Origin of the sequence: Lacinutrix venerupis (assembly GCF_001971745.1) — a bacterium.
Lineage (GTDB): Bacteria > Bacteroidota > Bacteroidia > Flavobacteriales > Flavobacteriaceae > Lacinutrix > Lacinutrix venerupis.
Genome location: NZ_CP019352.1, coordinates 346029 through 403699, shown reverse-complemented (window position 1 = coordinate 403699; position 57671 = coordinate 346029). Strand labels below are relative to the sequence as shown.

The following is a 57671-nucleotide window of genomic DNA, read 5'->3' as shown; positions in this document are numbered from 1 at the left end:
ATTAATACGTTCTGCACGCATTTTTATTTGTTTCTGGCTTTCTTCTCCAGAGACATAAAGTGTTTTATATGGTAATTTAAGAGATATTTGAAGCAGTAATGTACTTTTACCTATACCTGGTTCGCCACCTAAAAGCGTTAAGGAACCTGGTACAATTCCGCCTCCTAAAACGCGATTAAATTCTGCATCTAAAGTATCTAATCTCGCTTCTTTAGACGAATCTATTTGTTTTATTGTTAACGGCTTCGAAACACGTTTTTGAGTATTTGTAGGTGTTTTCCAATCGTTTTTTTCTGGTTTTTGTACAACCTCTTCTACAATTGTATTCCACTCTTTACAAGCTGTACACTGCCCTTGCCATTTAGAATATTGCGTACCACAACTTTGACAAAAAAAAGTAGTTTTAACTTTTGCCATTAGTACCCAAAATCTGCTTTAATTTGTTCTGAAAGTTCTAAAACATGATCTTTTGTAATACCACCAGCTTCTTCTAAAATATAAGCCGATTGATATGTTTTCATTGCTTTTTTAGGGTTCCCTGTTTCTTCATAAAAACGCCCTAAATAATAATTCCCTAAAAGTGTATTTGGATATTCTTTTCTTGCTAATTTCCCTAAAGCTTCAAAATACTCATACTTTTCGGTTTTTTTAATTGCAGCAGCAATTGCTCTAAAATCGTTAATAAGAATTTGCTTATTTAAACCAAAAAGGTCTTCTATTGTTTCATACTTTTCTACTAAATAATCTACTGGAGAACCTTCTAATTTTAAAATAGTGTCTTTATATTCTTGTTTAGATATTGGTCTAAAAACAAAAAAGATATCTTCTAACGCCTTTGGTATAGCGTGTGCTGGAAGAGAATAATGTGTAGGTCCTTCAAAATTATCAAATGTACTTAAGACACTTTCGTTATTTATACCTTTTATAGCAGTATTTAATGCCTCGGTTTGTGCTTGAATATCTTTAACGTCGTTATTAGAAGTAGCTAAATAGTAAAATGTTTTTGTAGTAATATTAGGAAGTCTCTCGGTTAAAAAAGCTTGCATATCTGGAGCCATATCTGGGCTTAAACTTACATAAGCATTAAATAATGGTATTTCTTTTAATAAATAATAATTAATGAAATTTGCAGTAATACCATGCCCAACAGCTACTTTAAATTTTTCTGTTCTATATGTTTTTTCGATATAAGGAATAAGCTCTTGACCAACAAAATCGAAAAAGGCCGCACCAGTTTCCATTGGTAAAGAATTTAACTCAGAGTATAATGTATCGTCATTACGTTTATCGAACTGGTTAACACCAACAACTATAGCTTCTGGAATATCTTCCCAATATGCTGCATATTCTACATTCCCTGCAACTATTTCAAACATATAATCTCCGTCTAAAACTACAATTATTGGATAGCTTTTATCGCTAGATTTATAGCTTCTTGGTAATTGAATTTTTATCTCCCTAGCTTCACCTAGTAATTCAGAATTAAAATTTTTATATGTGACTTGCGCTACACTAAATTGAAGCGAAAAAAAGATAACAAATAGGTATAAAATATTTTTCATGATAAGAAATATAAAATTAGAAATGCAATGTACAAATTATTTCTTTCTATTATATATAGGTAAAAATAATAGAGACAGACCTCCCAAAACAATAATCATAGCGGTTTGAGAAGTCCACATTATCCAACCAAATGCTATACTTGGATCTTCTGGAATAGAAAAAATTGCAAATGCTCCAAAAACAGCTACAGGATAAGAACCTAAACCTCCATTTGTTGCTGCAATACTAAAACTTGCCGCAATAAAACCTATTAAAATAGCTCCAAATGGAATAGGTTGCAAACCTGTAATAGCGAAACTTGTTACATAAAACATAAGCACATACATTCCCCAAATAAACAAAGTGTGAAATATGAAAGCCCATTTTTTCTTCATCTTGAAAATACTTAATGCACCTTCAATAAGTCCGTTTACAAATGATTTTATTTTTAATGCTATTTTAGATGTGCTTTTTCTTATATAAAAAAGAAAAAATAATCCCATTCCTAAAAGGATTATAAAAGCTGTAATTACTTTAATTGGATTAAACTTATCTATAAAAAAATTATAAATAAAATTAAACTCTAAAAACAAAGTAATAACGATAATAAGCAGCATTACAATAACATCGGCAACACGCTCTGCTACAATGGTTCCAAAACCTTTTTCAAAAGGCACGCCTTCATAATTTGTTAAAATTGTAGCTCTTGCAACTTCTCCTGCTCTTGGAATAGTGTAGTTTATTAAATAGGTAGCAAAAACAGCCATTAAGCTGTTTCCAAATTTTACTTTATAACCTAATGGTTCTAATTGAAATAACCACCTATAAGCTCTAGACAAATGACTTAACAATCCTAATACAACACCTAAAACAATATAAAAATAGTTTGCTGTTTTAAAATGCTCTATCAATTCATCAATAGAAATTTTAGATAAAGAATACCATATTAAAAAAACTCCCAACAGAATTGGGAGCAAAATTTTTAATGTTTTTATTATGGATTTATTCAATTGTTATTTTAGTAAATTAGTTGCTTCATCCGGAAAGACCAAAGAAGGCTTAAATACTTTAGCCTCTTCAATATCCATAAATCCGTAGGTAATTAAAATTAATACATCTCCCGGAGAAACTAACCTAGCAGCCGCTCCATTTAATGTTATTTCTCCGCTATTTCTTGGCCCAGGAATAGCATAAGTTTCTAATCGTGCTCCGTTATTATTGTTAACAATTTGAACTTTTTCTCCTTGTATAATATTAGCCGCGTCCATTAAATCCTCATCAATAGTAATACTACCAATGTAATTTAAGTCTGCTCCGGTTACTTTTACTCTGTGAATTTTAGATTTTACTACTTGTATTTGCATGGTGCAAAGGTAATTAATTAAGTGCTAAATTATCTATTAATCTTATGTCATCTGCATAGGCAGCAACAAACGCACGATAGGTTTTTGTTTTAGATTTTCTTTTTACTGGCTTTAGGGTTTCAACATCTGCAATTATAAAGTATTCTAATTCTAATAATTTATTTTTAGCAAATTGCTTCTCTGCCCATTCCGTAACTTCTTTAGCACTTTTTGTGCCAAACTTTTCTTTGGCAGTACTTAAAGTTTTATAAATAAAAGGAGCTTCATTTTTATATTCTGGTTTTAATCTTGCATTTCTAGAACTATATGCCAAACCACTGTCTTCTCTAAAAATTTCGCATCCTTTTACAACTACTGGTATATTATATTTTTCGACCAATTTTTTAATAATTGCTAATTGCTGAAAATCTTTTTCACCAAAATAAGCATTATTCGGAGTAACAATTTCAAAAAGCCTTTTAACAATGGTGCCTACACCATCAAAATGACCTTGCCTAAACATCCCTTCCATTTCAAATTCTAAACCATCAAAACTAAATTGTTCTGCTTTTGTATTACCTTCGTAAATATCGTCTACACTTGGCGCATAAACTAAAATATTTTTAGATACGGTTTTTAAAAGAGACACATCATCATCTAAAGTTCTTGGATATTTTTTTAAATCATCAGCATTATCAAACTGTGTAGGATTAACAAAAATACTAACCACACAAACATCATTTTCTTTTAGTGCTTTTTTAACTAAAGACAAATGACCTTTGTGTAAAGCGCCCATAGTTGGGACAAAACCAAAAGTTTTTCCTTTTAATTTCTCTGTAGAAATATGGTCTTGTATTTTAGATTTTTGGGTGAAAATTGTCATTTTTAATATAAAATTAACGCTTGCAAACATAATATATTAGTCGCAATCTGCATAAATTTTTGTACTTTTGCGTGTTTTTTAACTTTACTTTTTTGTGTTTAATTACTTTTTAAGTGTTTTATATGAGGAAATTAAGAGATAAAAACAAAGTATAAATCGAATAAAACTAATGTATGAAAGATAAGAGAATATTATATGTGTCGTCTGAAGTGGTACCCTATTTACCTGAAACTGAGATTTCATCTATGTCATTTGAAACTCCAAGAATGGTAAACCAACAAGGTGGACAAATTAGAATATTCATGCCTAGATATGGGAATATTAATGAAAGAAGACACCAATTACACGAAGTAATTAGACTTTCTGGAATTAATTTAGTTATTAACGATTTAGATATGCCGCTTATTATTAAAGTTGCCTCAATACCAAAAGAACGTATTCAGGTATATTTTATAGATAACGACGAGTATTTTAAAAGAAAAGCAACATTAACAGACGAAGATGGAAAATTATTTTCTGATAATGATGAACGCGCCATTTTCTTTGCAAAAGGAGTTATAGAAACTGTTAAAAAATTAAATTGGTCACCAGATATTATTCATGTTCATGGATGGCTTGCTTCCTTACTACCACTATATTTAAGACAGTTTTATAAAGACGAACCATTATTTAACGAAAGTAAAATTGTAACATCTGTATACAATCAAAGTTTTGAAGACACGTTAAATAAAGACCTTATTAACAAAATAGCTTTTGATAATATTGATAAGAGCACAATAAAAACTCTAGAAAAACCTACTTACAACAATTTAATGAAGGTTGCTATTGATAATTCTGATGCCTTAATAATTGGTTCTGAAGAAATTCCTGAAGAATTAAAAGAATATTTAGACAAAGCAGACAAACCTGTTTTAGATTTTAAAGAAAAAGACGAATTTGCTGAAGCTTACACAACTTTTTACAATGAAAGTGTTTTGTAACACACGAAGAAAAAATTTTATGAAAAAAACAATTAAAAGCCTAAAGTCTATAACTGTTCTTGGCTTAATTTTAGTAATATCTATATCTTGCGATAAAGACTTTACAAATATTGAAAGTGACATTCAAGGTGTAAAAAACTTTGATGCCACAAGTAAACTTTTCCCATTTACTGCTAAAACACAAAATTTCACACCTTATGCTGCAAATCCAGCAAGCGATTTAATTGGTGTTAAAACGAATAATTTAAACGGAAACCTTTTTGGTATATACACAAACCCAACCGCAACTTTTGGAACAACTGTAGCAAACGTTATTACACAAGTAGCGCCAACCGAATATAATCCAGATTTTGGAGACGAAAATAGAACTGTAGAATCTGTATGGTTAAACATACCTTATTTTTCAACTTTAGAAAGCACAGACGAAGATGGTAATAATACTTATACTTTAGATTCTATAATTGGAGATACAGATCAAAAATTTAAACTATCAATATATAGAAGCAACTATGTATTAAGAGATCTAGATCCTAACTCAGACTTTCAAAATGAGCAGTATTATTTCTCAAATCAAGGTGGACTATTTGAATCTAATTTAACTGCTGCAGATTTAATTTACGAAGATGATGAATTCGTTATCAGTGACGAAGAACATAGGATGCCAGAATTAAATGACGATGGAAGCGTAGTAATTGTTGATAATGTAACTCAAATCGAAGAACGTTTTATTCCAGGAATTAGAGTAAATCTTTTAAAAAACAATCCAGACGATGCAGATAATAGCAACAGAACATTTTGGGAAAATATTTTCTTTGCCAATCAAGGAAACGAGGTTTTAAGTACCGAAAGTAATTTTAAAGATTTCTTTAGAGGAATAATTATAAAAGTTACACCTATAGACAATGTAAACCCAAAAGGAAGCCTAACTTATTTAAATTTTAGTGATGCAAATCTTCTATTCGACTATACAAACCAAGAAGAAATGGACGAGGAAGAAGATGACGATGACATTGTAGATAGAGAACCAACAGTTTATACTTTAGAATTTAACGACAACATAGTAAATACATTTGAGCAAACAAATACAGAAAATCACGATGGTGATGAAGATAACCTTTACCTAAAAGGCACAGATGGCTCAATGGCTACAATAGAATTATTTTCTGGTAATATTGAAAATGATGAAGGAGAAATGGTTCCATCTTTAGACTATTTTAATAGCAAAAAAGACGAATGGATAATCAATGAAGCAAATTTAGTTTTTTATGTAAATAAAAACCTATTAAACAGTAGCCGAGAAGAAAAAGATGAACCTAATCGTTTAACACTATACGATTTAAAAAACAACTTACCTATAATCGATTATTTTATAGATGCCACTACTAATACAACAGAACCAGAGCTATCTAGAACAGAATTCTCTGAAGTATTACAAAGAGACAGCGACAACAAAGGTGAACGTTATAAAATAAGATTAACAGCACATGTAATTAATATGCTTAAAAGAGACTCTACTAATGTAAAATTAGGATTGTTTATTGCAAATAATGTAAACGTTATTTCCGAATCTAAAATTCAAGGTTTAAATGGAGATGATGACGATAGTACGTTAGATGTCGTACCAAGCACAAGTGTTTTAAGCCCAAAAGCAACAATACTTCACGGTTACGATAATAATGAAGATACAGAATTTAGAGCAGAATTTGAAATTTTTTATACAGAACCTGAAAATTAAAAAAATATGTGTGGTATAGTTGGCTATATTGGTAAAAAAGAAGCGTATCCTGTTATTCTAGAAGGATTAAAAAGATTAGAATATAGAGGGTATGATAGTGCAGGTATTGTATTATACGATGGAGAAAATTTAAAATTATCTAAAACTAAAGGAAAAGTTTTAGACTTAGAAAATAAATTTGCGGAAGAAACAAGCACAAATGGATCAGTAGGAATTGGTCATACACGTTGGGCAACTCATGGTATTCCTAACGACGTTAATTCTCATCCACATTATTCTAATTCTGGAGATTTAGTAATTGTGCATAATGGAATTATAGAAAATTATGCTTCTATAAAACAAGAACTTTTAAAAAGAGGCTATACTTTTACTTCAGATACAGACACAGAGGTTTTAATAAACCTTATAGAAGATGTAAAAAAGAATGAAAAAGTTAAATTAGGAAAAGCAGTACAAATAGCACTAAACCAAGTTGTTGGAGCATATGCAATTGCTGTTTTCGATAAAAATAAACCAAACGAAATTGTTGTTGCAAAACTTGGTAGCCCATTAGCTATTGGTGTTGGAGACGGAGAATTTTTTATTGCAAGTGACGCTACTCCTTTTTTAGAATATACTAAAAAAGCCATTTATTTAGAAGATGAAGAAATGGCAATTGTACGTTTAAAAAAAGGTATAAAAATTAGAAAAATTAAAGACGATTCTTTAGTTGACCCATACATTCAAGAGCTTCAACTTAATTTAGAACAAATAGTAAAAGGTGGTTATGATCACTTTATGCTAAAAGAAATCCATGAACAACCGGTAGCAATTAAAGATACTTACCGTGGTAGATTATTAGTAAAAGAAGGTATTATTAGAATGGCCGGAATCGATGATAATCTTGAGCGTATATTAAACGCAAATAGAATTATTGTAATTGCATGTGGTACCTCTTGGCATGCTGGTTTAGTTTCAGAATATATTTTTGAAGATTTAGCTAGAATTCCTGTCGAAGTAGAATACGCTTCAGAATTTAGATATAGAAATCCAGTTATTACAGAAAAAGACGTTGTAATTGCTATATCCCAATCTGGAGAAACTGCAGATACTCTAGCAGCAATTAAATTAGCAAAATCTAAAGGAGCCTTTGTTTTTGGTGTATGTAACGTTGTTGGATCATCTATTGCAAGAGAAACTCACGCTGGTGCATATACTCATGCTGGACCAGAAATAGGCGTAGCATCTACAAAAGCATTTACTACCCAAATTACTGTTTTAACATTAATTGCTTTAAAATTAGCAAAAGAAAAAGGAACAATTTCTAAATCAGAATTTCAGCATCATTTACAAGAATTAGAGCTTATTCCAGACAAAGTTGAAAAAGCATTATTACAAGATGAGCACATTAAAAAAGTAGCTGAAACTTATAAAGACGCAAAAAACTGTTTATACTTAGGTCGTGGATATAATTTTCCAGTAGCCTTAGAAGGAGCTTTAAAACTAAAAGAAATATCATACATCCATGCAGAAGGTTATCCTGCCGCAGAGATGAAACATGGTCCTATTGCTTTAATCGATGAACAAATGCCAGTTTTTGTTATTGCAACAAAAAAAGGACATTATGAGAAAGTAGTAAGTAATATTGAAGAAATTAAATCTAGGTCAGGAAAAATAATTGGTATTGTTACAGAAGGAGATGTGGATGTAAAAAATCTTGCAGACCACGTTATTGAGGTTCCTGAAACAATTGAGTCTCTAACTCCACTACTTACCACAATACCTTTACAGTTATTGTCTTACCATATAGCTGTAATGTTAGATAAAAATGTAGATCAACCCAGAAATTTAGCTAAGTCTGTTACGGTAGAATAGCATTTCTATTCAAAATATCAAATACTTAATAATCATCATTATAATTTATGTAATTCGTAAATTATAGTGGTGATTTTTTTGTTTTTTTTATTATGCACGCATAATTTCTATTAACTTTTTTTTAAGATATACTTAAAAAACGTATATTGGCTCTTAAATAAATTAACTAAATCTAAAAAATGAGAACAATCTTATCTATTGTATTGTTGTTTTTTTGTGCGCTAACTTTTGCGCAAACAACAATAACTGGTACCGTTATGGACAATAACGGCTTACCTATTCCGGGCGCAAATATAATAGTAACAGGAACATCTTCTGGAAACGTTACAGATTTTGATGGAGGATTTACACTTTCAACAGATAGTAATCCACCATTTTCAGTACAAGCTAGTAGTGTTGGTTTTTCTACAGAAGTCATGGAGGTTACTGCAAACAATCAAAAATTAAATTTTGTTTTACAAGAAGGAAGTATTCTTGATGAAGTTGTTCTTTCTGCTTCTAGAACTCCTGAGCGTATTTTCGAATCTCCAGTTACAGTAGAACGTTTTGGACTTAAAGAAATTAAAAATACTGCATCTGCAGATTTCTATGATGGATTAGAAAACCTTAAAGGTGTAGATGTTAATACAAATAGTTTAACGTTTAAATCTGTAAACACTCGTGGATTTGCAACATTTGCAAACACTCGATTTATGCAATTAGTAGACGGAATGGACAACTCTACTCCTGCACTTAATTTCCCAATTGGAAATTTAGTTGGTATGATTGAAACAGATGTACAAAGTGTAGAACTTCTACCAGGAGCATCTTCTGCCTTATATGGTGCAAATGCCTTTAACGGTATTTTATTTATGAGAAGTAAAAGCCCTTTCGATCACCAAGGAATAAGTGCATCTTTTAAAAGAGGTATAACGTCTCAAGAAGCTGCCGGAGATAATCCTTATACAGATGTTGGAGTAAGAATAGCTCATAAATTTTCAGATAAATTTGCAGCAAAGGTAAACTTCGGTTACTTAAAAGGAACAGATTGGGCTGCAACTAGCGAAGTAGATAAAATAGATCCTACAAGAACACGTGCTAATACTAACTACGACGGTATTAATGTTTATGGTGATGAGGTATCTACAAATATTAGAGCTGCTTCAGGACTTGGTTTTATTCCAGATGTAGTAGTAAGTAGAACTGGATATAACGAACGTGATTTAACAGAGTATAATGCACAAAGTATTAAAGCCGATTGGGGACTTTATTATAGACCAATAGAAGACAATAGTTTAGAGATTTCTTATGTTGGAAAAGTTGGTACAGGTACTACAATTTATCAAGGAACAAATAGATATAATATTGATGGTTTTTTTCAGCAACAACACAAATTAGAAGTTAAGAATGATAACTTTTTTATAAGAGGATACGAAGTTTCTGATAAAGCTGGAGATTCTTACGATATGGTGTTTACTGGAATTAATATTAACAGAGCTTGGAAAAGTGACGAAGACTGGTTTGGCGATTATATTGCTAGATATGCAGAAATTGAATTATCAGGAAACCCATTAGGTTTATCAACTCAACAAAAACATGATGCAGCCAGAGCTGCTGCAGATACTGGACGTTTTTTACCTGGAACGCCAGAGTATAAAGCTGCTTTCAATAGAAGTATTAATGATCCAGACTTAAGTACAGGTTCAAAATTTCAAGATGCCTCTAAATACTTTCATAGTGATGCAAATTATAATTTTAGTCACTTAATTGACATTGCAGAAATTCAAGTTGGAGCATCTTATAGAAAATACAACTTAAATTCTGGAGGAACAATCTATACAGATAATGATGGCCCAATAGAATATTCAGAATTTGGAATCTATACTCAAATTCAAAAAGATTTTGAATTTAATGAAGACATGAGTTTAAAACTTACAGCTTCTGGTCGTTTTGATAAATCCGAATTATTTGATGGGTTTTTCTCTCCAAGATTATCTGCTGGTTTAACTATAAATAGAGATCACAATATTAGAGCCTCTATTCAAACTGGATTTAGAAACCCAACAACTCAAGATTTATTTATTGGTTTAGATGCAGGTAGAGCTATATTAGTTGGTTCTGCTCCAGAAAACTTAGATAGATATGTTAGAACTTTTGGAGTAAGTCAGGTAGGTCAAGATCAATTTGGACAAGCATCAACAGTAACACAAACAGGTGCTAATGCATATAATAACTCATACTCTGCTAATTCGGTTACAGATTTTGCAAATAGTGGAAATCCTGCGTTATTAGAAGTTGCAAATCCAGATATTATTAAGCCAGAACAAGTAACTTCTATGGAAATAGGTTATAGAGGAAAGTTCAATAAATTAATTGTAGACTTTAGTACTTACTATAACAAATACAAAGATTTTATTTCTCAGGAAGTTGTTGTTGCTCCTTATTATGGTGTTGCTGGTGACAATGGTTTATCTTTAGCTGCTATTGCCAATGGAGATTTCCAAACTTATAGCGCTTACACAAACTCTGAAGCAGATGTAAACTCTTATGGTGCCTCTTTAGGTTTATCTACTAAAGTATTTAATGGTTTTGATTTAAGTGGAAGTTACACATTTACAAAACAGGATTTTGACAGTGAAACATATCCAGATTTCCAAACAAATTTTAATACTCCAGAACATAAATTTAAAGCTTCTTTTGGCCATACAGAGGTATTTAAAAACTTCGGATTCAATGTAGCATATAGATTTAGCGATGATTATTTTTGGGAAGCAACATTTGGAAATGGTATAGTACCAGAATTTCATACAATAGATGCTCAGTTAAACTATAAAGTACCAAGCTTAAAATCTGTAATTAAAGTAGGAGCTACAAACCTTACTGGTAACGAATACTTTACTGCATTTGGAACAGGATTTATAGGATCTATGTACTATGCATCATTAACAATTAATAACTTATAATAATGAAAACATTTAAAAACTTAAAATATTTAGGACTTGTTGCTTTAGCTATAAGTATTACAGCGTGTAATAAAGAAGAAGACTTTGAAGAATTTTTAGACCAACCACCTGTTGAAGAAGCTGCTTTACCAGCTTTAACTTCTGGTGATGCAGATTTTTCAAACTACGTAGCAATTGGCGCATCATTTACTGCAGGATTTACTGATGGTGGTTTGTTTATTGCAGGACAAGAAGATTCTTTTCCTAACACATTATCAAAACAATTTGCAAAAGCTGGTGGCGGAACCTTTACACAACCCTTAATGGATGATAATACTGGAGGTATTCTTGTTGGCGGTACAGTTGCCAGAGGATATAGATTTGTATTTGGAGGAGCTGGACCAGTAGCATTAGACGATTTTTTAGCAAGCCAAGGCGCTCCTGTTCCACCTATAACAACAGAAGCTGGAGTAAATATAGGAAGTGATTGGAATAACTTTGGTATTCCTGGTGCCAAAAGTTGGCACTTAGTAGCTCCTGGTTATGCAGCTGCAAATCCTTTTTATGCAAGAATTGCATCTAGTGCATCTGCTACTGTTTTAGGAGACGCTGTAGCACAAAACCCAACCTTTTTTACTTTAAGTGAAGTTGGAGGAAACGATGTTTTAGGATACGCTCTATCAGGAGGAGAAAGTGATACTACTGCAGAAAATTACGATCCAATTACACCTGTTGCAACTTTTGACGACGCATTAAATGCTTTAATTGCAGGATTAACTTCAAACCCAAACACTAAAGGAGCTGTTGGTAACGTACCAGATATTACAAGCCTTGCTCACTTTACAACAGTACCATACAATCCATTAGAGCCTTCTAATCCAGATTTTGGTCCTCAAATTCCATTATTAAATTCAATATTTGGAGCATTAAATCCAATATTTAATGCTGTAGATCCAAGTAGAGCAATTGTATTTTCTGAGACTGAAAACAGTCCAGTAGTTATTTTCGATGAAAATTTAGCAGATATATCAGCTACAATAACAAATGCATTAAGTTCTAGCCCTACTTTTCCTGCGTTTATTGCACAATTTGGATTACCACCAGCCGCTGCAGATACAGTAGCTGCTCTTTTGGGTAGTACTTATGGACAAACAAGACAAGCAACAGAAAATGATTTATTTGTTTTACCAAGTTCTTCAATAATAGGAACTGTAAATAATGCAAATGTAGCTATACTTATGGGACAAGGTTTACCACAAGCATTAGCTGGACAATTTTCAGTAGAAGGTGTAACTTTACCATTAGCAGATAAATGGACATTAACACCACAAGAACAACAAGAAATTGCTACTGCTACTGCAGCTTATAATTCAAGTATTTCTTCTATAGTATCTAGTAACGGATTAGCTTTAGTAGATTTAAATACTATATTAAATCAAGCGGCTTCAGCTGGTATTCAATTTGATGATTACAACATGAATACATCATTAGTATTTGGCGGATTAGTTAGTTTAGATGGTGTACATTTAACTGCAAGAGGCTACGCATTAATGGCTAATTCATTCTTAGACGCTATTGACACTACATATGGTTCTAACTTTAGAGCTTCAGGAAATGTTGCTAAAGCAGATGATTTTGGAGTAAACTACTCTGCATTGTTACCATAATTAGTAAAAAAAAGAATATTTAAAAACGCCTTCAATATGGAGGCGTTTTTTATACTTAAAAAAGCTTTAAAAACAACTTTTTTTTAAAATAAAAACACCTATCTTTGCACGCGAAAACCGAAGGTGTTTTCAAACAATTAAATCGCATAATATTAAATAGATAAGTAATGTCAAAAGTTACAGGTAAAGTTGCACAAATAGTAGGTCCAGTAATCGATGTAGAATTCGGAGCTGGTGCTGAACTTCCAAAAATTTACGATTCATTAGAAATTAACAAGCCTGATGGTTCAAAATTAGTACTAGAAGTACAATCTCACATTGGTGAAGATACTGTACGTACTATTGCCATGGATTCATCTGATGGTTTAAGTAGAGGAACAGAGGTTAACGCTACTGGAGCTCCAATACAAATGCCAATTGGTGGTGATGTTTACGGACGTCTATTTAATGTAATTGGAGATGCAATTGATGGTTTAGGAGATTTACCTAAAGCTGGTGATGCTGGATTACCAATCCACAGAAGTGCACCAAAATTTGAAGATTTATCAACATCTACAGAAGTTTTATTTACAGGTATTAAAGTAATTGATTTAATTGAGCCTTATGCAAAAGGAGGTAAAATTGGATTATTTGGTGGTGCCGGAGTAGGTAAAACAGTATTAATTCAAGAATTAATTAACAATATCGCAAAAGGACATGGTGGACTTTCTGTATTCGCAGGAGTAGGTGAAAGAACACGTGAAGGAAACGATTTACTTCGTGAAATGTTAGAGTCTGGTATTATTAAGTATGGAGATGACTTTATGCATTCTATGGAAGAAGGTGGATGGGATTTACAAAAAGTAGATAAATCTGCTATGAAAGATTCTAAAGCAACTTTCGTATTTGGACAAATGAATGAACCACCTGGAGCTCGTGCTCGTGTAGCACTTTCAGGATTAACTATAGCAGAATATTTCCGTGATGGAGCTGGAGACGGACAAGGAAAAGATGTACTTTTCTTCGTTGATAACATCTTCCGTTTTACACAAGCTGGATCTGAGGTATCTGCCTTATTAGGTCGTATGCCTTCTGCCGTAGGTTACCAACCAACATTAGCAACAGAAATGGGTGCGATGCAAGAACGTATTACATCTACTAAAAAAGGTTCTATTACATCTGTACAAGCAGTATACGTACCTGCAGATGATTTAACGGATCCTGCACCAGCAACAACCTTTGCACACTTAGATGCAACAACAGTATTATCTCGTAAAATTGCAGAGTTAGGTATTTATCCTGCCGTAGATCCATTAGATTCTACGTCAAGAATTCTTACTGCAGATATTTTAGGTGATGAGCACTATAACTGTGCACAACGTGTAAAAGAGTTATTACAACGTTATAAAGAATTACAAGATATTATTGCCATATTAGGTATGGAAGAATTATCTGAAGAAGATAAAATGGCTGTAGGTAGAGCAAGACGTGTACAACGTTTCTTATCTCAACCATTCCACGTAGCAGAGCAATTTACTGGTATTCCTGGTGTATTAGTAGATATTAAAGAAACTATTAAAGGTTTTAATATGATTATGGATGGTGAGTTAGACCACTTACCAGAAGCTGCATTTAACCTTAAAGGTTCTATTGAAGAAGCTATTGAGTCTGGAGAGAAAATGTTAGCAGAAGCGTAAATTAGTTAGCAGTGTTCAGTATTTCGGTCCTTAATGCGACTGCAAACTGCAAACTGCAAACTGCAAACTAAAAGAATATGTATTTAGAAATTGTATCACCAGAAGCAACTTTATTTAGTAGTGAAGTAGATGCTGTTACTGTACCAGGGATAGATGGTGAGTTTCAGATGCTTAATAATCACGCAGCTATTGTTTCTGTTTTAAAAGAAGGTGTTATAAAAATAAACACACACACGCAAACTCATCTTGTTTTTGATGATTTACATGGAAGTGTTACGCCACATCCAGATGATAATAAAGTTTTAACTGTAAAAATTAATTCTGGAACATTAGAAATGAAAGATAATAAAGCAATCATTTTAGCAGATTAATTCATTAATAATATACAAAAAACGCGAAACTAAAGTTTCGCGTTTTTTTATGCTTAAATTTTAAATATTATACTTTTTTAATAACGTTTGTTACGATTCCCCAAATAAGAAAATTATTCTCTTCAGTAATATTTATAATAGGATAATTAGGGTTTTCTGGTTGTAACCAAACCTCGTCTTTAGTCACTCTTAAACGTTTTACAGTAAATTCTCCATCTAAAAAGCAAACTGCTATTTTATTATTTTCTGGTTCTAAACTACGATCAATTACTAACAAATCATTATCATCCAATCCTGCACCAATCATAGATTGACCACTAACTCTGGCATAAAACGTAGTTTCTTTGTTTTTTACTAGCTCCTCGTCTAATGATAAATGTTGTTCATTAAAATCTTCTGTAGGAGAAGGAAATCCAGCTGAAATTCCTGTATCGAAAAAATGTCCTGCTAAACCATCTACAACTTCTGGTGTATAAAATGTTAAATTACCTTGTTTATGAGCTATCATAATATGTTCAAATTAATAATTTTAAATATAAATAAAACATTTTAAAAGCTAACACGTTTTATTCTACTGTATAAAGATAGGCATAACTGTTATAAATACAATTACTTAATTTTAATCAAGGTATGGTTCTACAATTATTTTTTATGTAATTTTAATTGAATACGCTTTCTAGAAACATCTACTTCTAACACTTTTACTATAATTTGTTCGTGTAAATGCACATGTTCATTTACATCTTTTACAAACTCATCAGATAAATTGGACACGTGTATTAACCCACTTTCTTTAATTCCTATATCTACAAAACACCCAAAAGCTGTTATATTATTTACAATTCCTGGTAGTAATTGACCGGTATGTAAATCTGTTATAGACTTAATATTTTGATTAAAACTAAATACTTTAGCACTTTCTCTAATATCTAAACCAGGTTTCTTTAATTCTTTAATAATATCTTGTAATGTTAATAGCCCAATGGTTTGTGTTTCGTATTTTTTTAAATTAATTTTTTGTAAAATCTTCTCATTACCTATTAATTCTCCTAATGTAACACCTTCATCTTTAGCCATTTCTTCAACAACTTTATAACTTTCCGGATGTACAGAAGAGTCGTCTAGTGGGTTTTTAGCATCTTTAATTCTTAAAAAAGCTGCTCCTTGCTCAAAAGCTTTATCGCCTAAACGTGGAACTTTTTTTATATCTTTTCTAGATTTAAAAACACCATATTTGTTTCTATAATTAAATATGTTTTCGGCTAATTTTGGTCCGATACCAGATACAGAACTTAATAATGGAATACTTGCTGTATTTATGTTTACACCAACAGCATTTACACAATTTTCGACTACAACATCTAACTCTTTTTGAAGCTTATTCTGGTCTACATCGTGTTGATATTGACCTACACCAATGGACTTTGCATCAATTTTAACAAGTTCTGCTAAAGGATCTTGCAAACGACGACCAATAGAAACCGAGCCACGAACTGTAACATCATAATTTGGAAACTCGTCTCTTGCAATTTTTGATGCCGAATATATACTTGCTCCTGCTTCGCTAACTACAAATACCTGAATGTTATTTTTAAACTGAATTTTTTTTACTAAAGCCTCTGTTTCACGTGAAGCTGTTCCGTTTCCAATAGCAATGGCTTCAATTTTATAAGCTTCGGCTAAAGACGCTATTTTTTTTATTGCAGCAAAACTATCATTCTTTGGTGGATGTGGATAAATAGTTTCGTTGTGTTCTAAACCTCCTTGAGCATTTAAACAAACTAACTTACATCCTGTTTTAAAACCAGGATCGATGGCTAATACTCTTTTTTCTCCAATGGGAGAACCTAATAATAATTGTTTTAAGTTTTTAGCAAATACGGTAATTGCAGCTTCATCTGCTTTTTCTTTAGCCTTACTTAAAGCTTCATTACTTAACGAAGGAAACAGCAAACGTTTGTATGCATCGGAAATGGCAAGCTCTATTTGATCTGCACACGTATTATTACTGCGTATAATTCTATTATCTATGCGTTCTAAAGCTCGAACATCATCAATATTAATTTTAACTCTTATAAACCCTTCTTTTTCGGCTCTTAATATTGCAAGTAATCTATGAGATGGTATGCGTTGCAAACTTTCGGACCAATCGAAATAATCACGAAATTTTTGTGCTTTTTCATCTTTAGCTTTTGTTTTTACAACTTTTGTTGATATTTGAGCATGTCTTTCTAGTTGATTTCTAAGTGAATTTCTAATATCTGTTCTTTCATTAATCCATTCAGAAATAATATGTCTTGCTCCTTCTAAAGCATCATCGACGTTTTTTATTTCTTTATTTATATATTTATAAGCTATAGATTCTATGTCATTAGCTTTTTGAGACATTATTATTTTAGCCAATGGTTCTAAGCCATTTTTTCTGGCTGTTTCTGCTTTAGTTTTACGTTTTTTCTTGTAAGGTAAATACAGGTCTTCAAGCGTAATTAAGTCTATACAACTTTCTATTTTTTGCTTTAATTCTTGTGTTAAAACATTTTGTTCTTCTAATGCTTTTAAAATGGCTATTTTTCTTTTTTCTAAAATTTCAAATTGTTCTTTATATTTAACAATATCTCCTATTTGAACCTCATCTAAATTACCTGTTGCCTCTTTTCGATAACGCGAAATGAAAGGAACTGTACAGTCCTCGTTTAACAATTTAATCGTATTTTTTACAGACGATTCATTTAACCTAGTGTGAGATATAATATATTTTAAAAGCATAAAAAAAGACCTTATATTTTAAAAATAAGGTCTTGTAATATATTAACTCTGCTTAATTTTCCGAAGAAAAAATAAAAGATTTTTTAGTTTTCACCTGCTTCTTTTTTAGCATCATTTTTCATTTTTTCGTTTGGTAAAATAGCAATATTTACACGTCTATTTTTTGCTCTACCTTCTGCAGTACTATTATCGTTTGTTGGTTGTGCTTCTCCAAACCAGTTTGTAGTAAGTCTACCATTGCTTATACCTTGACCAGTAATATAATTTGTTACTGCATAAGCTCTGTTTTTAGATAACGTCATGTTGTTCTCCTCGCTTCCAACACTATCTGTATGCCCAACAACTAATATATTAGTATCTTGATATTCTCTAAGTACGTTAACTAACTTATCTAAAGTAGCTTGAGATGCTGCGTTTACATTATATTTTGCGGTATCAAAATATACACCACTATTTTCATCGAAGGTTACAACAATACCATCATCTACACGCTCTACAACTGCTCCAGGAATTTCCTCTTCAATTTTTTGAGCTTGTTTATCCATCTTATTTCCTATAAGCACACCAGCTCCACCACCAATAACACCACCAATAACAGCTCCTAATTCGCCATTACCTCCTTTACCTACGTTATTACCAATAATGGCTCCTAAAACAGCACCACCAGCAGCGCCTATAACACCACCTTTTTGTTTATTATTAGCATTTTTTGTTGCTGTACAGTTAGTAAATGATAATGCTAACATTAAAGCAAATGCAATACTTGATATTTTATATATATTTAATTTCATAGTTTTTTAAATTTTTGAAAAGTTCATATTAATTGTAAATGGTTCTCCATCTACACTTACCGTTTGTTGCCATTGCATACTTATATCTGACAATTGTGACAACTTCATTCTAAAACCTTGATTAGTTTCACTTTTGCCTTTAGCATCTGTTGGCTTTAATAAAAAATGATATAAGCCTGTAGTTTCATCTGTTTCCTGAATTGTAAAGATAAAGTTCCTGTCGCCTGTTGCACAGCTTCCATTAGTAATACTGTAAATTCCAGTATTATTATTTGGTATAAATTGCCATGTACTTTGCTCGAAACATTCTTTAGAAGTATCACCTAATAACGTGACATTATAAGTTCCTGACTTGCTATAATCTACAGAACTTAAAACCCACTCACCTTTTATAGTTTTTTTAGATTGTCTTACAACTTTTGTACCTCCACAAGACCATAAAAAAGTTGCTGTGAATAATAGTAATAATAGTTTTTTCATTTTGGTTATAAGTTTGATTTATTTAAAATTAATATTTAAAACTTTTATTAATATTAAAAAAAATACAATTAATAAATATTTAACTAAGTAGAGATCATGCAAATTAGAGATGCATTTAATAAGTGCTTAGAACTATTCGAAAGCATACAATTTAAATATGTCTGCTTTGTTATCTAAAGTTCCCAATACTAATTTGTCTTTATATTTAAAAACAGTTTGTAATTTGGCATTTTCAAGTTTATAAATAGTTTTAAACTTATCGATTTTATTAAAATCGTTCTGCGGTATCTCACCTATTTTATGATCTAAATCTGAATTAAACAGACATTCAATTCTAGTAGATTTAGTGTGAGTGTATGAGTTATATGAAGAATATATAATACCTGTTATAATTCCACCTATGGCTCCTCCACCTGCAACACTAAATGCTGGAGCTGTTTGCACTTGTTCACTTGCACCTAGTGTTACTACAAGATCGTTATCTTTCTCGTAAGCACAAATTCCTATTTTAGAAGCTGTTACTTTCCTCAAAAATTTTGAAGTTTTTTCTAATTCTCTATAGCTATCAAATTCTCCACCTTCTTGAATTATTGGTGTGTTTTTAAAGGTTATTGGTTGCCCTTTTTCAATTTTAAAAGCTTTAATTAACGTTTTTTCTTTTAGGTTATAAACAGTAAAATCCAGATGCTTGGTTGTTGAGTAGATGCTAAAAAAATAATTGTTTAAAATGTAAGAATTGGAATTAGAGCTCAAATTATTTTTTGAGTAATTTACATTCTCAAAAACATCAAAACTATTAGTGTTATTATTTAAATCAATTTTAAAAAAGTATGTGTATTTATCAAATAAGTTATTGGTAATTGTAAGTTTACCTTTTTTGTAATAAATCTTTGTAAACGCTGCTGTTTTTTCTAATGAATTAGGAATATCATTATCCACAATTTCTACAGTTGAATAAGAAGGATTACCAATTATTAAATCGTACAAATTATACTCGTAATCTTTATTTGTTTTAATACTGTACTGAGAAAAATCGAATGTTTTAGCACTTATCTTTTGATTGTCTACTAAATTATAAGTTCTAAAAATAGATTTTCTTTTATCTATAGTAAGAATATTAACTGTGTTATTGTCTACTAAAAATTCTAACACTTTTTCGTTGTCAAATTCAATCCCTAAATCATCATTAATGTTAAAAGATTTCTTTTTAATATCAATAGAAAGAGCACTAAAATGTGTGTTTCTAGAATTGCTAAAAAACAAAGTATAAACATTATTATTATAAATAGCGCCAACTAATAATTTTGCTTTTTTAGGTAGATTAACAGCATTAATAGAACCAATTAGTTCTTGGTTTTCGTTATAAAGCTTTGCAAATATTACTCTTCTTGCTTTAAAAAAAAGTGCTAATTCTTGAGTATCTGCATTAACTATTGGCAATACATCTTTAGGTGTATTAGCATCAGACTCTCTAGAGATATCGCTATCTATCCAACTGGTTTGAGAAAAAGAAAATGATGCTATAAAAAATAACATCAATACCAAATAGTTTTTCATGTTTAACTTATTGACGTTCCATTACTAACACCAGCTTCGCTTTCGCTAACCATAGTATCAGGATTTACAAACACTAGTTTCCCTTCTGGTGTTTCCGTCATTAAAATCATGCCTTCACTCTCTACTCCACGCAACGCTCTTGGTGCTAAGTTTACTAAAACAGTTACTTTTTTTCCAACAACTTCTTCTGCTGTAAAGCTTTCTGCAATTCCAGAAACTATAGTTCTAACATCTATTCCTGTATCTACTTTTAATACTAAAAGCTTTTTAGCTTTTGGCATTTTTTCAGCCTCTAAAATGGTTCCAACACGTAAATCTAATTTTGTAAAATCGTCGAAAGTAATAGTATCTTTTTGTGGCTCAACAACTTTATTAGCTGCTTCGTTAGCTTTTTTACTTGCTTCTAATTTATCTAACTGTGCTTGTATTTCGCTGTCTTCAATTTTAGAGAATAACAACTCTCCTTTTCCAATGGTATGGTTTGCTGGAAGTAGAATTTCTTTAGAAGTAATCTCACTCCAAGATGTTTGTAATTCTTCTGAAGATAAATTAAGAATATTTTTTAGTTTAGTTGATGTAAACGGCAAAAACGGTTCTGATAATGTTGCTAAAGCAGATGCAATTTGTAATGCAACAAACATTATTGTTTTAGTTCTGTCTCCATCTGTTTTAACAAGTTTCCACGGCTCTTCATCTGCTAGATATTTATTTCCGAGTCTTGCTAAATTCATTAATTCTTGAGAAGCTTCTCTAAAACGGTAGCGTTCTATAGAACTTTCTATAACACTTGGATACGCTTTAATTGCTGCCAAGGTTTCTTCATCTATAGTAGAAAAATCACTTGGAGTTGGTATTACACCGTTATAATATTTATTTGTTAATACTACTACACGGTTTATAAAGTTACCAAAAATGGCAACTAACTCGTTGTTGTTTCTTGCTTGAAAATCTTTCCAAGTAAAATCGTTATCTTTTGTTTCTGGAGCATTTGCAGTTAATGCATAACGTAATACATCTTGCTTATCTGGAAAGTCTTGTAAATATTCTGGTAACCAAACAGCCCAGTTTTTAGATGTTGATAATTTGTTGCCTTCTAAATTTAAAAACTCGTTGGCAGGAACATTATCTGGTAAAATGTAAGATCCTTCTGCTTTTAGCATAGCTGGAAAAATTATACAATGGAATACGATGTTATCCTTACCAATAAAGTGTACTAGTTTAGTGTCTTCATCTTTCCAATACGGTTCCCAATCTTTACCTTCTCTTGCAGCCCATTCTTTAGTTGCAGATATATAGCCAATTGGCGCATCAAACCAAACGTAAAGTACTTTGCCTTCGCCACCAGGTACCGGAACTGGGATTCCCCAATCAAGGTCACGTGTTACGGCTCTAGGTCTTAAGCCATCGTCTATCCATGATTTAACTTGACCGTAAACATTAGGTTTCCAGTCTTTTTTATGACCTTCAAGAATCCAATCTTTTAAAAACTGCTCGTGCTTATTTAGTGGTAAAAACCAATGTTTTGTTTCTTTTAAAGTAGGAACATTTCCTGTAATTGCAGATTTAGGGTTAATTAAATCTGTAGCATTATGGCTAGTTCCGCAATTTTCGCATTGGTCTCCATAACTTTCTTCATTACCACATTTTGGACATGTACCAACAACAAATCTATCTGCTAAAAACTGGTTAGCTTCAGCATCATACAACTGTTCTGATACTTCTTCTACAAATTCATTTTTATCATACAATGTTTTAAAAAACTCTGATGCTGTATCATGATGAATTTTAGCAGATGTACGTGAGTAATTATCGAAAGTAATACCAAAATCTTCAAAAGAATCTTTAATTATTTTATGATATCTATCTACAATTTGCTGTGGTGTAACGCCTTCTTTTTTTGCTTTAATAGTAATTGGTACACCATGCTCATCACTTCCACAAATAAAAGCAACATCGTTACCAGTTAAACGCTTATATCTTGCATAAATATCTGCAGGCACATAAACACCAGCTAAATGGCCAATGTGTATTGGTCCGTTAGTATATGGTAATGCAGCAGTAATTGTATATCTTTTTGACATCTTCTTTTCTTTTGAAGCCGTAAAAGTACACATTTTGATAGCCATTTAGAAAAAAAATGTACATTTACAACATGTCGAAAATTAGAATAATATTGTTTTTGTGTAGTGCTATTTTTCTATTTGGAAATACCAATGTAATTGCACAAAATAAAAATGAAAATAAATTGATACAACCACCTTATTTAAAAGCAGGCGATACCGTTGCTATTGTTGCGCCTTCAGGAATTTTAAAAAACAGAAATGATGAAGTTGCTCGCGCTAAAAAGCTTCTAGAAAGTTGGGATTTAAATGTTGTAATAGGTAATAATGTTTTTAAAAAAGACAATCATTTTGCTGGAACCGATGCAGAGCGCTGCGAAGATTTCCAGAAAGCATTAGACGATAAAAGTATAAAAGCGATTTGGAGCGCACGTGGTGGTTATGGTACTGTTAGAATTCTAGATAAACTAGATTATTCTAAATTTTTAGAGCAACCAAAATGGATTATTGGTTATAGCGATATAACAGCTTTACATAACCAATTACATACTATAGGAGTAGAAACAATTCACGGTATAATGTGTGTGAGTTTGCCTAATGATTTAAGTGAAATTGAAGAGAGTATAGAAACGTTTAAATCTGCAATTTTTGGAGCGCCTTTAGCATATACTTTAAAAGGTTCAACATATAATAGAGTTGGTACCGCTAAAGGACAGCTTGTTGGTGGAAATTTAACTATTTTGCATACTATGTTAGGATCTAACACTAGTATTGATGTGGATGGAAAAATATTATTTATTGAAGAAATTGGTGAGTATAAATACCATATAGACCGTATGTTACAAAGTATGAAACGCGCCGGTTATTTTGATAATTGTAAAGGTGTTATTGTTGGAGATATGAGTAGAATGAGAAAAAACACAACACTTTGGGGAAGCAGTGTGCAACAATTAATTTTAGATGCATTACAAGACTATAATTTTCCTATAGCGTTTAATATGCCTGCTGGCCATGAAGATGATAATAGAGCCATGATTTTAGGAAGAACAATAGAGTTAGTAGTAAAAAGTTCGCAGTCTACAATCACTTTTGAATAGTGATTTTTATAAGTGCTAAATGTTGCTAATTACGTAATAAAAACTATTTATTAATCTATGGCAAAACATAACGAATTAGGTAAAAAAGGAGAACAATTAGCAGTAGATTTTTTATTAGAAAAAGGCTATGAAATTGTAGAGCGTAATTACCGTTTTGATAAAGCCGAAGTTGATATTATTGCTAAACTTGAAGATATTTTAGCGATTATAGAAGTTAAAACACGATCGACTACAAATTATGGAAACCCTCAAGATTTTGTAAAGCCAAAACAAATACAACGTTTAGTAAAAGCAGTTAACGAGTACGTTATTGAAAACAAATTGGACGTAGAAGTGAGGTTTGATATTATTGCCATAGTAAAAGACAGTAAAAAATTTAATATAGAACATTTAGAAAATGCTTTTTATCATTTTTAGTGTTTTTTAAAGCAAAAAACCAGAATGTTTAATACATTCTGGTTTTTCTATAATATATAATCGGCTTATTTAAAGACGAAAAAAATATTTTAATCTAATTCAGGGATACGTAAAACTTGTCCTGGGTAAATTTTATCTGGATGCTCAAGCATAGGCTTATTAGCTTCAAAAATTTCTGGATATTTCATGGCATTACCATAGAATTTTTTAGCAATTTTACCTAAAGTATCTCCGCTTACTACAGTATGAAATTGAGCTTCTGGTTCTTTATGTTCAACCGTCATTTGGTCGTCTACAGTTGCAATACCGTTACTGTTTCCTACTACTAAAATTGCTTTTTCACGAGTGGCTTGATCGTATGCTTGACCAGAAATTGTAGCTGCATCGTCATCTATATGCACACTTAAACCTTCAACTTTTAAATCTAAGTCTCTAATTGTTTCTTCTAGTTTTCTTGCAGCAGCAGCTTCTTCTTTAAGTTCTGCGGCAGCAGCTTCTGCAGCTTCTTCTTTATCTGTTTTTCCGATGCCAAATACTTTAGCTCCTGCGTTTTTAATGAATGAAAATAATCCCATAATTGTATTTTGTTTTAATTAGTTAATAATTTTAAGTCTTGTAAAGTTGGAGAAAAACTACTTCAATTGCAACTTATCACTCTTATTATTCTCTTAAATTTCGATGAATAACAAAAAAACTGCTTTAAACATTCTTTTTTAAAGCAGTTCTTGTTTTTGTGTAATTTATAGTTCTTCTCTTGTATTTTCTCTTATGTTTTCTTTTTTAGCGCTTCTTTGTATACGCTTTTTCTGTCCTGATGTCTTAGATTTATCCACTACATCTTCTTTTAAATACTCAATATAACCACGACCAGTAAACTCGTATACCGTTCCAGAATCTGCATGTAATAGCTCTATTCTTTGGTCGTTTATTACGCTCAATTCAAAATATTCATTATCAAAATAATCGTAATCTAGAGTTAAGTTTTTTAAATAAAAATTACCGCTTATATTTTGTACTCCATAATCTCCTGTAAAATCCCAATAAATATTATTTGGATTTATACCTGATGGATCTTGAGAACTTCTAAAAGTAGAATCGTTTCCGCCAGATAAAAATTGTAACCAATTTTCGTTATCAAATTCGTTTAATACACCGTAGTTACTAGTGTATGTTTTTTCCCATGCTTCATATTCTTGAACAAAATAATGGATGTTATCATAAAAAACATAATCATAATCAAAATTAGAACGTTGGTAACCGTTTAAAAAATATGATGTATCGTTAAATGGATTATACAGTTCTATTGTGTTACTATCTATTTGGTAAACATCAAAGCTATCATATCCATCAATATCATGATCAATATCTAAAATCATGTTATAAGCATCGTAATAACCTATTGGAATTCCAAAACCATTACCTTGATTTCCTATACCAACTAAATTATTATTAGCATATAACACTCCATTTCTAAAAGATACTGTAAAAGCAATTTGTAAAAACGGTGATTCTCCATAACCAATAGTTTCATTAATATCTACATACCACAACTCATAAGAATTTAATAACTGATTTACAGATATTCCTGGTGCTGTGTTATTAATATAATCGTCTTCTACCAAAACTTCTGTATAACAAGAAGTAAATAATGTTGCCATTAAAGCAAAAACTGAAAGTAATTTTAATGTCTTCATAATCGTTTCGTTTTAAAGATTGATATAAATCTAATTTCAAAAGGCATGCCAAAAAAATATGTTAATGATTTTCAGTATCTTAAAAACAATTTATAAATGCGTAATTTTGAATTATTAAAGAAGTGAGATTTCCGCCTTATCAGGAAATTAAAAGAAACTATTTTCAATGAGTAAAGAATTAAAATACGCTGTTTTTGGATCTGGAAGCTGGGCTACGGCAATAGTTAAAATGTTATGCGAAAACAAACAAGAAATAGGATGGTATATGCGCAGCGTTTACACAAAGGAGCATTTATTAAAAGAGCAGCATAACCCAACATATTTAAGTTCGGTAGAATTTCATTTGGAACAACTTAAATTAAGTAACGATATTAACGAAATGGTTGCATATGCAGATGTTTTAATATTTGTAATACCATCTGCTTTTATTGCAGATGAATTAAAAAAACTTCATTTAGAACTTACAAATAAAATTGTAGTGAGTGCTGTAAAAGGTATTATTCCAGAAACAGGATTACTATTAGGAGAACATTTTCATAAAAATTATAATGTGCCTTTTGAAAACATTGGTGTTATTGCTGGACCTTGTCACGCCGAAGAAGTTGCGCTAGAAAGACTCTCTTATCTAACTATTTCTTGTGCAGATGCCGAAAAGGCACAATCTATTGCAGAAGCCTTATCTAGCGACTATATAAAAACAAAAACCAGTGATGATGTTATAGGTACAGAATATGCCGTAATGCTTAAAAACGTATATGCAGTAGCAGCAGGAATTGCACATGGTTTAGGTTATGGCGATAATTTCCAGAGTGTTTTAATGAGTAATGCCATACGCGAAATGAAGCGTTTTATTAAAAAAATGCATAAAATGAAACGTAACATTAACAACTCGGCATATTTAGGAGATTTACTTGTAACAGGTTACTCTGTATTTTCTAGAAACCGCATGTTTGGAAACATGATTGGTAAAGGTTACACCGTAAAATCTGCACAAATGGAAATGAATATGGTTGCCGAAGGTTATTATGCCACAAAAAGTGCCTATTTACTAAACGAAAAAAACAAAAAGAAAACAAGGCTACCCATAATAAATGCCGTTCATGCTGTACTTTATGAAGGTAAAGATGCTAAAAAAGTATTTAAAAAATTAACCGATAAATTAGATTAAAAAAAATCCCTTTAGTTAAAGGGATTTTTTAATTTATATATTTTTTTGGGCGTTACCTAAAGGTCGCGCTTTACGTTACAATCTTTTTAATCGTGCCTCATAAAAAGGATTTCTACTGCAATCGCTAACGCACACCAAATGAGATTAATTACTTAACCAAAACACCTTTTAATTGCATTAATGGTACGCTTTGCAAAGCCTTATCGTTAATCGTATTTTTTCTAAACAAATATGTTTTATCATACATTGTATTACCTTCAAAAAAAGTAATTTTAAAAGTATTATTTAAGGCCAATACTTTAGTTTGTAAGTATTCTATTTTAGCATAACTTCTTGCTGGTAGCTTAGCTATAGTATGGCGCATTGGTGGCGTCATTTTAGTATCGTTATAACCTTGAGACACTATAATTACTGTATCTAAATCTTGATCACTATTATTTATAATATAAGCATTCCAGTCTAACGTTTTATATTCTATATGTTCTTCCTGGACAACAGCAACATGTATATCTTTAACCTCAGGTATAGTAATGTCTTTTTTCATTTATTTAAATCTCTTAAAACTTAATTTTGTGCAAATTTAAACAATAAAAAAGTCTCTTATCTTTAATTAATAATAAACGTATAATCTATATCATCAACATTTAAAATTGTATTAAAAACAGCTTCCTTTTTATTAGTAATTAATGCTTTAAGCTCTGCCACTTCCTGCCTATTAAACATTAAAACTAAATTTTCTTGTAAGGTTGGAATTGGAATTCTACGTCTAACATTAATGTTAGAGTACTTTCTTTCCCAAAATTCTGATTCAATTAAAAGTACATATTTTCTAAACTGGTTATACTCTACAGGCGTAAACTCAAAATAAATATTATTAAATTCTAAATGAAACCGCTGGCAGTTTCTACAAAAATTTAATTCGCCTTTAGCTGTTTTATTAATCGCTTGTATTCCTTTACACATAATATTGTTTTATAGATTAATAACAGTCGGTTAATATTTGTTTGTTCTGCTCGAAAACACTTAATGGTTGCTGTAATTTTTTAGTAGTAATTTTATTTAATACTTCTAACACTTGGTTTTGCATAGCAATAGAACCACAAATCATTATTACACCTTTTGTATTTAAAACATCTGCAATAATTGTATATTGTTTTTCAAGAATATCTTGCACATAAACTTTATCACTAGTTTCTTGAGATAAAGCCACATTAAAACTAGTTAATGTGTTATTTTTTAAACTACTATCTATAGTGTTTTTATAAAGTTTTAACGACTGTTGTGTTCTGCCTCCCCAAAACAAATGCTTTGTAATAGGTTTAGACTGCTGTATCATACCTAAAAAAGGGCCAATTCCTGTACCGTTTGAAATAAAAATAACACTTTGTGCTTTTTTAGGCACATTAAAATTTGAGTTCTTGTTAATTACAGCTTTTATTTGTGCATTCTTTTTTAAATTATAAAAATAATTTGAGCATACACCAAACTCATGTTTTTTTACACTTATAACAATATTACCATCTATTTTTCCAATAGAATATAAACGCTCTATTTTATCCTTTTTAGGAATTACAGATAGTAAATCTCCAGACTTAAACTTAAGTTTTTTATTAGGTTTTAAAGTAATTAAAAAAGTGTTATCTATATTAGTTTCTGTTTTATTTATTACTGTAAATAATTGTTCTTTTCTTGGTTTATTAGATACTTTTAAATTTGCTATATCCAAACCAGATGCAACAATATTATTCCATTTTTTAGCCCAATTTTTAAATTCGGTTTCAGATTGGTTATGAATTTTAAACAACTCCATATTGGGCTGAAACTGCTTATGCACTTGTAAGTTAGCATCTACTAATTGTGCGTATTTACAATATTCTGGGTATTGTAGAGACCCAAATCCTACAACGGCATAATGTATTAAACGCTCTTGTTTTACAGTGTTTAATAACGTTAAAAACTTTTTAGCGTTTATTGGTGCTTCACCTTCACCATAGGTAGATGTTAATACAATTAATTGCGAAGCACTTTTGTAACTGGTATAACTGTTTAAATCTGAAATAAAAACACGATTGCCTTTGTCTAATAAACCTTTAAAAAAGGCTGTTGCTAAATGGTAAGTGCTACCAGTTTCAGATCCTACAAGAATTATAATATCTGCATTATCCTTAGTGAATTTATTTTTTGGGATTACTGTTTTTTTACGTCTATCTATAGTCATTTTAAAACCAGAATAGATAAAAAACAAAATATTTATACACGCAATTAATAATATGATAGACCACAGTATACTGCCTTTTCCCGTGTGTAAAACTAAACTCCAATTAGATAAAAAGGTTACGATTGGATTTTTTACTTCGCTTAAAACTTGACCAGAATATTGGTGTACAAGAAGTTCTTTATTTTTTAATTTTAGAGAAAAATAATCTTCTTCATCTGTAGAAAACGGAAACTCTAAAGTTTCAACATGATCTAAAGTAGTGGTTTTAAACACTGAAGTTTCAGGCATGATTTCTGCTTCGGCTGTAGTTTCAAAATTTATAGTGTGTTTCTCTTTTTTTTCTTCAATTATATCAAACTTTAACAACGATAAATACACACCTGTAAGCGTGATTATTAGTATTGGTATTAAAGATAGTCTACCTAAAATAACATGCCAATATTGGGCAAAATCTTCATTTACAACTTTTGAAAAAAACTTTTTAATTCCGCTTTGGCGCTTAATAATTAAAATGGAACCTGTAACGGCAATTAAGAATAGTAAAAACGATCCTAATCCTACAAAAAAACGACCAACGCCTTTTAAAAACAAGGAGCGGTGTAAATTGGTTGTAAACTTAAAGAGGTTTGAAACTTCGGGCTTTTCGCCTAAAAAAGAAGCGTTTTTAGGATTAAAATAACCGTTTAAAGATTTACCATCTTTAGTTATTACAGAAGCAGACACAAATTGATTTGCATCTACTTCTATTGTAATAATTTCTGGATATTGTTTTTTAAATGAAGCAACTGTTTGCTCTACATTTAACTGCTCTATACCATCTATTTTAAAAGGTTGTATTTGTTCTGAAATTGGTTGAAAAGCCAACACAATTCCTGTAACTGTTGCTAAAAAAACAAATACAAAAGAAGTTATAGCTAATGCTAAGTGACTATACCTCCAAATAGAAATGATCATAGATACGTGTTTAGTTAGGCATTAAACGTATATAACGTATAAATCCTGTGCCTTCCTTTTTACTTTTTACACTCTCTGATGTTAGTAAAAACTCAACGTCTTTTGTGTAATATTCTTGGTCCTCTACTGCTGTTTCAAAACGTATACTGTAACCAGAATCTATTTTAGAATCTTCTATTTCTATAACGCTAATAGCACGCTCGCCACCAGAAATTGTTGCGCCTGTTAAAGCATCAATATTTGTGCGTACTTTACCTTGAAATTTCCACCATTGTGTAATGTCATGATACCATTCTTCATCATCACCTTGCACGTAAAGTGTTTTTTCGTACTCACCTTCTGGATTAATTAATGAAATTGCAATATATGCGCCTTCACCAGTATAATTAGTCATTTGCACCATGCACTTGTATTTAGTTGAAGGCGCAATTGTTGAAAAAGAAAACATAACCAGACTAAGTACTGCTAGGCTAAAAATTAGTTTAAAATTTTTCATTTTGTAATATTTATTTTAAAAAGTTTATTGAGATGTCTTTTTGAGATAACATTTCGTTTTCTGAAGCTAAATCAAAAGCTGTTTCATCAAAAGTTGTTTTAGCATTTTTGTTTGCACCAATGGCTAATAAATGCTTTATTAACTTAACATCTGTAGCTTTCATAGCTGCCAAATGTAGTGCTGTATAACCGTCTTTATTAACCGCATTTACGTCAACTTTAAACTGTGCTATTTGCTTTAAAAATTTAACGTTGTTTTTATCTAAAGCTAAATGTATTAATGTGTTACCGTTATCTTGAGGTTTTGTAAATTCTAAACCACTTTTTTGTAATAGTTGTAATTTATTTTCAAAGTCTTTCTCGTTTCTAGCACTATAAGATTCTATTAAATAGTACGCTAAGTTATTTCCTTTTGCATCTTTTACTTCTATATTGGCATCCTTAGATAATAGCAACTCTACAACTTCTACACTATTGTTTTGTACGGCAAGCATTAAAGCGGTTTCTCCTTTTTTATTGGCTTGTTCAATATTTTTAACTTGGCTTAAAAGGCTTTCTATTACCTCAACCGAGTTACTTCTCACTGCATTTAAAAATGGTGTGTTTCCATTTTTATCGGCAGTATTTATATTGTTGCCTTTTTCAATAAAATAGTTTATTACTTTAAGATCTTTATTTCTTGTAGCAACATTGTGCAATGGTGTAACACCATCGTTTGTTTGTGTTTTAGGATTTAAACCAATACTTTCTAAATACTCGTAAACCTCTATACCGTTTGTGTTACCTCGTGTTCCTTGACTTGCAAAAATAAATGCTTGGTCATTTCCTTTTAAGCCTTTTGCTTCTAAACTTTTTAAAACTTCAATGTTTCCGTTTTTTGCAACGTAATTAAATATACCGTTACCATCTTTATCTGTACTCTTAATATCTAAGCCCTTATCTTGAAAATACTCTACCAATTCAAAGTTACTTGTTGCTGCTAATAATAAAGCATTAGCTCCGTTATGATTAACATCGTTTTTTAAATTGGCTCCATTTTCTAAACAAATGTTATAAACCTCTGTATTGGCTTGTCCTGCGTTTGCTGCGAAATTTAATACCGTATAACCGTGGTCGTCTAAAATATCTGTTTTTGCGCCTTTGCTAATAAGGTACTGCATTATAGTATCGTTACCGGCATAGGCTGCCCAAAAGATATAAGTACGACCATCGTGTGTTAATTTATTTACATCGTTTCCCTCTAGAGATAACATAAATTTTAAAACGTCGTTTGGTGCCGACTGTAAAATTGCATATACCAATGGATCGAAGTTATTATTGTTTAATTGCGATGGATTATTACCTTCTGCAATTGCAGTTTTTACAGTTTCAATAGTAACTGTTGGACTCCAAAACTTTCGGTTTAATAATGCGTTATCTTGTGCTGTAATTTGTATACTTATAAAAAGTATTATAACTGATATTAATTTTTTCATTTATTTAATTATAAAGCTTTCAATTAATGGGTTTATTTGCGCTTCTGTTGCGTAGTTCTCATCATCAAATAAGTATTTAAATAATACTTTATTATCTACTTTGGCGTGTAAAGCTAAATTTTGGTTTCTTGCAAAAACCTCATCCCATTTAGTACGTACTTTTGCCCATTTTTCTTGGCTATTTTTCCACCAATCTTGAGATGCTTTACAACGACTATTGTCTACTTTAACATAGGTATTGTATCCTTTTTCTTTTGCCAAAACTACATCTTCTTTTCCTGTTTCTCTAATTACCTTTTCGTTATCTTGGTCATGTAACCAACCGTACTTAGTAATCTCATGTCTATTACCTCTTACTGTTACGTTGTAATCGCTTCTTTTTGTGTACTCACGTCTTGGTAATGGAGCAGTAGTTGTGTTTTCCCAAAAACTTTTTCCATCTACATGCACCCATGTTGCAGAACCTTCATAACGAGGACTATCGTCTACTTGATATACTTTTTGCGTCCATTGGTTTTTAACTTCTTTTTTAGGCTTAGATTGGTACGTCCATTTATTGTCGCCATTAAACATATAAAAATCTGTATTCTCAAATAACCAATCTTGCCTCCAATGCTTAACAATATGTGGTGCATCTGGACTACCTACTTGTAATAAATGCTGAATCGAAATTTTATTATCATCATCTTCTACTAATTGTGCCCATTCTAAACCTGAAGCAATCTTAGTGTCTGAAGGTTTATATAAAGAATCTTGACTATAGTTAAATGTTTCGGTGAAATTAAACGTCACCTCATAACAACCACACATGCTTTTTATAGCTTCTTGGTCTTTTTTCTTCTTGTTTTGAGCTGTTACAGATAGCGAAAACACTATTAATAATAATGGTAAAACTGTTAATCTTTTCATTTTTAGATGTTTATGATTTTATTGTAAAAAAATGTCATTCTTATTTAGACTGAATTAAAATAAGATATATATTTGCAGCAAATTTAATCAAGAATGATTCTAAATAAAAACTATTTAACGGTTTATTTTTCTTTTTTTTTAGTTGCGAGCTTATTTGCGCAACAAAAAAATACTGCAATTGTAGATTCTACACGCGTAACAGATCTTGAAGAAGTTATTATTACTGGACAATACAACCCACAGTCTATTAAAAAATCTGTACATAACGTTATTGTTATTGATAGAAAAAAAATAGATCAGCAAGCTGCAAATAATCTGGCAGACTTACTAAACTTTAACCTAAATTTAAACATTATACCAAGTGCGTCTACTGGTCGCTCGACCATTTCATTTTTTGGTTTAGATGCGCAATACTTTAATATTCTAGTAGATAATATTCCTTTAGTTAGTGATAATGGATTAGGTAATAATATAGATTTAACACAAATAAATCTAGATGATATAGAGCGTATAGAAATTGTAGAAGGCGCAATGGGAGTAGATTATGGAGCCAATGCAGTATCTGGTGTTATTAATATAATAACTAAAAAAAATATTGATCACGATTGGCAAATACAAACCTTTGTACAAGAAGAAACAGTAAGTGATGAATACGCTTGGTTTGATGAAGGAAGACATATACAAGCAATAAATATTGGTCATAATTTTAACGAAAAATGGGCTGCTAAAATTGGTTTTAACCGTAATCAATTTGCTGGTTTTTTTAACGAAAGACAAGGTGAAGATTACTATTTAAATGATGGTTTACGCGGTTATGATTGGTTACCAAAAACACAACTTACCACTAAAGCAAACCTAAATTATAATGCAGATAATTTTAAACTATTTTACAAGTTTGAATATTTTAACGAAGAGCTAAATTTTTATGATGCTGCAGTAAGGCCCAATATAGATGTTGCTAACCAAACTAGTAATCCATCTGCTACCGATAGAGTTTATACTACAAATAGATTTGTAAATAATTTAAATTTAAGTGGACGCTTAAATTCTGGTGCTAATTATAATGCTTCATTATCTTACCAAACGCAAAAAAGAGATTTAAACGAATATAATTACTATATAGTTACTAAAGAAAAATCTGACGAAACCGATGAGGAATACCAATCTAGCGATGTCTTTTTCTCTAAAGGAACTATAAACAATCTTTCTAATAGTGATAATTTTAATTACCAATTAGGTTACGAAACCAGATTTATAACCGGTTTTGATACTCAAGCATCGGGAAATATTACACAACAAGATAAAAAATTAAAACAGAATAATTTTGCAGTATTCTCTTCTTCTGAACTTGAATTAACCAACAAACTCTCACTGCGTCCAGGACTTAGATACGAGTATAATTCTAAATTTAAATCAAAACTATTAGGATCATTTAGTGCCAGATATTTATTTAATAAAGGTTACGAGCTTCGTGCTAGTATTGGCTCATCGTACAGAACGCCAAACTTCGAAGAATTATACTACTACTTTGTAGATTCTAACCACGATGTTAGAGGTAATGAAAATTTAAATCCAGAAGCTGGTTTTTCAGCATTTTTAAACTTTAAAAAACGTAGTTGGTTTAACAACACGTCTATGGTTAACAATTTAAAACTAAGCTATATAAATTTAGAAGATAAAATTGAACTAGCCATTGTTAATCCAACACCTTTACAATACCAATACATAAATATTGATGCCTATAGGTTAATTGGTTTCACATCTGAAAACGTTATTAAACAAAATAATTGGACGTTTAATTTAGGTGCAACTGTACAAGGTATATCTAGAGTTATGAATGACGAAGTTAATGCCGAAAATGACTTTTTATATGCTTTCCAGCTTAATACAAGTGCAAGTTATTTAATAGAAAAATGGGACACTGCTTTAACTGTACTTTTTAAACACAACGGAAAACAACAAAACTACATTGCAGAAGGCAGCGATGCTAACGGAAATAGCACCTTTAAAAAGTACAATACCAATGCTTATAGCTGGATGGATGCTTCTGTTAAGAAATCTTTTTTAAACAATAAACTTCAAGCTACAGCAGGAGTTAGAAACTTATTAGATGTTACAAGTGTAGATATTAATGGTGCTTCAACAACTGGAGCACACAGCGCTAGTAATAGTAGTCTTTTATTAGGCTACGGACGATCTTATTACCTAAAACTATTATATAATTTAAATTTTTAAACAACAATAACATGAAAAACAAATTTTTTACTCTAGCACTTTGCTTAACTGCATTAGTATTTACTAATTGTAGTAGTGATGATGATAACAATACTGTTGCAGGACCATTAAATATTATTATTGAAGGAGCTGCAATAGCACCATCTGTAGGAGGACCAAACCAACAAAACCAAGTATATGTAGATTTAAGCACAAATACAACAACAAGTGTACAACGCGATTCTTGGGATTTAGGATTTTACTCTGGATCAGATTTTAGAGTTGTAATTAATGGATCTATAGCTATGGCTGCTGCACAATTAACTGCAACAGATATTGATGCAGTAACCTCTAGCGACCAAGAAGTACAGGATTTACAACCTATGGTAAGAACAAATACTTATAATGAAGTTAGTATGCAATATGTTGATGACCCTTCTGGAGATTTAAATGCTACTGCTATTTCAGAAATTTCTGCTACAGATAGCAATAACAATGTTTATTTAGTAAACTTAGGGAACGAAGTTGGTACAGAAACTCCAGCTACAGGTAGTATTGATACTTCTGATGACCCAAGAGGTTGGAAAAAAATTAGAGTGCTTCAAGATGGAGCAAACTACATTTTACAATATGCAGATTTAGATGCTACAACTCACCAAGAAGTTACTATTTCTAAAAATGCTAATTACAACTATACTTTTTTTAGTTTTAATACTAATAGTGAAATTGTTATAGAACCAGCAAAAGAAGATTGGGATTTAAATTTTACAACGTTCACTGATGAAGTTTTTATTGGTGCAGATAGTTATGGACCTTATTTTTATTCTGATTTTGTTTTAAGCAATATTAAAGAAGATACAAAAGTTTACATGATAGATACTGAAGTAGAAACAGATTTATCTTATGATAACTTTACTCTAGCAGATATTGACAATACATTATTTTCTTTAGACCAAAGAAGTATTGGAAGTAGCTGGAGAAATAGCGGAGGACCAAATTCTTCTCCATCTTTAAAAGATAATGTATTTTACATTGTTAGCGATACAGATGGAAACCTATATAAACTTAAGTTTTTAGCTTTATTTAATGAAGCGGGAGAGCGTGGTTATCCAGAATTTGTATATAGCTTATTACAGTAATTAAAACACAAGGCTAATCTTTAAATATTCAATACAGATTATTAAAAGATTACAATAACAAATTAAAAATCCCAATGATATCTACATCATTGGGATTTTTAATTTATAATATTTATTTAAGTTTTATAAAGCAGATTTAAATTGATCTAAAAATCTAATATCATTTTCACTTAACAATCTTATATCACTTATTTGATGAAGTAACATAGCAATACGATCTATACCAACACCAAAAGCAAAACCAGAATATTCGTTAGCATCTATTCCACAATTGGTTAATACATTAGGATCTACCATACCACAACCACCAATTTCTAACCAACCGGTTCCTTTGGTAATTTTATAATCTGTTTCTGTTTCAAGTCCCCAATAAACATCTACCTCTGCACTTGGCTCTGTAAAAGGAAAATACGATGGACGTAATCTAATTTTAGCTTTACCAAACAGTTCGGTAGTAAAGTATTGTAATGTTTGTTTTAAGTCTGCAAAACTTACATCTTTATCTATATATAATCCTTCTAACTGGTGAAAAAAGCAATGTGATCTAGCCGAAATTGCTTCGTTTCTATATACTCTACCTGGCGATATTGTTCGAATTGGAGGTTGATTATTTTCCATATAACGCACTTGAACAGAGCTTGTATGTGTACGTAATAAAATATCTGGATTAGTTTGTATAAAAAAGGTATCCTGCATGTCTCTTGCTGGATGATATTCTGGAAGATTTAATGCTGTAAAGTTATGCCAATCATCTTCAATTTCTGGTCCTTCACTTACATTAAAACCAATACGAGAAAAAATATCTATAATATCGTTTTTAACAATAGATATAGGATGCCTTGCTCCTAGTGTAATAGGTTCTCCAGGTCTTGATAAATCTAAATTGCCTAAACTATCGGTACTAGTATTCTCTAACTCTTCTTTTAAAGTATTAACTTTATTTTGAGCAGTATTTTTTAATTGGTTTATTACTTGACCGAACTCTTTTTTTTGCTCGTTAGCAACATTTTTAAACTCGGCAAAATAATCGTTAAGTAAACCTTTTTTTCCTAAATATTTTATTCTAAAAGCTTCTACTTCTTCTTTAGATTGAGCTTTAAAACTTTCTGCTTCAGCAATGAGTTCTTTTATTTTATCTATCATAACGTCATTATAAAATGATGGCAAATTTATAAATTTTATCTCTATTAAATGCCTTATTGTATTTATTGTCTATTAAAAACAAATTAATGCATTTCTTCTGCATCTGTATATTTAAAATAAAACGTATCGTTTTAAAAATTACTATAGTTTAGTTTATATATTCTGTTTCAACAAAATAGTTAACAATAGCTTCTTTCATTAAAACGCTTTGTTCTCCTGCTTTTAGGCTTGGCAATTGCTCTTTAATTAGGTAATGTGGCCAACCATCTTCATCCACAAAATCTAATTCGTAATAACCATATGGTACTAATAGTTTACAAATGGCAATATGCATTAAATCTAGTTTGTGGTCTTTTTTAAATTTGCGATCTAATTGTCCTAATTCTTGAATTCCTATTAAATAAATTATAGCATCTAAATCAAGTTGCTCTCCATCTGCAAATTGGTTAGACAGTTTTTCTACTACCAACTCCCATCGTTCTTTTAATTCTTGATCTCTTGACATGTTCTTGTTAAAAGTATAAGGTTTGAAAGTTGCAAAGTTAGGTTATATTTGCTAAAAATATAATATTATGGCTGTTATTGATATTGTTTTAGGAGCTTTACTGCTTTTTGGCTTGGTTCGTGGTTTTTTAAAAGGTCTTTTTGTTGAAGTAGCTTCTTTAGTTTCGCTAGTTGCTGGTGTTTATGGTGCTATTCATTTTAGTTATTTTGTTGCCGATTTTTTACAAAGTAGGACAGAATGGGCCGAAAAAACTATTAATATTACAGCTTTTGCAATTACTTTTGTTATTATTATTCTTGTTATTTCTTTAGCAGGAAAAGCATTTACCAAACTAGCAGATTTTGCTTCTCTTGGCATTTTAAATAAACTACTTGGAGGCGTCTTTGGCGCTCTTAAAATAGGTTTAATATTAAGCGTTTTATTAATTGTTTTTAATAAAATGAATAACACAATTACTTTTGTAGACGAAGAGCATATTGAAGGTTCTATACTTTACGAACCTGTTAAATCTATAGCTCCTATTATTTTTCCTACTATTATCAAGTCTGAAAATGATGAAAATGATATTAATGCAGAAGATGAAAATAAGGTGTAAAAAACTTATATAATACTATTAAGTCTAGTCTAGGTTTTGATAATATGCTGGATTTTATCTCTTTTTTGCTTAAAAATATTATCTAAAAAAAAAATTTAATACACATCTTTTACATTAGATTTAATCCATTTCAAGCATGATTTAAAATCTTTAAAAATATGCTCGTTTGGAATAAATTCTGGAATAATACCTATTCGCTCCATCATATAACGTGGTTGCCTAAGCAAGCCAACAAATAAAACTCTTACACCCTTCTTTTTTAAATCTTGAAGCATATCTTCCATAGCATATAAACCAGATTGATCCATATATTGCATACGGCCTAACCTTAAAATAACTGTTTTTGCCGTTTCTGGAATTTGTTCTGTTAATGCTTGAAAATCGCTTGTAGACCCAAAAAACAAAGGTCCTTTAAGATGCTTTATAAAAACCTCTTCTTTTAATGCTGAAGGAAAATTATCTTCATCGTCCCATGCTTCTTCTTTTAGTGATTTTACATCGGAACGCTCTGCAGTTAAATCACCTATTTTTTTCATAAACATAAGAGATGCTATAATTAAACCTATACCAACAGCATAAATTAAATCCCAAAATGTAGAGAGAAATAAAACTAAAAGCATTATTAAAACTTCAGAGCTTAGTTTAACAGGTCCTAGTTTGATATCTTTAGGTAAACTTGGTATAGCTTTAAGTCCTTTATAATCCATAACACCAATACCTACGGTTATTAAAATTCCTGCCAAAACTGCTGCTGGAATTTTTGATGCAACATCACTTAATGCTAACATTATTAATAATAACATTACACCTGCAATCATACCAGATAATTTAGTTTTTCCTCCGGCATTAATATTTACAACGGTTCTAATGGTTGCACCAGCTCCTGGAATTCCTCCAAAAACAGCGGCAATACTATTACCAATACCTTGACCAATTAATTCTTTATTAGGTTTATGTTTAGTTTTGGTCATATTATCTGCCACTACACTAGTTAATAATGAATCTATTGCACCTAATAAAGATAATGTAAGTGCTGTAAAAATGTATGGAGTAATGCTTCCTAGACTAAAATTTGTAAACATTTCTAGTCTTGGAATTGGTATTCCTCCAGGAATTTCTGAAATAGGACGATAACCTAAATTAAATCCATAAGCAATTCCCGATACTATAACTAAGGCTACCAATGTACTTGGTATTGCAGTTGTAATACGCTTAAAACCATAAATTATAAATATGGTACCTAATGCTAACATGAGCTCCAACCAGTTAATATTTTTTAATGCTCTAGGTAACACTTTTATGGCTCCTACAGTACCAGATGCTTCTTTAGCTGCTAACGTTTTTGATTCATTTAAAATTTGTTCTGGTGTTATTTTTTGTGCTCGATTAATGGTTTCTTTAAAATCTTCAAGTACTAAAATTCCTTCTCCTGCTTCTTCTTTAAGAATATTCTCTAATATAACCTCTTCGGCTTGTGGCTTAAATTGTGCTACAAACTCTATATCTTCTTTAGGGTAATAGCCAATTGAAGGCAAAATTTGTGTTAATAATATTATTACTCCAATTGCCGTCATGAAACCTGACACTACAGGATAAGGTATGTATCTTATATATTTTCCTAAACCTAAAAATCCAAGCCCAATTTGTATAAGGCCTGCTAAAAGAAATACGGTTAATATTGCTGGTAATGCTTGCTCTACACTACCATCGTTAGCAGCTACAATACCTGCAATAATTACCATACTAACAGCTGTCATTGGTGCTGTTGGTCCAGAAATTTGAGTTGCAGTACCGCCAAAAAGTGCAGCAAAAAAACTTATAAATATTGCTCCATATAGTCCTGCTTCTGGGCCTAAACCTGAAGAAACACCAAATGCTAAAGCTAACGGTAAGGCAACTATTCCTGCAGTAATACCGCCAAATGCATCACCTTTAATATTTGAAAATAAATTCTTCATAGTTTATTAATATTTGTATTAAAATAGTCTAATTTTTACATAAACAGAAACGTTTGAGCAAAGTTTTGTTTAGAAATTAACAAAAGCAATAATATTAATTTGATCTCTTCCTGAGTTTTCAAAAAACTGATTCATATAACCTAATTCTAGTCTTAAATTATCTGAAAAGGTATAACCTAAACCACCAAATACTCTGTTTCTATCAAAAACAGAAGACTCTGTGTTTAAAAATATTTCGTTATACAAAGACATGTACAAAGGATTTTTACCTTCTTCTTTATACTGAAGCGGTATTTTTATTCCTAAAAAATATCTAAAACGCATTTTAAAATCATCTTCAACAAAACGTTGTTCAAACCTATATCTATGACTTAAACCTACATTACCTACTTTTTGTTTTGTAGTAAATTGCTGGAAAATTCGATGTTCATTTACAGAGACTTTTTCATCTGTATCACCTATATAATTTTCAGATAAAATATATCCATATCCTAATAAAATATTATCGTTATTATCAGATAAATTATAACCTACTCCTGTTCTAAGTAGTAACTGCTCTAAGTCTCCAACGGCATCGTAATTTCTATATTGAACTTCATTATGAATATTCCATTTAGAATTTAATTTTTTATTACCAATGTAAATTAACCAATTTCCTAAATTACTATCTTGACTCATTGCAAAAAAAGGCAACACTAATACAATGATTAGTGTTGCTATTTTACTAGTCTTTTTTAAATTAAATCGACTCATTTATATGTATGTTAATTTTAGTAAAACTCTACAGCACCACTATTAATATTATACATAGCACCAACAATTTTTATTTCACCATTCTTTTCCATCTCTGTTAATATTGGACTTTCTGCGTGAATTCTATCTATTGTTAATTCTACGTTTTTCTTAGAAACCTCATCAACAAAATCTAAATTTTTAGAAGTTCTTAAACTTTCGTCTTTAGGCTCTGAAACAGCATTTACTGCCGGTGTAATTTTTTCTATTAACTTTGTTAAATTACCCATCTCTGCGTGATCACAAGCTCCTTTTACAGCACCACAACTTGTGTGGCCAAGCACTACTATAAGTTTTGTTCCTGCTAATTTACAAGCAAACTCCATACTTCCTAAAATATCTTCGTTTACAAAGTTACCTGCAATACGTACACTAAAAATATCACCTAAACCTTGGTCAAAAACCAATTCTGCTGATACTCTTGAATCTATACAACTTAAAATAGTTGCAAATGGAAACTGGCCATCACTAGTATCGTTAACTTGTTCTAAAAGATTACGATTAGCTTTTAAATTATCTTGAAATCTTTTATTTCCTTCTTTTAAGTACTGTAATGACTTTTCTGGTGTCATTGTAGCTTGTGTTTCTTTTGTATGCGCTTTCATATGTATATGTTATTTTTTATTTAATTGTTATTATGCTTCAGAAACTAGTAATGAAACATTTATATTGTTTACCACATCATTTAGTGGTATGTTTTGTGTGCTTTTATTTTGTTTTTTATTTCTATCTACACACAGTAAATTTATGTTATTTTTTAAAAGATAAGAAGATAGTGTAGTTAAAGCATTATCATTTTTTTCGAACTTATACTCTATTACTTTTTCTTCAATTAAACTTGAGATATTTTCTTCTTCAATATGACTATTTATAATTTTAAAAGATTTTAAAGGTGTTGTTGTATGTGTTATTAAATCTTTAGAAAAATTAGTATTAAAAATTTTATTAGAATCATTTAAAACACCTAAAGTTATTTTTTTATCTGGTTCTAACGCATTTTTATTTGAAGTAATCATTATAACTCCATTAAAAGATTTTAATACAAAACGTGTTATGCTATCTCCAATTAACTTAAATGTTGAAGCATCGCGTTGTCCTAAAACAATAATGTCTGGATTATAAAGCTTAATTTGTTTCTTTATCTCTTCTTTAATATTTCCAAAAGCATAATCTCCACTAATTTTTAAATTATGTGCTTTTGAAAATTTGTTTACTAAGTTATCTATTCGTTTTATAGTATTGTTATGTTCTTCGTTTAAACTTCTCATTGCAGAGAATTGATTATCTCTCTTAACAATATCTGTGTGTTTTTTAACGTGAAATAAGTTTATTTCTCCTCCAATAATTTTAGCTAAGCCAACGCTACTTTTTAATAAAGTACTTTCCGGTTTTTTAAAATCGGAAAGTACTAATATTTTGTATCTATTGTTTTTCATAGCGCTTAGCTTAAACTAATACTAGATTTTGGTCTAAGCTGGAAGAATTCTATAAAACTTGGTGGGTTTTCTACAACACCACGTTTAGAAATTAATTTAATATCGATATTTCTTTCTTTTGCTTTAAATGCAAAATCTTCAAGAATCTCAACAATGTCATAATCAAGATATCTAGTTTTTGTAATGTCAAATTCTAAATAAGTATCTCTTGGTAAACTATCTAATTCTTTTAAAATGGCTCCTTTGTTAAAAAATGTTACTTCTTCGGCAAGTTCCATAGTAATTTTATGTTTACCATTACTCTTATCTTTTATGTGTAAGAAGTGAGAGTTCTGGTAGCTTTTTAATAAAATAACTACAATACCAACTGCTAAACCTAAACCAATACCTACTAATAAATCTGTAAAAACAATTCCGGCTACAGTTACAAAAAATGGTACATATTGTTTCCAACCTAACTTATACATTTTTAAGAATAATGCTGGTTTTGCTAACTTATAACCAACAATTAATAAAATTGCTGCCAATACAGATAACGGAATTTTATTTAATAAAGATGGTATTAAAATAACCGAAATTAATAATAAGAAACCATGAAAAATAGTAGATAATTTACTTTTTCCTCCAGATTGAATATTAGCAGAACTTCTTACAATTACTTGTGTAATTGGAAGTCCACCTACTAATCCAGATAATATATTACCTGCACCTTGTGCTAATAATTCTCTATTTGTTGGTGTTACATTTTTGTCTGGATCCAACTTATCTGTCGCTTCTACACATAATAAAGTTTCTAAACTTGCTACAAGTGCTATTGTGAAAGCTACAACCCAAATTTCTGGATTTGTTATTGCTGCAAAATTAGGGAAACTAAATTGACCAAGAAAAGAATCTATACTATCTGGAACAGGAACACTAACTAAATGAGAATCTGCAATTGCAAGAGTCTCGTTAGATTGTGTAACCATATAAAAAATAATACCAACTACAACTGCTACTAATGGTCCTTGTATAATTTCAAAAAACTTTCCTTTTTTAACTAACACATTGCTCCATAATAGTAAAATACCTAATGCTATAAAGCCAACTACCATTGAGCCTATTATTAGGTTATCGAAAATATTAAATAAAGCAGAAAATGTGTTTTCTCCAGAAGCTTCTACAAAGCTATCTGCTCCTTCTGGTTCTGCATCGTAACCAAAAAAGTGAGGAATTTGTTTTAAGATAATAATAATTCCTATTCCGGTAAGCATTCCTTTAATAACAGATGATGGAAAATAATATCCAATAATTCCGGCTTTTAAAACACCAAAAAGTAATTGAATTACTCCACCAAGTACCACAGCAACTAAAAAGTTTTCATAACCACCTAAAGTTCCTATAGCTGTTAATACAATAGCAGCTAAACCTGCTGCAGGTCCACTAACTCCAATTTTAGAGCCACTTAAAGCTCCTACTACAATACCTCCAATAATTCCGGCAATTAAACCAGAGAAAAGAGGTGCTCCACTGGCTAAAGCAATACCTAAACATAAAGGTAACGCGACAAAAAATACTACGACACTTGCAGGCAAGTCGCTTTTTAATGTTTTAAACATTTGATATAATGATTTTATACTACTGAAGTTTTTTTCAGTAGTGATTTTAATATTTTTTTTATTGGGGACAATTAAATGTCTAACGAAAAAATATTAAATAAAATCTGGCGGTGGAGAGGTAAAGCTTAAATGAGGCTTTGCGTATTTTTTAAAAAAATAATCTAACTCATCAATATTATATAAATCGCTAAATAAGCTTTCTGTATTGTCGTTTTTAGGAAAAACTATTTTTAAATGTGTAGTTTCTTCTTCCTCTTCTGAAAGACTATAGAAAACAGATATATCTAAAGAATCGTCTACAACCATAATTATTGATGGCGCTGTAATAATAGCCATAAATAATATAGTTAAAAATATCGATATCTTTTTTCTCTGCATGCTCAGCAATTTATTGAAGTTGCAAATATAAATCTAAACGATCATTTATTTGTTAAATAAAGTCTAAAAAACATTTAACAGTTTAATGTCTTCATTTTTAAGCCATCCTGTTTTACCGTCACTTAATTGAATTTTTTTCCAATTCTTAACCGTATCTAAAACTTGAACTTTGGTTCCTTCATGAAGAACAAATGCTTCATCACTTCGCAAATTTGGTTCGCTTTTAACTTGTGATTCTTTAGCAAACACTATTGCTGGACTATATTTTTTAGATAAATTATAAGTGTAAAATGTAAATGCTAAAGCAATAAAAGCTAAAACAATTAATGTAAAACTGCTTATAAAGTAAAATCGTTTTTTTCCAGTTTTAAAGGTAAAATAATATAATAAATAAAACAACACAAAAAGAACTACTAAAAACACCGATAATTTTGCCCAACTATCAACAGTTAAACTATTTGCTGCTTTTTTTACAAATCGCTTTAAACCTACTTCTGGTAGCGTATCTATAGCATCAATACGCATATTGTTAGCAAAAGCTAAGTTGTTTTTTATATCCTCATCGTTAGGTTTTAATAATAAGGCTTTTTCATAATAATATATTGAAGGAGCAATATGATTAAGTTTATAATGCGCATTAGCAATATTAAAATATAACTCTGCAGAATGTTTATCTGTTTCTAATATTACTTTATATCTATCTAATGCTTCTGCAAAACTACCTGTATTGTATAAGGTATTTGCTTGCTCAAATATTTTTTCGTTTTGTGCTGAAACACTTACGAAGAAAAATAATAATATGTAGAATATGTTTTTCATATTTACTTTTCGTAAAAACTAAAGTCTATCTAATTTGCTTATCTATTAAGTTAATTGTGCTAGCTGCTTTATCATAATCTTGCTGCATTGTTACTGTTGTTATAGGCGTGTATCTTGCTAATTCACAATTTTCAAGTATATTTTCAAAATCTAAAACAACGGTGTTTTCAACTTCACGCTCTGCTAAAAGTGTTCTTATTTTTTCTTTACTTAAGTCGCTTGTTTCAATATTTAATTTTGCTTTTAAATAATTATGTAAAGCTTTTTCTAATGAGACGTAAAATGCTTCTTTTTGTCCTAATGCTTTTTTAGCTTCACTTAAATATTTTTTAGACAATCTATCTGCTTTTCTTAGTCTATTACCTACAACATCTCCAGCACGCTTTTCTCTTTTTCTTCTAAAAACAATAGCAAGAGGAATGGCTAAAAATGGAGTTAATAAGCAAGTCCAGAAAGCTGTTGATTTAAAAAACTGAGCTTTATTTTTTGAAACTAAATTCGCTTCTGTTTTAATAAATGCAAATTGATCGTTATTTAGAATAACATTTTGTTTTGGAGCTCCTTCTGCTGTTAAATTATTATCTGAAGCACCATAAACAGGACCTTCTAACACGTTAATAATGTTTTCGTTTGAAGATATACGCTTATAGGTTTCTGTTTTTAAATCGAAATAAGAAAAGGAAATAGTTGGTATAGGATATTTTCCTTTGTATTGTGGTACAATAGTGTAACTATCTGAAACTTCACCTTGCATACCTGCTAAACTAGTACGCACATTTTCGCTGTGTTCTGGTTCGTAAACTTCTAATGAGTTTGGTAAGGTTAATTTAGGTAATGATAATAGTTTTAAATTTCCTTTACCAGATACCGAAACTTTTGCTTGTAAAGATTCGTTGGCATTTAATTCTTTTTTAGATGTGCTTAATGTAAATTTAAAGTCTCCAACTGCTCCAGAAAAATCTAGTGGTTTTCCTGCTTCTGGAAGTGGTTTTACATTAATTACATGTTTTCCTGCCGCTACAGGAACATTAACTTTACTCATTAAACGCTGTCCAAAAATATCTCGTCTTTTCGTTGGAACTTCTGCTGTAACATTTAAACGTAAAGGTTCTATTGTTAATTTTCCTGTTTTTTGAGGATATAAAACGGTTCTACGTAATACAACATATTGGTAGTCTTCTCCATTATACTGCCCTCTTTCTATTTTAAGACCTTTTGGGTTTATATGTTGGCTCCAAAAATCGTCATATTCAGGATCGTCTGTTTCTCTCCAATTACTTACGCCTGTATTTGGCGCTACATAGAGTTTATAAACTACTGTTATAGCTTCGTTTAAATATGGGTTTGTTTTAGATATTTCTGCAACTAAGTGAATATTATCACTTGCTATTACACTATTTGGGTCTTTAGGTTTTTGTATTTCTTTAGTTACAGTAATTACAATAGAATTAGTTTTATAGGTAACACCATCTATTTCTATACTAGCAGACTCAATCATTAAACTGCCTTTTCTTTTTGGTGCTAAGAAATAACTGTATGTTTTCTCGAAAGAACGTTTTCCGTTTATCCAAGAATTACTAACAGATTGATTAGGACCTCCAACAATATCAAAACCATCAAAGGTTGGAGCGTTAAAGTTGTCTCCATCTTTATTCATAGAAAAATCAACACGCAAACGCTCGTTTAAACCTAAAGTTTTTTTACTTACTCTAGTTTGAAATTGCACTTGGGCACTTAATATACTTGATGAAAGTATAAATAGTAAAATTGCTATGTGTTTTATTGTTTTCATTTATAATGTTAAAAAACTCGATTTTAAATAAGTGTTTTCTTAGTTAAAACTCTTTGTTTTAAACTTTATTACCAATCTTTTTCTGTTTGAACTTTAGCTCCTTTTGCTTTTTCGGCATTCATTTTATCTTGGACCTTTTGTTCTTGATTATCCATTGCTTCTAATAAGTTTTGGATTTGTTGAGGCGATAATTTTCCTGGTTGTTGTTGTGGTTTGGGTTGTTCTTTTTTCTCATCGTTACCTTCACCATCTTTATCTTTTTCTTCATCAGGCTTACCTTCGTCTTCGTTTTGGTCGCCTTCTTTTTTATCATCGTCTCCTTGATCCTTATTATCTTCTTTATTCTCTCCTTCATCTTCTTGCTCTTTTTTATCTTGTTCTTTCTGGTCTTCGTTTTCTTTTTTATCTTTATCCTTATCGTCTTTATTATCTTCTTCTTGTGGAGGTTCTTGGTTTTTAGCGCATTCTTTTGCTAAAGCAAAATTATAACGTGTTTCCTCGTCTAATGGATTATTTCTAAGTGCATTTTTAAAAGCTTCTGCTGCTTCACTACATTTATCTTCTTGCATTAATATGTTTCCAATATTATGGTATGCTCGATGTTTTTCTAGTTTATCTGTAGCATTTTTAGCTGCTTGTTGATTACGATATAACGCTTCATCATAATTTCCTTTTTTGTAGTATGAATGCCCTAAGTTATATGTTCCAGCAACACTTGTTGGTTTTCCAGAAATAGCTTTTCTATATTCCATTTCTGCTGTTACAAACTCTTTATTACTAGCTAAATCATTAGCGTCGCTAATTAAATTATTTACTTTTTGATTTAATTTTTGAATTTCTTTTTCTTTATCCTCTTGCTGTGCGAAAGCTAATGAAATAGTAAAAATTAATATGTAGGTTATTATATTTTTCATCTTTTGCTGTTGTAAAAACAGGAGTCTCTTTTAAAATTATTTAGCGTATAAATATATAAAAGCTTTGAATTGTCTAGTGTTAAGGATTTTATAAAAATTAAATTGAAAATTTTTTCAGTTTATTGTATTAAAAATTCTCGTTAAACAAATTCAACTTTTTTAGCCAAGCTGTTTTTCGTTCTAAAAAGAAAATATCTAAAAATAAAAGTAATATTCCTAAACCTAAAAACCATTGAAATTGAGATTCGTAAGCTGCAAATTGTTTAGATTCAAATTCGGTTTTATCCATTTTATTTAAAATATCTCTAATTTGCTCTACCACATTATTGGTGTTATTACCATTTATATAAACACCGTTAGCTTCTGTGGCTATATTTTTTAAAGTTTCTTCGTTTAACCTAGTAATTACGGTTTCTCCTTGCCTATCTTTTTTGTAGTTTAAAACAATTCCATTTCGCTTTATAGGTATTGGGCCTCCTTTTTCACTACCTACACCAATAGTAAAAATTCTAATTCCAGCTTCGCTAGCTTCTTCTGCTACGTTTGCTGAGGCTTCACTGTGGTCTTCTCCATCTGAAATTATAACTAAAACTCTATTGGTTTGCTGGTCGTCGTCGTAATATGTTTTTGCAAGTTCTATAGCCTCGTTAATTGCTGTTCCTTGAGAAGATAACATATCTGTATTCATGTTTTGCAAAAACATTTTTGCAGAACCATAGTCTGTAGTAATTGGTAATTGCGGAAATGCTTTACCTGCATATGCAATAATACCCACACGATCACTAGCTAAATTATTAATTATTTGTGTTACTAATTGTTTAGATTTATCTAAACGGTTTGGTGCAATATCTTCGGCAAGCATACTTTTAGAAACATCTACGGCAAAAACAATATCTACACCTTCGCGTTTAACTGTTTCTAATTTTGAACCAATTTTTGGGTTTACTAAAGCGATTGTTAAACTAGCAAATGCTAAACAAAGAACTACAATTTTAAGTACCGATTTAAATACTGATTTATTAGGACTTAACCGTTTTAAAATAGCTTGATTAGCAAATTTATTTTGCGTGTGCCTTTTCCAAATTTGAAGCACTAAAAAAAGGACTAAAATTATAGGAATAACTAGTAATGCCCAAAACCATATTTTTTCTTCTAACTGCATTTTTTATTAGTATTCTATATAAGTAAACATTGTATTAATGCTTACTCAAAATTTTATTTAACTGTTTTATTTATAACTAAATACAATATGTTTTTTACTTTTTACAACTGCTTTGCTAGTGATTATTTTTTTTAGATTTTATACAAAACTTCTAAAAATAGTAATTCGTAATAACAACTCAAATAATAGTAAAATTCCCGCAACCCAAACAAACCATCTAAATTTTTCTTCGTAATTATAAAATTTAAATTCTTCTATTTCTGTTTTTTCAAGTTTATTAATCTCGTCGTAAATTTCTTCTAGCTTCTTGTTATTTGTAGCTCTAAAGTATTTTCCTCCTGTAACTTGTGCAATTTCCTTAAGCAAAGCTTCATCTATTTCAACCTTAACTCTCTGATAATGAAATTGCCCATTAGGCTTTGTTGCATATGGCGAAAGCGCCATACCATTAGTACCTATTCCAATAGTGTATGTTTTTATTCCAAATTCTACAGCTAATTCGCTTGCTATTTTAGGATTCATAGCTCCAGAGTTATTTACACCATCTGTTAGTAAAATAATTACTTTACTTTTTGCTTTACTATCTTTTAATCGGTTTACAGCAGTACCTAATCCCATACCTATAGCTGTTCCTCCTTCTATTATTGTATTATATTTAATATCGTTAAGAGAATTTAAAACAATGCTTTTATCGCTTGTTATTGGCGTTTTTGTATAACTTTCTCCCGCATATTCTACAATACCTATACGGTCGTTAGGTCTACCTTTAATAAACTCTGCAGCTACTTTTTTTAGAGCTTGTAATCTATTTGGTTTTAAGTCTTTTGCTAACATACTCGCAGAAACATCTATTGCCATAACAATATCTATTCCTCGAGTTGTTTTTGTTTTTGTTGAAACATCTACAGTTCTTGGCCTTGCCATTGCAATAATTAAAGCTGTTAATGCTATTAACCTTAACCCAAACAAAAGGTGTTTTAATTTAGGCAACCATGAATTAGTAACTTTAAAGCCTTTTAAACTTGATATTTTTAACTCGGCTGTTTGATGCTTATTTTTAAAATAATACCATAGTATCGCTACTGGTAGTAGTAATAACAACCAGAAAAAACCTTTATTTAAAAATTCTATACCTTCAAACATTATTTTGTTTTTGGATTTAACTCTATTGAGTTTAATATACGTTCTACCATATCGTCTGCATACGTATCGTTATCTGGATAAGTAATAACCACTTGTTGCAATACGTTTTCTGCTGTAAATAATACAAAACTAAATTTTGCTTCTCTTAACTTATCGCTTCCTGCTATTGGAATATTCATGGTTCCGTGAGATTTTAATCCTTCGGCTCCATTTGGAGTTTTAAATTTATCTTTTAAAGCTATAATGTTTTTTGCTCCTTTAGCTTCCATACTTTGCAGTGCTTTTTCAGACAATGCAACTAAATCCACTTCTGGAGTATTTGCTTGTTCTTGAGTTTCTGCATTTCGCATTTGCTTAGGAAACTGTATTGTATTTACAGTTACATTAAACACATCTAACATTGTGCCATAAGAAAAACTACTAGTTTTTGGTTGGTTCTCTTGATCTTGAGCTACTGGAATTTCAATTCGTTTTAAAACTTTTGGTGTTGAAATGGTAATTGGCGGAAAACCATACTCGCTTGTTACCCATTCTCCTTCTAAAAGCTCTTTACTTTCATGACCTAAAATAGTATCTTTTACATAACCAAAACCATATTTGTAACCAAAACCTACCAATGTCCCTAATAACAAAAATGCAACAATACCAACAGTTAGCACGATTTTTTTAGTTTTCTTTCTACGTTCTTGGTCTTCTTTATATTGTTTATCTAAAAGTTTTTCTTCTTCGGTTGGTTCTGGCAACGCTTCTTTAACGTGGTCGATTTCTAAATCTATTGTTTTTCTATCTATTTCGGCTAATGCAATATCTGGTGTTCCTTTTGCAAATTTTACTAGATCGGCACGCTTTAAAATGGTTTCAATATTATTAATATCGTCTTTGCTTAATTCTATTTGATTGCCTTCTTTTAATAAATTTAATCTAGTAATTAACTCGTCTGTTGTACTTTCCAGCGCACGATCATACACTTTCTCGTCAAGATATTTTCTAATAATGAATGTTAAATCTGAATAATAACCTTTTAAGTTTTCATTTTGAAGATAATTACTTTCATCTAACTGTTTTAATGCTAATTTTGCACGGTCGTAAGGTGGTAATAATGCAATTTCTTCTTCTTTGGTTAATGGTTTTACTCTCCATATAAACCACCATAATAAAAAAGCTATTAAGGCAATAATAAAAATTGTTAATAGTAGATATTTCCACCAATTTCCAACACTTTTTTCTACTTCTATAATTGGTTTAATGTCGTACAAACCTTGTTTTGTTGTATCTACAACAATCTCTCTAATTTCTACATTTAAAGAATCTGTAAAAAATGTTTTAGTACCTATTAATACTTTTTGTCTTGGTATAGTATACTTTCCAGAATCGAATTGTGTTAATCCGTATTTTTTAATAAGATTATATCTATTGTTTTGCTTTGTTGTATCTATTGTGTAAGACTCAATCATTTCCATAGGAGAAAATGTTTGGCCTTCTGGGAAAATAACTAAAGATGTTGTATCTGTATCTACCTCTATTTTATAAGTAACCTGTGCACCAATTTTTATTGAAGTAGAGTCTATGGATGATTTAACTTGACTAAATGAAAACAGTGAAAAAAGAGCAAAGAAAAAAGATAAAACAATAGTTTTATTTTGCTCTGTTCTCATTTTTATATTTAATTGTTTTTTTTTCATTTTTATAATTAGGGCTTAGATTTAAACTAAATCAAAGATTCAATTTACCTTCTTTTAAAATAGCCTAGTAATTTTTTTACATAACTTTCGTCTACTCGACAATCTATAGTTCCTGCTCCAGATTTAGCAAAGCTATCTTTATAATATTCTACTTTTTCATTATAAAACTTACTGTAATTTTGTCTTACTTTTTTTGACGAAGTGTTTACTAGCATCATTTCTCCAGATTCTCCATCTTGCATTTGTACAACGCCTAAGTTAGGTATAGTTTCCTCACTTTTATCGTACACTCTAATTCCAGTAATATCATGCTTTCCCGCAGCAATTTTAAGTGTTTGTTTATAATCGTCGGCAATAAAATCGCTAAGTAAAAAAACAATGGCTTTTTTCTTCATAACGTTACGCATAAATTTTAATGCTTCTGCAACGTTTGTTCCTTTACTTTTAGGTTCAAATTCTATTAATTCTCTAATAATTCTAAGAACATGCGAGCGACCTTTTTTAGGAGGAATGTACAACTCTACTTCATCTGAAAATAATATAAGACCTATTTTATCGTTGTTTTGTGTTGCCGAAAAGGCTAATGTAGCAGAGATTTCGGTTATTATTTCATTTTTAAATTGCTGGTCTGTACCAAACAATTCTGAACCAGAAATATCCACCATTAATAACATGGTTAATTCTCGCTCTTCTTCAAAAACTTTTACATGTGGCTGGTTTGTTCTAGCGGTAACGTTCCAGTCTATATTTCTAATATCGTCTCCGTATTGATACTGTCTTACTTCAGAAAAAGTCATACCACGACCTTTAAAGGTCGAATGGTATTCGCCTCCAAAAATATGATCAGACAAACGACGTGTCTTAATCTCGATTTTACGTACTTTTTTTAGTAATTCTTTAGTATCCATTTTCTTTTAATAAGCAATCATCAGCATGCAGTATGCAGTCCGAAAATGCAAAATCGTTATATTTTATTAATTTATTGTAATAAATCAGGATTCTAATAAATAATTGAATACTGATTATTGAATACTCGTTTAAGGTACCTCAACAACATTAACAATCTTATTAATAATATCTTCGCTAGTAATATTTTCGGCTTCAGCTTCGTAAGTAATTCCAATTCTATGTCTTAAAACATCGTGTACTACAGCTCGAACATCTTCTGGTATTACATAGCCACGACGCTTAATAAAAGCATAACATTTAGCGGCTGTTGCTAAGTTAATACTTCCACGTGGCGAAGCTCCAAAAGATATTAATGGTTTTAAATCTTGTAATTTATATTGTTCTGGATAACGTGTAGCAAATATTATATCTAGTATATATTTCTCAATCTTATCGTCCATATATACTTCTCTAACAACTTCTTGTGCTCTTAAAATTTGCGAAACAGAAACTACAGGATTTACTTTATCCCAAGAGCCTTTTAAATTAGCACGCATAATTAATTGCTCTTCATCTTTTTTAGGATAATCTATCACCGTTTTCAGCATAAATCTATCTACTTGTGCTTCTGGTAACGGATACGTTCCTTCCTGCTCTACAGGATTCATTGTTGCCATTACTAAAAAAGGCTTATCTAAAACAAAAGTTTCATCTCCAATGGTAACTTGTTTCTCTTGCATCGCTTCTAACAAAGCAGATTGCACTTTTGCTGGCGCTCTGTTAATTTCATCGGCTAAAACAAAATTGGCAAATATTGGACCTTTTTTAATAGAGAAATCATTCTCTTTCATATTATATATAAGCGTACCAACAACATCTGCTGGTAACAAATCTGGAGTAAATTGAATACGGCTAAAACTACCATCTACTGCTTTAGAAAGCGTATTAATAGCTAATGTTTTTGCTAAACCAGGAACACCTTCAAGTAAAATGTGTCCACGGCCTAAAAGTCCAATTAGTAATCGTTCAACCATGTGTTTTTGACCAACAATTACTTTATTCATTTCAAGTGTCAATAAATCGACAAAAGCACTTTCTTTTTCAATTTTTTCGTTAATTGATTTTATATCAATTGTACTTGTTTCTTCCATCATTATATAAATTTTAAAAGTCGAATATACTATCCGAAATTACGATTTGCAAATTGTTAATTTTTTTAATGCAATCGTGTTAACAATTGGTTAAAAATTCAAGCATATAAAGGAAGTATTAATAATATGTTTGGTATTTTTAATGTTTAAATTATTTATCATTAAAAATAGCATAAAGCAAAAAAATAAATAAGCAAATGGCGAACAAAAATTATTCAAAAATTATTGCCGGTACAATGACTTGGGGAGCTTGGGGAAACTCACTTTCTCAACCCGAATTTATAAAACGTATAAATCACTGCATAGAGCATGGAGTTACTACTTTTGACCATGCAGATATTTATGGAGATTATACCACAGAAAAAGAATTTGGAAATGCTTTTTCTAAAAGTAACATAAACAGAGAAAACATTCAATTTATATCTAAATGCGGTATACAATATCTTGGTAAATCGAGACCAGAACTTAAAGTTAAACATTATAATTACACAAAAGAATATATTATTGCTTCCGCAGAAAAATCCCTAGAAAACTTAAAAACAGACTATTTGGATTTGCTTTTATTACACAGACCAAGTCCATTAATGCAACCCGAAGTTATAGCCGAAGCGTTTGAAATACTTAAGAAATCTGGCAAAGTAAAACATTTTGGCGTGTCTAACTTTAAAACCTCTCAAATTGAATTAATTTCAAAACATGTTGAAGTTTCCGCTAATCAAATAGAATTTTCTTTAACTCAGCATGGCGCTATGCATGATGGTATTCTTGATTATATGCAAATAAATAATATAAAAGCCATGGCGTGGTCTCCATTAGGCAATGTATTTAAAGAAGACACAGAACAAACAAGACGCATACACAAACAATTAGGTAAGTTATTAGAAAAATATAATGCTACCGAGGATCAATTACTTTTAGCATGGATTTTAAAACATCCAGCAAACATTCATCCTGTTATTGGCACCACCAATTTAAATAGAATAACAAATGCTACAAAAGCATTAAATATAGATTTAGAATTAGAAGATTGGTTTTTAATATTAGTAGCCGCTCAAGGACACAAAGTACCATAAAGTAAATAGCGAAATAAAAATTATGAATAATAAAAAAACAGCATTAATAACAGGAGCTACAAGCGGAATTGGTAGAGCAACTGCTTATAAATTAGCACAACATAATATTAGATTAATTATTTGTGGCAGAAGAAAAGAGCGATTATTGACAATAAAAGAAGCTTTAGAAAAACAAACCGAAGTGCATATTTTAAATTTTGATGTTCGGGATAAAAAAGCTGTTTTTTCAGCAATAGAATCTTTACCAGAAAGCTTCAAACAAATAGACATATTAATTAACAATGCCGGAAACGCTCATGGTTTAGACCCAATAAACAAAGGCGATATAGAAGACTGGGATGCCATGATGGATATTAATGTTAAAGGCTTACTTTACGTAAGCAAGGCCGTAATTCCACAAATGACAGAACGTAAATCTGGGCATATTATAAATATTGGATCATCGGCAGGAAAAGAAGTGTACCCAAAAGGTAATGTTTATTGCGCCAGCAAACACGCTGTTGTTGCATTAACTGAAGGTATGAGAATAGACTTAAACCCATACGGTATTAAAGTAGCAGCTATAAATCCTGGTTTAGTAGAAACCGAATTTTCCCAAGTTCGTTTTAAAGGCGAAACAATAGCAGATAATGTGTACAAAGGCTACAAAGCTTTACAACCAGAAGATGTTGCCGATGTAATTTACTTTGCCATTTCAAGACCTCCACACGTTAACATTGCCGATGTGTTAATGTTTTGTACCGCACAAGCCAGTAGCACTATTGTTAAAAAGGAAAAAACATAAATTGAATACTAAATATTTTCAATAAATACTCATGATTAATAAACGCCTTTTAATAAAAAACTTACTCGCACATAACGACGAGAACAGTTTTTATGACAAAAAGCGTAAAATTGATATTGGACAAAAAGAAGGAAAAGCAAAGTTTTTAAAACATGTTTGTGCTTTATCTAATAGCAATCCTAAAAACAATTCTTTTATAGTAATTGGTGTAAAAGATGAAGATAATTCTATTATTGGAGTAGATTTTTTCGACGATTCTAAAATACAAAACCTAATAAACGCCTACCTTAACAATCCTCCAATTGTACAATATGAAAACATACCATTTCCACATTTACCAGATGACAAGGTTGTAGGCTTAGTAACCATTCGTGCTATTGATGGCTTAACATCTTTAAGAAAAAATATATGGAAATACTATGGTGGTTCTGTTTTTTTTAGAGATGGAAGTATGAGTATGCCTAAGGTTTTTAAAAGCGACATTAAGGATGTAAATTCTAAAATTGTTGCAGAAATAGAAAACCATTCTCATAATAACATAGAACATACACTTGATAGCACTTTTAATTTCATGAACAAGCGTAAAGACTTCAAGCCTCAATATAAAGTTTTTAAAGAATATTTCGTGGTGTGTTGGGCTGGACAAAAAAAGGAAGTAAAAGATGAAGTTTTTTTCTCACGTGTTGATATTGAATTAATTAATGAACAAGTTCGTTTATTTTATTCTACTTTAGACGAAGTTGCTATTTCTTTTGATAAAGACAGCTTTAAAGTAATTGAATATGTATCATTAGGTCTTCATAGTAATTATAAATATTATCCGTTAGAAGAAACAATAATTAAATTTCATGATAATGCAAATTATAGTATAAATAGCACTTTAGTTTTTCAGCCTCCACAATTTGATAAAAAAATATTACACCACATCTATAACAGTAATAATTCTTTAATCGAGCAGATACAAAAAGGAATAAGGCTAACACCTTCTCAAGAAATAGACCTCTACAACCTACCTGCAACTTACCTAATTTGTTATTTAAATGGTTTTAATGAAGCTATAGACAAACTTAACAGCTCTAAACCTTTTTTAAAAAAACATAGCAATAAAGTATACAAAAGATATAAAGAATCTATAAGAATATTACGCAAAGTAAAATACAATTAATTACAAATTAACCACTTACACAAAATTAACTACCAATTATACATTTAGTAACATATAAAATAAAATGTTCCCATATCTTTACAATGCTATTAATCAATCCTATAGACCTTATTTCTCCCATTACAGCAATGGCATTGAAATAAGGTTGTTCAAAAAAAAAACCGTCTCATTCTGAAACTTTCAGAAGAAACGGTTTTTGAATTTTTAATTCGGAATTTTATCTATTTCCCACCATCTAAAGAGTCTTGCCATTCTTTTAATTTTTGCCACTGTCCTAGAGCAGCCAT

52 protein-coding genes (2 of these 52 cut by a window edge) are annotated in these 57671 nt (G+C 30.6%); 16 read left to right on the top strand and 36 right to left on the bottom strand.

From position 1 onward, the window contains the following. The 5 genes in view from radA to panC are tightly spaced (at most 36 nt apart) and all read right to left on the bottom strand, a layout consistent with a single transcriptional unit that may run on beyond the window. On the bottom strand, positions 1-417 hold the 5' portion of the coding sequence (gene radA, locus BWR22_RS01775; RefSeq protein WP_076731729.1) for a DNA repair protein RadA. 942 nt of this gene lie to the left of the window's left edge; only the first 417 of its 1359 coding nucleotides appear in the window; it begins with the start codon at positions 415-417; its stop codon lies beyond the left edge, outside the window. Continuing rightward, on the bottom strand, positions 417-1562 hold the full coding sequence (locus tag BWR22_RS01770; RefSeq protein ID WP_076731728.1) for an alpha/beta hydrolase: 1146 nt from the start codon (positions 1560-1562) through the stop codon (positions 417-419). The genes radA and BWR22_RS01770 overlap by 1 nt, the downstream gene beginning before the upstream one ends. Positions 1563-1598: 36 nt before the next feature. Next, a complete protein-coding gene (locus tag BWR22_RS01765; protein ID WP_076731727.1) occupies positions 1599-2552 on the bottom strand; it encodes a lysylphosphatidylglycerol synthase transmembrane domain-containing protein in 954 nt (317 codons plus the stop codon). Between the two features lie 3 nt (positions 2553-2555). Then, positions 2556-2906 carry an aspartate 1-decarboxylase gene (panD, locus tag BWR22_RS01760; protein ID WP_013869457.1) on the bottom strand — a complete coding sequence of 117 codons (351 nt, stop codon included), beginning with the start codon at positions 2904-2906 and terminating at the stop codon, positions 2556-2558. Positions 2907-2919: 13 nt separating this feature from the next. Then, positions 2920-3768 carry a pantoate--beta-alanine ligase gene (gene panC / locus BWR22_RS01755; protein ID WP_198033386.1) on the bottom strand — a complete coding sequence of 283 codons (849 nt, stop codon included), beginning with the start codon at positions 3766-3768 and terminating at the stop codon, positions 2920-2922. A 173-nt stretch (positions 3769-3941) separates the two neighbouring features. Between panC and BWR22_RS01750 the strand changes: the two genes are divergently transcribed. The 7 genes from BWR22_RS01750 (at position 3942) to BWR22_RS01720 (ending at position 14972) form a co-directional block, all read left to right on the top strand. Then, complete coding sequence (locus BWR22_RS01750) at positions 3942-4748, top strand: glycogen/starch synthase (RefSeq protein ID WP_076731725.1); 807 nt, start codon at positions 3942-3944, stop codon at positions 4746-4748. 19 nt (positions 4749-4767) lie between these two features. Continuing rightward, entirely contained in the window at positions 4768-6483 is a 1716-nt protein-coding gene (locus BWR22_RS01745; RefSeq protein WP_198033385.1) for a DUF4270 domain-containing protein, read from the top strand. 6 nt (positions 6484-6489) lie between these two features. Continuing rightward, positions 6490-8337, top strand: coding sequence for a glutamine--fructose-6-phosphate transaminase (isomerizing) (gene glmS / locus BWR22_RS01740; protein ID WP_076731723.1), 1848 nt, complete (start codon positions 6490-6492; stop codon positions 8335-8337). A 179-nt stretch (positions 8338-8516) separates the two neighbouring features. Next, positions 8517-11279, top strand: coding sequence for a TonB-dependent receptor (locus BWR22_RS01735; protein ID WP_076731722.1), 2763 nt, complete (start codon positions 8517-8519; stop codon positions 11277-11279). A 2-nt stretch (positions 11280-11281) separates the two neighbouring features. Next, positions 11282-12925 (top strand): SGNH/GDSL hydrolase family protein, encoded by a 1644-nt coding sequence (locus BWR22_RS01730; protein WP_076731721.1) that lies wholly within the window; start codon positions 11282-11284, stop codon positions 12923-12925. 167 nt (positions 12926-13092) lie between these two features. Next, complete coding sequence (gene atpD, locus BWR22_RS01725) at positions 13093-14601, top strand: F0F1 ATP synthase subunit beta (protein ID WP_076731720.1); 1509 nt, start codon at positions 13093-13095, stop codon at positions 14599-14601. Between the two features lie 77 nt (positions 14602-14678). After that, positions 14679-14972, top strand: a complete 294-nt coding sequence (locus tag BWR22_RS01720) for a F0F1 ATP synthase subunit epsilon (RefSeq protein ID WP_076731719.1) — start codon at positions 14679-14681, stop codon at positions 14970-14972. Between the two features lie 67 nt (positions 14973-15039). Here the strand turns inward: BWR22_RS01720 and BWR22_RS01715 are convergent, their stop codons facing one another. The 6 genes from BWR22_RS01715 to metG form a co-directional block, all read right to left on the bottom strand. Further along, positions 15040-15480: a LexA family protein gene (locus BWR22_RS01715; protein WP_076731718.1), complete on the bottom strand. Its 441-nt coding sequence runs from the start codon at positions 15478-15480 to the stop codon at positions 15040-15042. Between the two features lie 134 nt (positions 15481-15614). Then, the gene (locus BWR22_RS01710; RefSeq protein ID WP_076731717.1) at positions 15615-17738 is read right to left on the bottom strand and encodes a Tex family protein; all 2124 of its coding nucleotides are present in this window, start codon (positions 17736-17738) and stop codon (positions 15615-15617) included. 83 nt (positions 17739-17821) lie between these two features. After that, complete coding sequence (locus tag BWR22_RS01705) at positions 17822-18529, bottom strand: OmpA family protein (protein WP_076731716.1); 708 nt, start codon at positions 18527-18529, stop codon at positions 17822-17824. Positions 18530-18535: 6 nt separating this feature from the next. Further along, positions 18536-19009 (bottom strand): lipocalin family protein, encoded by a 474-nt coding sequence (locus tag BWR22_RS01700; RefSeq protein ID WP_076731715.1) that lies wholly within the window; start codon positions 19007-19009, stop codon positions 18536-18538. A gap of 132 nt (positions 19010-19141) precedes the next feature. Beyond that, complete coding sequence (locus BWR22_RS01695) at positions 19142-20566, bottom strand: hypothetical protein (RefSeq protein WP_076731714.1); 1425 nt, start codon at positions 20564-20566, stop codon at positions 19142-19144. A gap of 2 nt (positions 20567-20568) precedes the next feature. Next, a complete protein-coding gene (metG, locus tag BWR22_RS01690) occupies positions 20569-22647 on the bottom strand; it encodes a methionine--tRNA ligase (RefSeq protein ID WP_241828217.1) in 2079 nt (692 codons plus the stop codon). Positions 22648-22718: 71 nt separating this feature from the next. On the opposite strand from metG, the gene BWR22_RS01685 reads away from it, so the two are divergent. Together BWR22_RS01685 and BWR22_RS01680 are read left to right on the top strand one after the other, a co-directional pair. After that, on the top strand, positions 22719-23723 hold the full coding sequence (locus BWR22_RS01685; RefSeq protein ID WP_198033384.1) for a S66 peptidase family protein: 1005 nt from the start codon (positions 22719-22721) through the stop codon (positions 23721-23723). 57 nt (positions 23724-23780) lie between these two features. Continuing rightward, positions 23781-24140, top strand: coding sequence for a YraN family protein (locus BWR22_RS01680; RefSeq protein WP_076731712.1), 360 nt, complete (start codon positions 23781-23783; stop codon positions 24138-24140). Between the two features lie 89 nt (positions 24141-24229). Here the strand turns inward: BWR22_RS01680 and lysM are convergent, their stop codons facing one another. Further along, entirely contained in the window at positions 24230-24715 is a 486-nt protein-coding gene (gene lysM / locus BWR22_RS01675) for a peptidoglycan-binding protein LysM (RefSeq protein ID WP_076731711.1), read from the bottom strand. A gap of 165 nt (positions 24716-24880) precedes the next feature. Continuing rightward, entirely contained in the window at positions 24881-25834 is a 954-nt protein-coding gene (locus BWR22_RS01670; RefSeq protein WP_076731710.1) for a nicotinic acid mononucleotide adenyltransferase, read from the bottom strand. 166 nt (positions 25835-26000) lie between these two features. On the opposite strand from BWR22_RS01670, the gene BWR22_RS01665 reads away from it, so the two are divergent. After that, positions 26001-27002, top strand: coding sequence for an NAD(P)H-dependent glycerol-3-phosphate dehydrogenase (locus tag BWR22_RS01665; RefSeq protein WP_076731709.1), 1002 nt, complete (start codon positions 26001-26003; stop codon positions 27000-27002). Between the two features lie 148 nt (positions 27003-27150). On the opposite strand, the gene BWR22_RS01660 is transcribed toward BWR22_RS01665, so the two are convergent. The 6 genes from BWR22_RS01660 to BWR22_RS01635 form a co-directional block, all read right to left on the bottom strand. Further along, a complete protein-coding gene (locus BWR22_RS01660) occupies positions 27151-27546 on the bottom strand; it encodes a hypothetical protein (protein ID WP_076731708.1) in 396 nt (131 codons plus the stop codon). A 62-nt stretch (positions 27547-27608) separates the two neighbouring features. Beyond that, a complete protein-coding gene (locus tag BWR22_RS01655) occupies positions 27609-27965 on the bottom strand; it encodes a DUF6686 family protein (protein ID WP_083678173.1) in 357 nt (118 codons plus the stop codon). Positions 27966-27981: 16 nt separating this feature from the next. Beyond that, complete coding sequence (locus BWR22_RS01650) at positions 27982-30174, bottom strand: PepSY domain-containing protein (RefSeq protein ID WP_076731707.1); 2193 nt, start codon at positions 30172-30174, stop codon at positions 27982-27984. Positions 30175-30184: 10 nt separating this feature from the next. After that, the gene (locus BWR22_RS01645) at positions 30185-30670 is read right to left on the bottom strand and encodes a DUF2271 domain-containing protein (protein ID WP_076731706.1); all 486 of its coding nucleotides are present in this window, start codon (positions 30668-30670) and stop codon (positions 30185-30187) included. A gap of 10 nt (positions 30671-30680) precedes the next feature. After that, entirely contained in the window at positions 30681-32144 is a 1464-nt protein-coding gene (locus tag BWR22_RS01640) for an ankyrin repeat domain-containing protein (protein ID WP_076731705.1), read from the bottom strand. Continuing rightward, complete coding sequence (locus tag BWR22_RS01635) at positions 32145-33053, bottom strand: DUF6607 family protein (protein ID WP_076731704.1); 909 nt, start codon at positions 33051-33053, stop codon at positions 32145-32147. A 93-nt stretch (positions 33054-33146) separates the two neighbouring features. On the opposite strand from BWR22_RS01635, the gene BWR22_RS01630 reads away from it, so the two are divergent. Both BWR22_RS01630 and BWR22_RS01625 read left to right on the top strand, forming a co-directional pair. Beyond that, a complete protein-coding gene (locus BWR22_RS01630) occupies positions 33147-35288 on the top strand; it encodes a TonB-dependent receptor plug domain-containing protein (protein ID WP_076731703.1) in 2142 nt (713 codons plus the stop codon). Positions 35289-35299: 11 nt separating this feature from the next. Beyond that, a complete protein-coding gene (locus tag BWR22_RS01625; protein ID WP_076731702.1) occupies positions 35300-36406 on the top strand; it encodes an HmuY family protein in 1107 nt (368 codons plus the stop codon). Between the two features lie 123 nt (positions 36407-36529). Here BWR22_RS01625 and pheS read toward each other — a convergent pair whose 3' ends face one another. Beyond that, positions 36530-37549, bottom strand: a complete 1020-nt coding sequence (gene pheS, locus BWR22_RS01620; RefSeq protein ID WP_076731701.1) for a phenylalanine--tRNA ligase subunit alpha — start codon at positions 37547-37549, stop codon at positions 36530-36532. Between the two features lie 148 nt (positions 37550-37697). Further along, positions 37698-38054: a hypothetical protein gene (locus BWR22_RS01615; RefSeq protein WP_076731700.1), complete on the bottom strand. Its 357-nt coding sequence runs from the start codon at positions 38052-38054 to the stop codon at positions 37698-37700. Positions 38055-38121: 67 nt separating this feature from the next. On the opposite strand from BWR22_RS01615, the gene BWR22_RS01610 reads away from it, so the two are divergent. Continuing rightward, positions 38122-38649 (top strand): CvpA family protein, encoded by a 528-nt coding sequence (locus tag BWR22_RS01610; protein ID WP_076731699.1) that lies wholly within the window; start codon positions 38122-38124, stop codon positions 38647-38649. A gap of 95 nt (positions 38650-38744) precedes the next feature. On the opposite strand, the gene BWR22_RS01605 is transcribed toward BWR22_RS01610, so the two are convergent. From BWR22_RS01605 to BWR22_RS01540, 14 genes are all read right to left on the bottom strand, one after another. Further along, the gene (locus BWR22_RS01605; RefSeq protein ID WP_076731698.1) at positions 38745-40607 is read right to left on the bottom strand and encodes a SulP family inorganic anion transporter; all 1863 of its coding nucleotides are present in this window, start codon (positions 40605-40607) and stop codon (positions 38745-38747) included. A gap of 69 nt (positions 40608-40676) precedes the next feature. Beyond that, positions 40677-41360 carry a DUF2490 domain-containing protein gene (locus BWR22_RS01600; protein ID WP_076731697.1) on the bottom strand — a complete coding sequence of 228 codons (684 nt, stop codon included), beginning with the start codon at positions 41358-41360 and terminating at the stop codon, positions 40677-40679. A 17-nt stretch (positions 41361-41377) separates the two neighbouring features. After that, positions 41378-42004: a carbonic anhydrase family protein gene (locus tag BWR22_RS01595; protein ID WP_076731696.1), complete on the bottom strand. Its 627-nt coding sequence runs from the start codon at positions 42002-42004 to the stop codon at positions 41378-41380. A gap of 30 nt (positions 42005-42034) precedes the next feature. Then, positions 42035-42835 (bottom strand): universal stress protein, encoded by an 801-nt coding sequence (locus BWR22_RS01590; RefSeq protein WP_076731695.1) that lies wholly within the window; start codon positions 42833-42835, stop codon positions 42035-42037. Between the two features lie 5 nt (positions 42836-42840). Then, a complete protein-coding gene (locus BWR22_RS01585; RefSeq protein WP_076731694.1) occupies positions 42841-44433 on the bottom strand; it encodes a SulP family inorganic anion transporter in 1593 nt (530 codons plus the stop codon). A gap of 93 nt (positions 44434-44526) precedes the next feature. Continuing rightward, a complete protein-coding gene (locus BWR22_RS01580; protein ID WP_241828216.1) occupies positions 44527-44769 on the bottom strand; it encodes a hypothetical protein in 243 nt (80 codons plus the stop codon). 105 nt (positions 44770-44874) lie between these two features. Continuing rightward, positions 44875-45630 (bottom strand): tetratricopeptide repeat protein, encoded by a 756-nt coding sequence (locus tag BWR22_RS01575; protein WP_076731693.1) that lies wholly within the window; start codon positions 45628-45630, stop codon positions 44875-44877. A gap of 25 nt (positions 45631-45655) precedes the next feature. Continuing rightward, entirely contained in the window at positions 45656-47422 is a 1767-nt protein-coding gene (locus tag BWR22_RS01570) for a BatD family protein (protein ID WP_076731692.1), read from the bottom strand. Between the two features lie 68 nt (positions 47423-47490). Further along, complete coding sequence (locus tag BWR22_RS01565; RefSeq protein ID WP_076731691.1) at positions 47491-48336, bottom strand: tetratricopeptide repeat protein; 846 nt, start codon at positions 48334-48336, stop codon at positions 47491-47493. Between the two features lie 127 nt (positions 48337-48463). Beyond that, complete coding sequence (locus BWR22_RS01560) at positions 48464-49498, bottom strand: vWA domain-containing protein (RefSeq protein WP_076731690.1); 1035 nt, start codon at positions 49496-49498, stop codon at positions 48464-48466. Between the two features lie 138 nt (positions 49499-49636). Further along, positions 49637-50641: a vWA domain-containing protein gene (locus BWR22_RS01555; protein ID WP_076731689.1), complete on the bottom strand. Its 1005-nt coding sequence runs from the start codon at positions 50639-50641 to the stop codon at positions 49637-49639. Beyond that, the gene (locus BWR22_RS01550) at positions 50641-52323 is read right to left on the bottom strand and encodes a hypothetical protein (RefSeq protein WP_076731688.1); all 1683 of its coding nucleotides are present in this window, start codon (positions 52321-52323) and stop codon (positions 50641-50643) included. The genes BWR22_RS01555 and BWR22_RS01550 overlap by 1 nt, the downstream gene beginning before the upstream one ends. 44 nt (positions 52324-52367) lie before the next feature. Beyond that, the gene (locus BWR22_RS01545; RefSeq protein WP_076731687.1) at positions 52368-53231 is read right to left on the bottom strand and encodes a DUF58 domain-containing protein; all 864 of its coding nucleotides are present in this window, start codon (positions 53229-53231) and stop codon (positions 52368-52370) included. 129 nt (positions 53232-53360) lie between these two features. Then, positions 53361-54362, bottom strand: a complete 1002-nt coding sequence (locus tag BWR22_RS01540) for an AAA family ATPase (RefSeq protein WP_076734335.1) — start codon at positions 54360-54362, stop codon at positions 53361-53363. A gap of 197 nt (positions 54363-54559) precedes the next feature. On the opposite strand from BWR22_RS01540, the gene BWR22_RS01535 reads away from it, so the two are divergent. From BWR22_RS01535 to BWR22_RS01525, 3 genes are read left to right on the top strand one after another with little or no spacing between them, the layout of a single operon-like run. Beyond that, complete coding sequence (locus BWR22_RS01535; RefSeq protein ID WP_076731686.1) at positions 54560-55435, top strand: aldo/keto reductase; 876 nt, start codon at positions 54560-54562, stop codon at positions 55433-55435. A 22-nt stretch (positions 55436-55457) separates the two neighbouring features. Next, the gene (locus BWR22_RS01530; protein ID WP_076731685.1) at positions 55458-56219 is read left to right on the top strand and encodes an SDR family NAD(P)-dependent oxidoreductase; all 762 of its coding nucleotides are present in this window, start codon (positions 55458-55460) and stop codon (positions 56217-56219) included. Positions 56220-56250: 31 nt separating this feature from the next. Next, positions 56251-57384, top strand: a complete 1134-nt coding sequence (locus tag BWR22_RS01525) for an ATP-binding protein (RefSeq protein WP_076731684.1) — start codon at positions 56251-56253, stop codon at positions 57382-57384. A gap of 221 nt (positions 57385-57605) precedes the next feature. On the opposite strand, the gene BWR22_RS01520 is transcribed toward BWR22_RS01525, so the two are convergent. Then, on the bottom strand, positions 57606-57671 hold the 3' end of the coding sequence (locus tag BWR22_RS01520) for a hypothetical protein (protein WP_076731683.1). 528 nt of this gene lie beyond the right edge of the window; 66 of the gene's 594 nt are visible here — the last part of the coding sequence; its start codon lies beyond the right edge, outside the window; the stop codon is at positions 57606-57608.

Coding starts and splice junctions, on each gene's coding strand:
- BWR22_RS01770 (WP_076731728.1), bottom strand. CDS start 1,562: ATGAAAAATATTTTATACCTATTTGTTATCTTTTTTTCGCTTCAATTT.
- panD (WP_013869457.1), bottom strand. CDS start 2,906: ATGCAAATACAAGTAGTAAAATCTAAAATTCACAGAGTAAAAGTAACC.
- panC (WP_198033386.1), bottom strand. CDS start 3,768: ATGACAATTTTCACCCAAAAATCTAAAATACAAGACCATATTTCTACA.
- BWR22_RS01750 (WP_076731725.1), top strand. CDS start 3,942: ATGAAAGATAAGAGAATATTATATGTGTCGTCTGAAGTGGTACCCTAT.
- BWR22_RS01745 (WP_198033385.1), top strand. CDS start 4,768: ATGAAAAAAACAATTAAAAGCCTAAAGTCTATAACTGTTCTTGGCTTA.
- glmS (WP_076731723.1), top strand. CDS start 6,490: ATGTGTGGTATAGTTGGCTATATTGGTAAAAAAGAAGCGTATCCTGTT.
- BWR22_RS01735 (WP_076731722.1), top strand. CDS start 8,517: ATGAGAACAATCTTATCTATTGTATTGTTGTTTTTTTGTGCGCTAACT.
- BWR22_RS01730 (WP_076731721.1), top strand. CDS start 11,282: ATGAAAACATTTAAAAACTTAAAATATTTAGGACTTGTTGCTTTAGCT.
- atpD (WP_076731720.1), top strand. CDS start 13,093: ATGTCAAAAGTTACAGGTAAAGTTGCACAAATAGTAGGTCCAGTAATC.
- BWR22_RS01720 (WP_076731719.1), top strand. CDS start 14,679: ATGTATTTAGAAATTGTATCACCAGAAGCAACTTTATTTAGTAGTGAA.
- BWR22_RS01715 (WP_076731718.1), bottom strand. CDS start 15,480: ATGATAGCTCATAAACAAGGTAATTTAACATTTTATACACCAGAAGTT.
- BWR22_RS01710 (WP_076731717.1), bottom strand. CDS start 17,738: ATGCTTTTAAAATATATTATATCTCACACTAGGTTAAATGAATCGTCT.
- BWR22_RS01705 (WP_076731716.1), bottom strand. CDS start 18,529: ATGAAATTAAATATATATAAAATATCAAGTATTGCATTTGCTTTAATG.
- BWR22_RS01700 (WP_076731715.1), bottom strand. CDS start 19,009: ATGAAAAAACTATTATTACTATTATTCACAGCAACTTTTTTATGGTCT.
- BWR22_RS01695 (WP_076731714.1), bottom strand. CDS start 20,566: ATGAAAAACTATTTGGTATTGATGTTATTTTTTATAGCATCATTTTCT.
- metG (WP_241828217.1), bottom strand. CDS start 22,647: ATGTCAAAAAGATATACAATTACTGCTGCATTACCATATACTAACGGA.
- BWR22_RS01685 (WP_198033384.1), top strand. CDS start 22,719: ATGTCGAAAATTAGAATAATATTGTTTTTGTGTAGTGCTATTTTTCTA.
- BWR22_RS01680 (WP_076731712.1), top strand. CDS start 23,781: ATGGCAAAACATAACGAATTAGGTAAAAAAGGAGAACAATTAGCAGTA.
- lysM (WP_076731711.1), bottom strand. CDS start 24,715: ATGGGATTATTTTCATTCATTAAAAACGCAGGAGCTAAAGTATTTGGC.
- BWR22_RS01670 (WP_076731710.1), bottom strand. CDS start 25,834: ATGAAGACATTAAAATTACTTTCAGTTTTTGCTTTAATGGCAACATTA.
- BWR22_RS01665 (WP_076731709.1), top strand. CDS start 26,001: ATGAGTAAAGAATTAAAATACGCTGTTTTTGGATCTGGAAGCTGGGCT.
- BWR22_RS01660 (WP_076731708.1), bottom strand. CDS start 27,546: ATGAAAAAAGACATTACTATACCTGAGGTTAAAGATATACATGTTGCT.
- BWR22_RS01655 (WP_083678173.1), bottom strand. CDS start 27,965: ATGTGTAAAGGAATACAAGCGATTAATAAAACAGCTAAAGGCGAATTA.
- BWR22_RS01650 (WP_076731707.1), bottom strand. CDS start 30,174: ATGATCATTTCTATTTGGAGGTATAGTCACTTAGCATTAGCTATAACT.
- BWR22_RS01645 (WP_076731706.1), bottom strand. CDS start 30,670: ATGAAAAATTTTAAACTAATTTTTAGCCTAGCAGTACTTAGTCTGGTT.
- BWR22_RS01640 (WP_076731705.1), bottom strand. CDS start 32,144: ATGAAAAAATTAATATCAGTTATAATACTTTTTATAAGTATACAAATT.
- BWR22_RS01635 (WP_076731704.1), bottom strand. CDS start 33,053: ATGAAAAGATTAACAGTTTTACCATTATTATTAATAGTGTTTTCGCTA.
- BWR22_RS01630 (WP_076731703.1), top strand. CDS start 33,147: ATGATTCTAAATAAAAACTATTTAACGGTTTATTTTTCTTTTTTTTTA.
- BWR22_RS01625 (WP_076731702.1), top strand. CDS start 35,300: ATGAAAAACAAATTTTTTACTCTAGCACTTTGCTTAACTGCATTAGTA.
- pheS (WP_076731701.1), bottom strand. CDS start 37,549: ATGATAGATAAAATAAAAGAACTCATTGCTGAAGCAGAAAGTTTTAAA.
- BWR22_RS01615 (WP_076731700.1), bottom strand. CDS start 38,054: ATGTCAAGAGATCAAGAATTAAAAGAACGATGGGAGTTGGTAGTAGAA.
- BWR22_RS01610 (WP_076731699.1), top strand. CDS start 38,122: ATGGCTGTTATTGATATTGTTTTAGGAGCTTTACTGCTTTTTGGCTTG.
- BWR22_RS01605 (WP_076731698.1), bottom strand. CDS start 40,607: ATGAAGAATTTATTTTCAAATATTAAAGGTGATGCATTTGGCGGTATT.
- BWR22_RS01600 (WP_076731697.1), bottom strand. CDS start 41,360: ATGAGTCGATTTAATTTAAAAAAGACTAGTAAAATAGCAACACTAATC.
- BWR22_RS01595 (WP_076731696.1), bottom strand. CDS start 42,004: ATGAAAGCGCATACAAAAGAAACACAAGCTACAATGACACCAGAAAAG.
- BWR22_RS01590 (WP_076731695.1), bottom strand. CDS start 42,835: ATGAAAAACAATAGATACAAAATATTAGTACTTTCCGATTTTAAAAAA.
- BWR22_RS01585 (WP_076731694.1), bottom strand. CDS start 44,433: ATGTTTAAAACATTAAAAAGCGACTTGCCTGCAAGTGTCGTAGTATTT.
- BWR22_RS01580 (WP_241828216.1), bottom strand. CDS start 44,769: ATGGCTATTATTACAGCGCCATCAATAATTATGGTTGTAGACGATTCT.
- BWR22_RS01575 (WP_076731693.1), bottom strand. CDS start 45,630: ATGAAAAACATATTCTACATATTATTATTTTTCTTCGTAAGTGTTTCA.
- BWR22_RS01570 (WP_076731692.1), bottom strand. CDS start 47,422: ATGAAAACAATAAAACACATAGCAATTTTACTATTTATACTTTCATCA.
- BWR22_RS01565 (WP_076731691.1), bottom strand. CDS start 48,336: ATGAAAAATATAATAACCTACATATTAATTTTTACTATTTCATTAGCT.
- BWR22_RS01560 (WP_076731690.1), bottom strand. CDS start 49,498: ATGCAGTTAGAAGAAAAAATATGGTTTTGGGCATTACTAGTTATTCCT.
- BWR22_RS01555 (WP_076731689.1), bottom strand. CDS start 50,641: ATGTTTGAAGGTATAGAATTTTTAAATAAAGGTTTTTTCTGGTTGTTA.
- BWR22_RS01550 (WP_076731688.1), bottom strand. CDS start 52,323: ATGAAAAAAAAACAATTAAATATAAAAATGAGAACAGAGCAAAATAAA.
- BWR22_RS01545 (WP_076731687.1), bottom strand. CDS start 53,231: ATGGATACTAAAGAATTACTAAAAAAAGTACGTAAAATCGAGATTAAG.
- BWR22_RS01540 (WP_076734335.1), bottom strand. CDS start 54,362: ATGGAAGAAACAAGTACAATTGATATAAAATCAATTAACGAAAAAATT.
- BWR22_RS01535 (WP_076731686.1), top strand. CDS start 54,560: ATGGCGAACAAAAATTATTCAAAAATTATTGCCGGTACAATGACTTGG.
- BWR22_RS01530 (WP_076731685.1), top strand. CDS start 55,458: ATGAATAATAAAAAAACAGCATTAATAACAGGAGCTACAAGCGGAATT.
- BWR22_RS01525 (WP_076731684.1), top strand. CDS start 56,251: ATGATTAATAAACGCCTTTTAATAAAAAACTTACTCGCACATAACGAC.